Source organism: Nocardiopsis sp. iso_186, from assembly GCF_056173365.1.
Map to the genome: position 1 here is coordinate 4,648,505 of NZ_CM149670.1, position 57,671 is coordinate 4,706,175.

Genomic DNA, 57,671 nt, shown 5'->3' on the forward strand with positions numbered 1-57,671 from the left:
CCATCGGACGGGCGTTCAAGGGATCTCTCAAAGACCTACGGCCCGACGACATCGCCGTGCAGATCATCTCGGCGGCCCTCGCCAAGGTGCCGCAGCTGGACCCGTTGACCATCGACGACCTGCTGGTCGGTTGCGGGCTGCCGGGTGGCGAGCAGGGATACAACCTGGCTCGGGTGATCGCGGTCCAACTGGGCCTGGACACCGTTCCGGGTGCGACCGTCACGCGCTACTGCTCCTCGTCGCTGCAGACCACCCGCATGGCCTATCACGCGATCAAGGCCGGCGAGGGCGACGTGTTCGTCTCGGCCGGCGTGGAGATGGTGAGCCGGTTCGTGAAGGGCAGCAGCGACTCCCTGCCCGACACCAAGAACCCGCTGTTCGCCGGTGCCGAGGCCCGCACCGAGAAGCGCGCCGAGGGCGGAAGTCCTGCGTGGGGCGACCCGCGCGACGACGGCGACGTGCCCGACGTCTACATCGCGATGGGCCAGACCGCGGAGAACGTCGTCCAGCTTCGCGGCCTGTCGCGCCGGCGTCAGGACGAGTTCGGTGTGCGCTCGCAGAACCTGGCCGAGAAGTCCCTGGACAACGGTTTCTGGGAGCGCGACATCACCCCGGTGACCCTCCCCGACGGCACCGTGGTCTCTGCCGACGACGGTCCTCGACGCGGCACCACCTACGAGAAGGTCTCGCAGCTCAAGCCGGTTTTTCGCCCGGACGGAACGGTAACGGCCGGAAACTGCTGCCCGCTCAACGACGGCGCGGCAGCGTTGGTCGTCATGAGCGACGTCAAAGCCGCCCAACTGGGCATCACACCGCTTGCACGAATCGTCTCGACCGGCGTGACCGGCCTGTCCCCCGAGATCATGGGCCTGGGGCCTGTCGAGGCGTCCCGCCAGGCGCTGGCGCGGGCGAACATGGCGATCTCCGACGTGGACCTGGTGGAGATCAACGAGGCGTTCGCCGCACAGGTCCTGCCCTCGGCAGATGACCTGGGGATCGACATCGAGGCGAAGCTGAACGTCAACGGCGGCGGCATCGCGGTGGGCCACCCGTTCGGGATGACCGGTGCCCGCATCACCACGACACTGATCAACAGCCTGAGCTTCCACGACAAGACCTTCGGTCTGGAGACCATGTGCGTGGGCGGCGGGCAGGGCATGGCCGCGGTGTTCGAACGACTGAGCTGATACCGGCACACCACCCGGGAGCGGGGCATCGCATGTGAATTTTCCGCTTTGCCGGTGATAACGGTTTATTGCCGCTGTATCAATCGGACACACGCGCGAAGTCGTCCGGAAAGTAAAAATGGATCTACGGAATCGCGCGTAAAAGGTCGCGACAAAGCCTTGTCCAAACCGTGATCGTGTTGCAGGGTCGAAGGCAAGTGCCGATCACTCTCGGAGGTGCCTATGTCACTGACCCACTCGCCGGAGAAACACGCACTGCTCATCGATCGAATCCCGACCGTCACCGGTCGCAAACTCCACGAGTGGTTTGACGTTCTGGAACGAGGCCCTGGACTCGCCAGTTGCTCGGAGCGGTCCCACTGGCTGACCGACGAGTACGGACTCAGCAACGGCTACGCCCGCGCGATCGTGCAGGAGTTCGACCGCCGCCGCCGCAACCGCTCGACCGTCCCTTCCCAGCGCTCCTAGCGACCGCAATCGCCGAGGACCCCACTGGATCAACCGAAAGCGCCGCACCCGAAGCTGATCGGGTGCGGCGCTGATCGTCCACCGATGTTGCCCTGGGGCATACCGGCGGCTATTCGCTGAAAATTGCCTGGATCATCCAGAGCAGACGCAGGATCTCGATGTAGAGCCAGACCAGGGTGACGGTCAGGCCGAAGGCGAGCTGCCAGGAGAAGTTCTCCGGGAGCCCCATCTCGATGGCGTCGTTGACGCCCTTGAACTCGATGGCCAGCACCAGCGCGGCGATCACGATGACCACGAGGCTGACGATGATGCCGAGCGGGCTTGCGGTACGCAGGCCCAGGCCGCCGTCGATGAAGAAGCTGAGCACGAAGTTGGCCAGCAGCAGCACGAAGATGCCGATGGCAGCGGCCGAGACCACCTTGATGAAGGTGTTGGTGACCCGGATGACCTTGAACTTGTACAGCGCGAGCATGCCGCCGGCCACGAACAGGGTGCCGAAGATGGCGGGAACGACCAGACCGCCGCCGGTCATGTTGGCCAGCGAGCTTTCCAGCACGAAGCTGAAACCACCGACGAACAGACCCTCGAGCACCGCGTAGGTGAGGATGAGGGCGGGGTTGTTGGACTGCTTGAAGCTGATGACCAGGCCGAGGATCAGCGCGCCGATGGCACCGACGATGGTCAGCAGCAGAGCCAGGCCGGGGTTGGCCATGGCGAGGAAGTAGGTGGCGACGGCGGCGAGCACGACGGTTCCCAGCGTGAAGCCGGTCCGCATGACCACGTCGTCGATGGTGATCGGGCGGTAGTCGGCACCGCGCGCGAAACCTTGCTGGGGGTAGCCGGGCTGCTGGCCATAGCCCTGCTGGGGGTAGCCGGGCTGCTGCCCGTACCCCTGCTGGGGGTAGCCGGGCTGCTGCCCGTACCCCTGCTGGGGGTAGCCGGGCTGCTGCCCGTACCCCTGCTGGGGGTAGGAGCCATATGCGCCTGCGCCTCCCCGGCCAGACGACATGACCCGCTTGAGAGCGGGGTTGGAACTGCGCATCCGCATTTTCGTAGTACACCTTTCAGGGCGTAATTGTCCTGCGAACAACGTAACGCACGCCCTGTCACAGGGGTTCCCGCGAATTCGTCACAGTCCCGAATCAGTCATCGCGCCATGACAGGCGCGGCCTCCTTCCCGCCCGGGAAGGAGGCCGCGGTACTGAGCGGGCGGGGTCAGCGCCGGCCCACCAGCGAGCGGGCGAAGAAGGCAAGGTTGGCCGGACGCTCGGCGAGGCGGCGCATGTAGTAGCCGTACCATTCCTCGCCGTAGGGAACGTAGACCCGCATACGCTTGCCCTCGGCGGCGAGCGCGGCCTGCTCCTCGGTGCGGATCCCGTAGAGCATCTGGTACTCGTAGGAGTCCGGGGTGCGGCCGGCCACCGACGCGAGATGTCCGGTGATCTTGACGATCCGGGGGTCGTGCGAGGCGACCATCGGATAGCCGGAACCGTTCATGAGGACCTTCAGGCACCGCACGTAGGAGCGGTTGACCTCTGCCTTGTCCCGGTAGGCGACCGACTCCGGCTCGTCGTAGGCGCCCTTGCACAACCGCACCCGGGACCCTTCGTGGGCCAGGTCGCGGCAGTCGGCCTCCGTCCGGCGCAGGTACGCCTGCAGGACCGCGCCCACCCACGGGAAGTTGACCCTCAGTTCACGCAGGATGGCGAGGGTGGAATCGGTGGTGGTGTGGTCCTCCATGTCCAGGGTCACGGTGGTCCCGACCGCGGCGGCCGACGCACAGATCTGTCGGGCGTTGTCCAGCGCGATCTTCTGGCCGTCGGCCGGCAGGAACTGTCCGACCGCTGACAGCTTCACCGAGACCTCCGCCCGCGGGGCGAGTCCCTGCTCGCCGAGCGCGGTCAGGAGCCTGGTGTAGGCGGTGACGGTGCTTTGGGCCTGGGCCGCGTCGGCGACATCCTCGCCCAGGTAGTCGAGGGTGACCAGGCGGTCGGTGGTGAGGTCGCCGACGACCGGGAGGGTCTCCTCCTGGGTGGTCCCGGCGACGAACCTGGTGACCATGGCGCGGGTGAGGGGTGTGCGCTCGACGAAGGTGCGACAGGCCGCCGATCGCGCGGCGATCAGCAGAGGCGTGCGGAGCATGGTGAACCTCGGCTCGTGGTTTCGGCTGCGGAAGAGACCGCCCCGGGCCGGTCGGCCCCGGGGCGGCGGGGTGCCCGAAGACCCGCCCGCCTCGTGGGCGTGCAGGTGCGTCGGCCGCACCTCATCAGGGCGCGCATCGGGCGGAGGCCCGACGCGCGCACCCCTTTAACCCTGGTGGGGGTAGCGGTAGGACGTCGGCGGAACGAACGTCTCCTTGATGGAACGGGGGCTGCTCCACCGTGCGAGGTTGGCCGCGGAGCCGGCCTTGTCGTTGGTGCCGCTGGCGCGGGCGCCGCCGAAGGGCTGCTGTCCCACGACCGCACCGGTGGGCTTGTCGTTGACGTAGAAGTTGCCCGCCGCGAAACGCAGCGCCTGTGAGGCCCGGGTGACCGCGGCACGGTCGGTGGCGATGACCGCACCGGTCAGCCCGTAGGGGGCTCCGGTGTCCACGGTTTGCAGAACCTTGTCGAAGTCGCCGTCCTCGTAGACGTTGACCGCCAGCACCGGACCGAAGTACTCGGTGGAGAAGACCTCGTGGCCGGGGTCGGAGCCCAGCAGGACGGTCGGGCGCACGAAGTAGCCCTGTGAGTCGTCGGCGGTCCCGCCTGCGAGCACTTCGAGGGTGGGGTCGGACTGGGCCGCGTTGAGCACTCCGGAGAGCCGGTCGTAGGCACGGCGGTCGATGACCGCACCCATGAAGTTGGTGAAGTCGGTGACGTCGCCGACGCTGATGGACTCGACCTCCGCGATGAGGTCGTCCTTCATCCGGTTCCACACCGAACGTGCGACGAAGGCGCGCGAGGCGGCCGAGCACTTCTGGCCCTGGTACTCGAAGGCGCCGCGCACCATAGCGTTGCGCAGGATCGCGGGATCGGCCGAGGCGTGCGCGACGATGAAGTCCTTGCCGCCGGTCTCGCCCACGATGCGCGGATAGGAGCGGTAGCCGGCGATGTTCTCCCCGACCGTGCGCCACAGGTGCTGGAAGGTGCGGGTGGATCCGGTGAAGTGGATCCCCGCGAGGTCGGGGTCGGTCAGCGCGATGTCGGAGACGGCCAGACCGTCACCGGTGACGAGGTTGATGACGCCCGGGGGCAGTCCGGCCTCTTCGAGCAGCCGCATGGTCAGCTGTGCCGCGAAGGTCTGGGTGGGTGAGGGCTTCCACACCACGACGTTGCCCATGAGCGCCGGAGCGGTGGGCAGGTTGCCGGCGATGGCGGTGAAGTTGAACGGGGTGATCGCATAGACGAAGCCCTCCAGGGGGCGGTGGTCGGTGCGGTTCCACACTCCCGGGGCATTGGCCGGAGGCTGCTCGGCGATGACCTGGCGAGCGAAGTGGACGTTGAAGCGCCAGAAGTCGATGAGCTCGCACGCGGAGTCGATCTCGGCCTGCATGGCGGTCTTGGACTGGCCCAGCATGGTGGCGGCGTTGATGCGCTGGCGCCACGGCCCCGACAGGAGGTCGGCGGCGCGCAGAATGATGGCGGCGCGCTCGTCGAAGGGCGTCTCGCGCCAGGCGGGGGCCGCCTGCTTAGCCGCGGCGATCGCTGCACGCGCGTCGTCGTGGGTGGCGTTGCCGAGCGTGCCGAGACGGGAGGCGTGGGCGTGCGGCTGGACCACGTCGATGCGCTCGCCACCGCCCATCCGACGCTCCCCGCCGATGGTCATCGTGAGCTCGGCCGGGTCGGCGGCCAAGGTCGTGAGCGCAGAAGCCAACTCGGCCCGCTCCGGGCTGCCCGGCGCGTAGGTAAGGACCGGCTCGTTAACCGGCGTGGGCACGTTCGTCACGGCGTCCATGGACCGCTTCCCCCTCATGCGTATCGTCGTCGTTGAACTGGACAAACGGTATGCCGAGAACCCCAGGTGAGTCTTGTGGGCGCGGCCACTTTTTGCGAGTCTTATTTGTTCGATAGAACAAAACAGGGGGGTCATGAAGAACGAATCGGTTTCCGGCGAAACGGCGCCCGCAGCCCGGGGACCCGAGTCGTACGGGGTTCCGCTGCGGCAGTTGCTGCTCGCGGTGGGCGAGCCGGTGGTGGATGTGCTGTCGGCACCGCGGGGGCTGGACGTGACCGTCGGCGACGTGGTCATCCTCGACCCCGAGGAGGAGGCGGTGGCGGGCCCCGGCGACCTGGTGCTGCTGATCGGGGTACGCGGTCGGGCAGCGGCCCGGTTGGTGCGGGTGGCCGCCCGGCTCGGGGCCACTGCGGTTGCGGTGAAGGTCAACGGCCCTGCTGAGACCGCGCTGCTGCGCTCACTGGCCGCAGACGCCGGAGCAGCTCTGCTGGCCGTGCGCCCCGAACTGCGCTGGGAACAGCTACAGGCACTGTGTCGCAGCGTGGTGGACGACGCCAGGCTGGGGCGCGACACCGACCTCGGGGAGGCGGCCGGCGACCTGTTCTCGCTCGCGCAGACGATCGCCACCCTGACCGGCGGACTGGTCAGTATCGAGGACGCGGCGAGCCGGGTTCTGGCCTACTCGGGTGGCGAGGACGCCGACGAACTGCGCCGCCGCTCGGTACTGGGTCGCCAGGGGCCGGAGCCCTATCTGGCATTGCTGCGCGACTGGGGGGTGTTCGCCAAACTGCGCGGCGGCGAGGAGGTGGTCCGCATCGACGAGCACCCCGAACTGGGGATTCGCCGTCGCCTGGCCGTAGGCATCCACGCCGGCTCCCAACCGCTGGGCACTATCTGGGTGCAGGAGGGCGCACTCGCCCTGACCGCACAGGCGGAGGAGGCCCTGCTCGGTGCCGCCCGGATGACAGCACTGCACCTGGTCCGCCAGCGCACCGAACTCACCGCGGGGTTGCGGCTGCGGGAGGATCTGCTCGCTGGGCTGTTGGAGGGCCGGGTGGAACCCATGGCGCTGGCCGACAGCGTCACCGTGAACGCCGAGCACGCCGTGGTGATGCTGGTCTTCACCCTTCGGACGGGTGAAGACGGGCAGCTCGCGGACCGGTCGGCAGCCGAACTCAACCGCCGGCAGATGACCAGCCTGATCAGTGTGCATGCCGCCGCCTACCGGCGCGAGGCGCTGGTCACGACGCTGGGTACCCGGGTATACGTGCTGCTCCCGGCGCTGGCACGGCGCACCGCCGAGGCATCGGTCGTGGCGCTGGCCCGCAAGATCGTGGGGGCGGCCGGACGACTGCTGGGGGTCAGGGTGCAGGGAGCGGTCGGGTCGATGGTGGACAGCTTGGCCGACGTCCGGGGCTCGCGCACCGAGGCCGACCGGGTTCTGGACGCCATGGGACGGGACCTGGAAATGGACGTGGCGACCATCTCCGACGTACGGGCGCGCGTGCTGGTCGGGGAAACCCTGGCGCTCCTGCGTGCCGATCCCCGGCTGCGCGACCCGCGGGTGACACGGTTGGTGGCGCACGACACGACGCACGGGTCGGAGTTGGTGGCGTCACTCATCGCCTACTTGGACTTCTTCGGCGATGTGCGGGGTGCAGCCTCCCGGCTGCATGTGCACCCCAACACGCTGCGCTATCGGGTACGCCGTGCCGAGACGGTGAGCGGCGTGGACCTGTCCGATCCCAACGAGCGGCTGTTCACCCAGCTCCAGCTGCTCCTGGAGCGCGAGGCCTGACCGACGTTCTCTTTCACCGGGCGGGCCACGCCGCGAACCACGCGCAGGGGGCGGGCCGCCCGGCGGACGAACGGATGAGGGTCAGCCGGAGGCGGGGCCGTCGGGGACGGCTGTCCCGGCGGGCGGACGGTTCAGGTTGGACGCGCGGTAGGAGTACAGACCGTAGATGACCAGGCCGATCAGCAGCCATCCTCCGAAACGGATGAAGGTGTGGACGTCGAGGAAACTGATCAGCCAGAGCGAGAAGACGATTCCGATGGCGGGCACGACGGGCATCCCCGGGCAGCGGAAGGAGCGCGGCAGGTCGGGGCGGCGGTAGCGCAGCACGATGACCGAGGCGCAGACCACGACGAACGCCGACAGGATGCCGATGTTGGTGAGAGTGGCAGCCTCACCGATGGGAAGCAGGCCGGCCAGCACCGCGGAGAGCACCCCGGCGATCCAGGTGACCCGGACCGGCACGTTGTGCTTCGGGTCGGTCTTGGCGAACCACTTGGGCAGCAGGCCGTCCCGGCTCATCGCGAACCAGACACGGGTGACGCCGAGCATGAAGGTGAACATGACGGTGAGGATGCTGATGACCGCCCCGACGGCGATAAGGTTGGCCAGCCAGCCCAGGCCCACCGACGCGAACGCCGCGGAGAAACCCGCCTCGGGGTCGATGTCGGTGTACTTCTGCATGCCGGTGAGGACCAGGCAGGCAAGTACGTAGAGCACCATCGAGACGGCCAGGGAGAGGATGATCGCCCGTGGCATGTGCCTGCGGGCATCGGTGGCCTCCTCCGCGGCGGTGCTCATGGCGTCGTAGCCGAACACCGCGAAGAAGACGACCGCAGCTCCGGCGAAGGTCCCGGTGACGCCGAAGGGCAGGAACGGCGAATAGTTGGCGGGGTCGATGTAGAAGACACCGACCATGACGATGACCAGGACGATCACCACCTTGATGGCCACGACCACGGTCTCGAAGCGGGCGGCGTTGCGGACTCCGCGGGTCAGCAGGAAAGCGATGAACAGGCACAACAGGACCGCGACCAGGTTCACCCGGTAGGTGCCCTCGGGCACCCCGTCGGGTTCGGTCCCCGGCGCGCCCATCATCCACGCGGGCATCGTCAATCCGATGCCTTGGAGAAAGAAGTTGAAGTAGCCGGAGATGCCGATGGCGACCACCGCCACGATGGCGATGTACTCAAGCAGCAGGTCCCAGCCGATGAACCAGCCCACGATCTCACCGAGCACGATGTAGCCGTAGGTGTAGGCCGAGCCTGCGCGTGGGATGAGACCCGCGAACTCCGCGTAGGAGAAGGCTGCGGCCGCGCTGGCGATACCGGCGATGAGAAAGGAGAAGAGCACACCGGGGCCCGCCGTGTCACGGGCGACCGCGCCGGCGAGGGAGAACACACCGGCGCCGATGATGGCGCCCACACCGATGGCGGTGAGGTGCCACAGTCCGAGGGATCGGGTCAGACCGCTGCCTTCCACGACGTCGTCGGCACCGTCGTCGATGGGTTTGCGGCGAAGAACACCGGACCCCTGCCCGAAACTTTTTGTGGATTCCATCGAATCGTCCCGTTTTCCCGCTCGGCATCACGCCATGTCCCACGACACGTCGCGTGAGGAACGGTACGCGGTCACATCGACACGGTGTGTGTTCGCCGCGAGGAAAGTGGTGTACGGGATCGATCCGACCGCAAAGGGAGTACCGGACGGGGGCGGAACCCCCGCGGCAAGGACCAGGGCAACGAGTGCGACGGTCCGTCCGACGGCCGAACGGCCGGCCATGGAGTGACGGCGACCACTGCCACCTGCACGGGAACCATTTGGCCGTACGTTCCGTTAGAAGTCTGGACATCCCTGCCCGAAGTACCCCCGGTCGGACTCGAACCGACACTTGTGACCCTTTTAGGGGGCCTGCCTCTACCATTGGGCTACGAGGGCGGGTCCAGCATACTCCCACGCACCATTTTTCGGGTTCGGATCCCTTTGCTCCCGGCGCGTGCGGACGGCCGTACCCGGGTCGGGCACGGCCGTCTCGACGGTGATACGGGCTAGCCGACGCGGCGCAGCAGCTGGCCGTTTTCGATCTGGGGCTTGCTGGCCTCGGTAAACGCCTGGCGAGGGTCGCCCATCTCCGGCAGGGACGCGAAATCGCGCCGCAGGAAGAAACCGAGCGTCCAGTCCGAAAGTACGCGGAATTTGCGGTTGAACGTGGGGACCGCGAGCAGGTGATAGGACCGGTGTGCGAGCCAGGCCAGCCGACCCGTCAGCTTGATCCGCCCGAACAGCTGCGCGGCGCCCTTGTTCAGTCCGAGGCCGGCGACGGCACCGAGGTTCTTGTGACGGTAGGGCGAGAGCTCCTTGCCGCGCAGCGTCGCGATGACGTTGCCCGCGAGCACCGGTGCCTGACGGACCGCGTTCTGGGCGTTGGGCGGGTAGTAGCCGCCGTTGCCGTCGGGAACCTGGGCATTGTCCCCGCCCGCGAAAGCACGGTTGACACCGTTGACGGTCAGGTTCTCGCTGGTGTCCACGTGCCCCTTGGGGCCGAGCGGCAGGTCGGACGCCTGGACGACCGGGCTCGGCTTGACCCCGGCGGTCCACACGAGGGTTCCGGCGGCGAACTCACTGCCGTCGCTGAGCTTGATCTGCTGGTTGACGGCCGACTCAAGGAAGGTCGAGAGGCGCACGTCGATGCCGCGCAGGCGCAGTTGGCTGAGCGCCTTGGAGCCGACCTCGGGACCGACCTCGGGCAGGATCTTGTCCGCGGCCTCGATGAGGTAGAAGTGCAGGTCGTCGATGCTGATCGACGAATAGATCCGGGTGGCGTCGCGGGCGAGGTCCTCCAGCTCGGCGATGGCCTCGGCGCCCGCGAACCCGCCGCCGACGAACACGAAGTTCAGTGCCTTGCGACGGACAGCGGGATCGTCGGTGGAGTCGGCGATGTTGAGCTGCTCAAGAACGTGGTTGCGCAGGTAGGCGGCTTCGCCCACGGTCTTGATGCCGATGCCGTGCTCGGCGAGCCCCGGGATGGGGAGGGTGCGCGAGACCGCGCCGGCGGCCATGACGACGTAGTCGTAGGCGATGTCGCGCAGCCCGCCTTGGGCCGGCTCGAACTCGACCTTGCGGTTGGCGTGGTCGATGCGGACGACGCGCCCGGTCAGGACCTTGGTGCGGCGAAGGACCTTGCGCAGCGGAACCACGACGTTGCGGGGGGAGATGCTGCCCGCGGCGGTCTCGGGGAGGAAGGGCTGGTAGGTCATGTAGGAGTTGGGGTCGACGACGGTGATACGGGCCTCGCCGGCGCCCAGCTTCTTCTCCAGCCGCATCGCGGTGTACATCCCCAGGTACCCACCACCGATGATGAGCACGTGCGGGATCTCCGATTCGTCACCACCGCCGTGAACCAGTCGGTAGTTCCTGCTCTCGGTCATCGCATATCCGCCCTTGGTTCCCACATCCTGCCACCGACACGGGTGGCGAAGATTGGTAAGTCTTCTTTGACTGACATCTCTGCACTCAGTTTTCCGGAGAAGAGATGGACTTCTTCACGCTCCCGCGAGATCTCACCCATCCCGCGCTCGCTTGTGCATCCTTTCACAAGCATCCCCCGTCAAGAAAGGTACAAGTCAGAAAGGTTTAGACCACAAAAAAGCCGACCGATCCTCTATCGTTGCAGGTCAAGAGCCTTGTGAACGGCTTCACGCGGCCGGGGCAACGTGATGGGCCTCACCCGCGAATTCCGACAGCAGAGGACGAAAGCCCCTGTCCCGGGCACCGGTCGCCCGCCCCTGAACCGACGGGCGACCGGCCCGTCTAGGGCTGCTCGGACCCCAGCGCCAGGCTCCAGGCGATACCGTCCAGAATGTCGTGCTCACTGGTGACGAACTCGACCGCACCGGTACGGGCCAGGACCCGGTCCAGGATGAGTGCACCGGCGCCGATCACGTCCACCCTGCCCGGGTGCATGACATCGATCTCGGCGCGCTTCTCCCGCGGCATCGCCAGCAGTTCCCCCGCGATCTCGCGCACCCGGTCCGCACTGATGCGGGAGTGGTGGATACGGTCGGGGTCGTAGGCGTCGAGGCCCAGCGCGATACCGGCCACGGTCGTGGCGGTGCCTGCCACGCAGACCACCGTTGCGGCTTCGGCGAGCGGTACGACGGCGGCCGCCTCGTCCAGGGCCGCCTCGATGTCGGCGGTGGCCGCAGCGATCTGCTCGGGAGTCGGCGGGTCGGCGCTGAAGTGGCGTTCGGTCATCCGGACGCACCCGATGTCCACCGATCGAGCGCTGCGGACGACATCGTCCGTGTCGCCGTCCGTGTGCCCCAGCACGAACTCGGTGGAGCCGCCTCCGATGTCCACGACCAGGTAGGGGCGCGCGAAGCCGTCCGCCTCGTCGATCGCCTCAAGCTCGGCGGTGGCTCCCACGAAAGAGAGCTCGGCCTCCTCGTCACCGGTGATGACCTCGGGTTCGACCCCGATGATCGCGTGTACCCCGTCCAGGAAATCAGCCCGGTTGGCGGCATCGCGGGTGGCACTGGTGGCCACCATCCGCACGGTGTCGGGCCCGGGCTCGACACCGTGGGCGCGCATCAGCTCCGCGTAGTCGCGCAGCGCGGCGAACGTGCGCTCCAGTGCCTCCGGTGAGAACGCGCCCGTGCGGTTGACTCCCTCTCCGAGCCGGACCACCTCCATCCGCCGTTGGAGGTCGAGCAGCTCGACCTCCTCGTCGCCGCCGGTGATGAGTCCGCACAGCAACAGGCGGATGGAATTGGTACCGCAGTCGATCGCCGCGACCGTGTTCACTCGTCGTCCTTGGTGTCGTCGGTGTCGTCAGTGTCGTCGGTGCGCTCGCCCACACATACGCAGGGGCCCTTGGCCCACCACTCGGGGAGAACCTCCAACGCTTCCTGGCCGAACGGGTTCGTCCCCGGAACCGCCAGTTCGTGACCCACCAGCGCGTGCAGGCACTTGACCCGGGCGGGCATGCCCCCCGCGCTCTGCATCCCCGCGGGCAGCGGCTCGACGCCGGCCTCAGCGGCGAGCGCGTCGCGTTCGGCAAGGTAGGACTCATGCGCCCGGGTGTAGGCCTCGCGCAACTCGGGGTCGGCGGCCAGACGCTCGGTCATCTCGCGCATCAGCCCCCCGCCTTCCAGCGTGCCGATGGCCGAGGCCGCACGCGGGCAGGTCAGGTAGTACATGGTCGGGAACGGGGTGCCGTCCTCCAGACGGGGCGCGGTGCGCACGACGTCGGGAAGGCCGCACGGGCACCGATGGGCCACCCCGCGCACCCCCCGCGGCAGCCGGCCCAGCTGGAGTTCGACTGCGGCGATGTCATCACTGGTGAACCGCCCCTCGGGGGCGGACTGATCTGGGGAAGTCATGTCGGTTTCAGCCTAGCGGGCTGCCGCCTCCCGACGATCACGTCCGTACGCCCTCGCGGGCGCAAGGATCAGGGGGCGCGGGGCGGGGCCTGGGCTTCGGGAATTTCCTCGCTGTCGCTTGGCAGCACGTCAGCGGCGACGACCGACTTCCACAGCTGGGTGAACCAGGGGTCACTCGGCGCGCTGTCCTCCGGGACGTCCGTAGCGGGGTCGTTGCCGTCGAGGACCACGTACGCCTGTTCGCCCGGATATTGATAGTGCAGTCTGGAGCGCGCCTCACGCTCGATGTAAGCGGGGTCCTGGAGCTCGGCCTGGCGCTCGGTCAGTTCTTGGACCGCCTGCTCGGTACGGGCCTTCTGGTCCTTGAGCTGAGCGATCTCGGAACGCTGGGCGATGTACTCGCGCAGGGGGTAGGCCAGGCTCAGGGCGATGACGCAGACGAGCAGGCCGAGGATCGCCGCGCGACTGGTCAGCGCCGGCCGGGTCCGCGTCGGCCGCTCGGCCGGGTCCTCAGCCCGCGCGGCGGGGGCCGGCTTCCCGGCCGGTGCCGCTTTGGCCTTGGCGGTCGTGGCGGCCGGCTTCGCCGAAGCAGCCGGCTTGGACGTGGCCGCCCCATGGGCCGTCGGGGCGGTACGGCCGGAGGCACCGGAGGCCGAGGGCCCCGTCTTGCGCGGACGGGAGCCCTTCGGCGGCTCCGGCACCTTCGGCATGGGGCTACGCCTCCCGGGCGAAACGCGGGAAGGCGCCGGCGCCCGCATAGACGGCCGCGTCGTCGAGCTCCTCCTCGATGCGCAACAGCTGGTTGTACTTGGCGACCCGCTCGCTGCGCGCGGGGGCACCGGTCTTGATCTGGCCGGCGTTGGTGGCCACCGCGATGTCGGCGATGGTGGTGTCCTCGGTCTCGCCGGACCGGTGGCTGATCATGGCGGTGTAGCCGCTGCGCTGGGCCAGTGAGACGGCGTCCAGGGTCTCGGTGAGCGTACCGATCTGGTTGACCTTGACCAGCAGCGAGTTGGCCGTGCCCTCGGTGATGCCGCGCTGGAGGCGCTCGGGGTTGGTGACGAACAGGTCGTCACCGACGAGCTGGACGCGGTCGCCCAGGGCCTGGGTGAGGTGCTTCCACCCCTCCCAGTCCTCTTCGTCGAGGGGGTCCTCGATGGAGACGAGGGGGTAGGCGTTGACGAGCTCGCCGTAGTAGGCGGCCAGCTCCGCGGAGCTGATGGCCTTGCCCTCGAACTGGTAGGAGCCGTCCTTGTGGAACTCGGTGGCTGCGACGTCCAGGGCGAGAGCGATGTCGCGGCCCGGGGTGTAGCCGGCCTTCTCGATGGCCTCGATGATGAGGTCGAGCGCTGCGCGGTTGCTCTCCAGGTCGGGAGCGAACCCGCCCTCGTCGCCGACGCCGGTGGCCAGGCCGTGCGCCTTGAGGACTCCCTTGAGGGCGTGGTAGACCTCGGTGCCCCAGCGCAGTGCCTCGCGGAAGCTGGCCGCTCCGATGGGAGCGATCATGAACTCCTGGATGTCCACATTGGTGTCGGCGTGCGCGCCACCGTTGAGGATGTTCATCATCGGCACGGGGAGCACGTGGGCGTTGGGGCCGCCGATGTAGCGGAACAACGGCAGGTTGGCGCTCTCGGCTGCCGCCTTGGCCACGGCCAGGGAGGCGCCGAGGATGGCGTTGGCCCCGATACGGGACTTGTCCGGGGTGCCGTCGAGGTCGATGAGCGCGCGGTCGATCAGGCGCTGCTCCTCGGGGCCATAGCCCAGCAGCTCGTCGGCCACCTCGTCGTTGACAGCGGTAACGGCCCGCTCGACGCCCTTCCCGCCGTAGCGGTCGCCGCCGTCGCGCAGCTCGACCGCCTCGAACTGACCGGTGGACGCACCGCTGGGAACGGCTGCGCGGACGGTCGTCCCGTCGTCGAGCAGGACCTCGACCTCGACCGTCGGGTTACCGCGGGAGTCAAGGATCTCCCGTGCCTGCACTGCCTCGATCGACGACAACGTAGTACTCCATTTCCTCGCGTCTGGCCGTGGTTCTTCGCCCGCTGCGCGTCGCGTGCGGCCGGGAACCACGTTCGGCGTGTCATCTGACACGGCGGCCGCACGGGCAATAGCGGGCGTACTTGCCGCCCTGGGGCCGCGCGAACCACCCTGAGCCTACCGAGCCTGGCGCGACGGAGTCTCCCCCACTCCCCGGATTGGTTTAGTCCATTTTTCCCACCATCCTGATCAGGGACAACGCACCCATGGTGGAACGGCGATCCACTCGAAGGCGATCACCGACGGGTCCGGCGTGTCGGAATCCGCGCGCATGGGGACCGAAAGCAACGGCACGACGACGGTAGGCGAGCAGGTTGACACCGAACAGTAACGATAAAACCCATCGGATAAATCGGGATTGACTGTCGGACGATTCTGTTCTCTACTGTTCAGGTAGGAATTACGTACCCGCACCCCATTGGTTCCCCTGAAGGGCTCCCGACCCATGACCGCGAGACGACCCCGCCCCCTGGCCACCGCCGCGGCCGCCTGCACCCTGGCCCTGGTCGCCACCGCCTGCGGCACCGGCTCAGCGACCGGCGAGACCGACACCCTGACCCTCGGCTACTTTCCCAACATCACCCACGCCCCCGCGCTCGTGGGCGTGGAGAACGGGATCCTGGCCGACGCACTCGGCGCAGACGTCGAACTCGACACCCAGACCTTCAACGCCGGCCCCGATGCGATCAACGCGTTGTTCGCCGGCGAGATCGACGCGACCTTCATCGGCCCCAACCCCGCCATCAACGGCTGGTCGGAGTCCAGCGGCACCGCACTGCACATCATCGCGGGGTTGACCTCGCGGGGGGCCGGCCTGGTGGCCCGGCCCGGCATCGAGTCGGTGGACGACCTCGAAGGCACGACCATCTCCACACCGCAACTGGGCAATACCCAGGACGTGGCGCTGCGCTGGTGGGCCCAACAGCGCGGCTGGGAGTTCGATACGGAGGGCGGCGGCGACATCTCGATCGTCCCCCAGGGCAACTCCGAGATCGTGCAGGCGTTCCTGACCGAAGAGATCGACGCCGCGTGGGTGCCCGAGCCGCACCTCAGCCGTCTGCTGATCGAAGGCGAGGGCAACCTCCTGGTGGACGAGGCCGACGAGTGGGCCGACACCGACGGCGAGTACGTGACCACGCACCTCATCGTCAACCAGGACTTCCTGGAGGCCGCACCCGACCTGGTGGCCAAGCTGCTGAGCGGCCATGTGGAGACCGTGGCCTGGATCAACGACAACTCCGAGGACGCGCAGACCGTCGCCAACGACCACCTGGAGAAGATCAGCGGCGACCGGCTGGACGACGCGATCGTGGCCTCGGCCTTCGAGAACCTGTCCTTCACCACCGACCCGGTGGCCGAGTCCCTTCGTGGCAGTGCCGAGCATGCCGAGGCCGTGGGCCTGCTCGAACCGGTTGACCTGGAAGGCATCTACGCCCTCGACCTGCTCAACGAGGAGCTGGAGAAGGCCGGCCAGGAGCCCGTGTCGGGCTTCTAGGGGCGGCTTATCGGTGGGGCCGACTCCGCGCACGGCGTTCTGCGCCGGGAGCGGCCCCGCCCACGACGAACGAATCGACACCGCCGGCCGACGCCGGCGAGTGGCCTCGGAGGAAGCGATGACCCCAGTCCCCAAGGACGCCGCCGCACCGGCGTCCCCCACCGGCACCGCCGACCCGCCCGCCGTGCGCATCCATGACCTGGTCAAGGTCTTCGGCCGCGGCAAGCACACCCTGACCGCGTTGGACGGCCTCTCCCTGGAGGTGGGCAAGGGCGAGTTCGTCTCCGTCCTTGGCGCCTCAGGGTGCGGCAAGAGCACTCTGCTGTCCCTGGTGGCCGGCCTGGACGCACCCACAGCGGGCACCGTCACCGTCGGTGGGCACCGGGTCTCCATGATGTTCCAGGAGGCCGCACTGTTTCCGTGGCTGACGGTGGGGTCCAACATCGAACTCCCCATGAAGGTGCGAAAAGTCGCGCGGGCCGAACGGCGGCGCCGGGTCGAGGAGCTGCTCGCCCTGGTCCGGCTCAGCGGATTCTCCGGCCGGTTGCCGCACCAGTTGTCGGGTGGGATGCGCCAGCGCGTGGCCCTTGCCCGCGCCCTGGCCCAGGACGCCGATGTGTTGCTCATGGACGAACCGTTCGGCGCGCTGGACGCCATGACCCGCGACATCCTGCACGACGAACTGGAGCGGATCTGGCGCGAACGCGATCTCACCGTCCTGTTCGTCACGCACAACGTGCGTGAAGCGGTCCGGTTGGGCGACCGCGTGGTGCTGCTGTCCAGCCGTCCGGGCCGAATCATCGAGGAGTTCCCCGTGGTGGAGGAGCGCCCGAGGCGGATCGACTCCGTCGAGGTCGCCGCACGAGCCACCTCGATCACCGACCGGCTGCGAGCGGAGGTGGCCCGTCATGCCGCTTGACTCGGCGACGACGGCCCAGCAGAGGGCCGATGCGCGAACCGGGCAGGACGAACGCGAGGTCGCGGGGCTGGACGCCCTCGAACTGGGCCCGCAGCGCCTCGTCGAACCCAATGGGTTCGCGGTGTGGGGGAAGCGGCTGTGGGACGCCTCATGGCCCAAGGCCCTCGCCCTGGTCCTGGTGCTGGGTGCCTGGCAGGCGGTGGTGTGGAGCGAGTGGAAGCCGGAGTTCGTCTTCCCCGGTCCCGACAAGGTCCTTCCCGTGCTGCTGGGCGAGGTGACCACCCCCCGTTTCTGGGAGGCGATGCAGGTCACCATGCAGCGGGCCCTCAGCGGTTTCGCGCTGGCGGTGGTCGTGGGCGTGCTGGTGGGCGTGGCGGTCTCGCGGATCAAACCGCTGCGCGCGGCGATCGGCTCGCTGATCACCGGCCTGCAGACGATGCCTTCGATCGTGTGGTTCCCGTTCGCGATGCTGCTGTACGGGATCACCGAGTCCGCGATCATGTTCGTGATCATCCTGGGCGCGGCCCCCTCCATCGCCAATGGACTGGTCTCCGGCATCGACTACGTGTCGCCGAACCTGTTGCGGGTCGGCCAGGTGGTCGGGCTTCGCGGTATCGCCCGGTACCGATACCTGATCGTCCCTGCGGCCTTGCCGACGTTCGTGGCAGGGCTGAAACAGGGCTGGGCATTCGCCTGGCGGTCGCTGATGGCCGGCGAACTCCTGGTGATCATCGACCAACAGAACTCGATCGGCTGGGCGCTGAGTCAGGCCCGGACGATGAACAACTCCGAACGGCTGCTGTCCTACATCCTGATCGTGCTGATCATCGGAATCGTGATCGACATCTTCTTCAGCTACGCGGACAAGTCGATCCGCAAGCGCTGGGGCATCAGCACCTGACGTGTTCTCCGGTTGCCCGGCATCGGCCGGACAACCGGCAGGATGCCCCGCCTCCCGGCCGAAGTCGTCGCCCCGGGACTGGTGAGCGGTCGGGGCCGCGGCCTTTTGACCTGCCGAACCACCTGTCGTCTACAATTCCGACCTAAGCAGTCGATTAGACGGGAAGGCGTCCTCGATGCAGACCCTCGTCCTGCTCGCCGCGGTCGGTCTGGTGGCCCAACTCGTGGACGGCAGCCTTGGAATGGGTTACGGCGTCACCTCGACCACGCTCCTCCTCGCCCTGGGCGCGACTCCCGCGACCGCCTCTGCGACCGTTCACCTGGCCCAGATCGGGACGACCCTGTCGTCCGGGGTGTCGCACTGGCGCATGGGCAACGTGGATTGGGGCGTCGTGCGGAGGATCGCGGTGCCGGGCGCGATCGGTGCCTTCGTCGGGGCGACCGTCCTCAGCAGCGTCTCCACCGAACTGGCAGCGCCGTTGATGTCGGGCATCCTGCTGTCGCTGGGCGTTTATGTCCTGGTGCGTTTCACCGCCTGGGGAACCCCGCGCGGCCACCTCGGCAAGCCGCTGCGCACCCGGTTCCTCGCCCCGCTCGGCCTGGTCGGCGGATTCGTCGACGCCACCGGAGGCGGCGGCTGGGGGCCCGTGAGCACCCCTGCCCTGCTCGCCAGCGGACGGCTGGAGCCGCGCACGGCGATCGGTTCGGTCAGTACCAGCGAGTTCATCGTGGCACTGTCGGCGAGCCTCGGGTTCCTGACCGGCCTCGGCCACTCGGGCATCAACCTGGCCTGGGCCGGCGCTCTTCTCATCGGCGGTGTGATCGCCGCTCCGTTCGCCGCATGGATCGTGCGCTACTTCCCCGCACGGGTCCTGGGCTCGGTGGTGGGCGGCATGATCATCATGACCAACATCCGGACCGTCGTGAACAGCGACTGGCTCCCTCTGGACGGCACCCCACGAATAGCTGTCTACCTGCTGGTTCTTACCGTCTGGGTGGGAGCGGTGGTGTGGTCGGTACGGGCCCACCGCATGGAACGGTCCGCCGGAACGGATGCCGCCCGACTCCCGACCCCCGTCCGCGGCTGAAGGGGCCCGCCACCGCGCGACAGGGCCTTCCCCGTCCCGGGTCCCGGTACCGCGCGCTCTTCCCACCAGGCGACCCGCTGCCCCCTCTTCACCCCTGGCCGACCATCACACGCTTATAGTTCGCACTGTCCGATACCCGAGAGAGGATGAGCAAGGCGGAGGGGATGACCGAGAAGACGACGCCCCGCCCCGGGCGGCGCCGCACCGTCGAACTGCTGATGCTGCTGGCAGCGATCACGGTCTTCGTCATCGGCTTCAGCCTCGCCGGGCTCGGAGTCAACGGCAGCGTCCCACCCGTTCTGGCCCTGTTCACCGGGGTCCTCGGCGGGGGTGCGATCGCGGTGCACATCGCACTGCGCTACCTGGCCCCTTGGGCCGATCCGCTCATGCTGCCACTGGGGGTTCTCCTCAACGGCATCGGACTCGTGGTGATCTGGGGCCTGCACGCCGAGGCCGGACGTGACGGGTCCGGAGCCCTCAAACAGCTCATGTGGACCGGTCTGGGCCTGGCACTGTGCCTGGCCGTGCTGGTGGTGGTGCGCCGTCCCCAACTGTTGCAGCGCTACCCCTATCTGATGGCGCTGGCAGGCGTGCTCCTGATCGCGTCCCCCATGCTGCCGGTGGTGGGCCTGGACCAGTACGGCGCGCGGCGCTGGCTGTCCTTCGGCACCATCACCGTGCAGCCCTCGGAGTTCGCCAAACTCCCTCTGGTGGTCTTCCTCGCCGCCTACCTCGGTGTGAAACGGGACGTGCTGGCGCTGGCTGCCAAACAGGTGATGGTGCGCGAGGTCAAGGTGTTCAGCCTGCCCCGGATGCGCGACATGGGGCCGATGACAGCGGCGTGGGGCATGGCCATCCTCGTCCTGGTCGGCACCAAGGACCTGGGGACCTCGCTGCTGTTGTTCGGTTTGTTCCTCGCGATGTTCTACATCGCCACGCAGCGCAAGTCCTGGGTGGGGATCGGCCTGGCGATGTTCCTCGCCGGCGCCTACGCCGCCTACCTGATCTTCTGGCACGTCCAACAGCGCGTCGCGATCTGGCTGGCGCCGTTCGACCCTGAGGTCTACCGCCAGCAGGGCGGCAGCTACCAGGTCGTCGAGGGTCTCTTCGCGCTCGCTGACGGCGGGCTGCTGGGGATCGGCTTCGGTGCGGGCCGCGCCGCGACCCTGTTCGCGTCCGACTCCGACCTCATCCTGGTCTCGATCGGGGAGAAGTTCGGCCTGGCCGGGCTCAGCGCCGTGATCCTGGCGATCCTGCTGCTGGTGGAGCGGGGGTTCAGGGTGGCACTGGCCTCACGCGAGCTCTTCGTCAAACTGATGACGGCCGGACTCGCGTTCCTTTGGGCGTTCCAGGTGTTCGTGGTGCTCGGCGGGGTCACCCTGCTGATCCCGCTGACCGGCATGACGACTCCGTTGCTGGCCATCGGAGGATCGTCGCTGACCACCAGTTGGATCATCATCGGGCTGTGGCTTCGGGTGGGCGACACCGCACGCCGTCCTGCGCAGGCGGTCACCGGGGAGCCGGGCGAGACCGTGGAGATCTCCCTCAACGACGGGAGGCTCACTGCTGTGCGGCCCAGTACCTCCGCCATTGATCAGGTGTGAGGGCCCTCGGGTCCAGGCCGTCGTCGCGAGCGGCGCCCTCTGCGGCACGCAATCGGGTGTCGAAACGGCGGGCCGCCGCGCGCAGGTCCAGTTCCGGATCGGCCTCGGCCCGACGCCCTGCCGCCACTTCGGCGAACAATCCGCCTCCGGGACCCCGGTCGTCACCGATGAGCTCCTCGGGAACCCCATTGCGTACGGCACGCTTTTGCAGCTCGTAGGCCAACAGAGCCCCCGGTTGGGCGAAAGGGACCCCGGCCAGCACGGAGGTGTCGGCGGCCTCGCCCTGCTCAGCGCGCTCGGCCGCCTTGATGGCCTCCCAGTTGGCCTTGACCTCGTCGGCACCCGACACCTGCACGCCTGCGAAAACGTGCGGGTGCCGCCGCGTGAGTTTGTCGATGACGGCGTCGGCCACGTCGTCGATGGTGAAGCCTTCCGGGCCGCGCTCCTCGGCGACTCGGGCGTGGAAGACCACCTGGAGGAGCACGTCGCCGAGCTCCCCGGCGAGGGCGTGCAGATCGCCGCTCTCGATCGTCTCCAACGCCTCGTATGCCTCCTCGATGAGGTACTTCGCCAACGTCTCGTGCGTCTGTCCCGCATCCCAGGGACATTCGCGGCGCAGCGTGTCCATGACCTCCACCAGCGCGAGGAGCCGGTGGCCGGAGGACTGGTCGGCGTGCTCTTCCACTGTCGGGATCACCCGCCCATGGGCTGCTGGCCCTGGGGCAGGGCAAGCGCGGGTTCGGCCGGTGCCGACAGGAGGCTTCCACGGGGGTCGATGGTGAGGCCCGCAGGGTCGAACACCCCATAGCGGGGGTTGACCTCGATGTCGGCCGCGGCCAGGTGGCTGCGGAAGCGCTCTTGGGGGTAGAGGTTGGCCGCTTCGGCGGGGACGGACGACTCCAGTTGCGCCATCGCCGTCTCCACTTGCTCCTCCAGCTCGGCGCCGCTCAGCCCGTTGTACTCGGCCTGCTCGGTGAGGTAGGCGCGGGTGTCGGTGCGCAGCTTGTCCTCGATTTCGGCGAGGTCCGCAGGATCGGCCTCACTCGCCAGTCGGTCCCCGATCAGCGCGACGCGCACCTGGTCATCGACCTCGGCATCGGTGAGCCCCTGGAACTGGGGCGACTCGCGCCCGCCGAGTCGGTCGAGGACCTCATCGGTGTCGGCCCGGGTGATCGCGATGCCCTCCTCCTTGGCGATCTGGTCCAGGGTGGTGACGGTGATGTAGCTGCTGAGCACCCTGGTCGCCGCGTCCGAGCGCTGCTGGGGGGAGAGCTGCCGGCCCGAAGCCGACTCGATCCGCTCGACCTCGCTGCGTACCTGCTCGTGGCCCAGGCTCTCACCACCGACGACAACGGCGGAGCCGGCCTGGGAGACCCCGCAGCCGGTGAGCATCAGCACGGCCGCTGCCGCGCCCGCAAAAACTGTTCGACGGCGCGGGAGAGTCGAGCGCACAGGGCTGAACCTTTCGATCGGGCTACACGGCTCGGCGGGCCGGACGGCAGCCGGGGCAGTTGGTGCGCCGCCCACTGTGCCGCACCGGTGCCCCGCGCGCCACCCCGTCCGCACCGGACCAGCGTGTCGGAGGGTCTTGCTCAGGGCATCGCGTCGGGCAGCCAACCGCCCTCGCGCAAGGCCGTCACGACCTGGTTGACCGAATCCGCCTCGGCCGCCCCCGCGGTGTCGATGACGAGGTCGGCGTCATGGGGTTCCTCATAGGGATCGGAGATCCCGGTGAACTCGGGGATCTCGCCGGCGCGCGCCTTGGCGTAGAGGCCCTTGCGGTCGCGGGTCTCGCACACGTCGAGCGGCGTGGCCACGTGCACGAGGAAGAAGTCCCCGGTCTCCTGGGCCATACGGCGCACCTCGGCGCGGGTGGCGGTGTAGGGGGCGATGGGCGCGCACACCGCGACACCGCCGTGTCGGGCGATCTCGGCTGCGACGTAGCCGATACGGCGGATGTTGAGGTCGCGGTCGGCGCGCGAGAAGGTCAGCCCCGCTGACAGCATCCGGCGCACTACGTCCCCGTCCAGGAGCGTGACGGTACGGCCGGTAGCCCGCACGGCCTCGCTCACCCCGCGTGCGATCGTGGACTTTCCCGAGCCGGACAGTCCCGTGAAGAACAGGGTGAGTCCGCGGCGGGTCCGCGGAGGACGCATCCGGGCCATCGCCGCGGCGACCGGCTCCGGAGTGAACCACGGAGGCAGTTCCCGCCCGTGCACCAACTCCGTCTCCACCTGCTCGGCGGTGAGTTCGGCCCGGACGCGGTCGGGTGCGATCCGGTCGGCCGGACGCCAGGATTCGGTGTCGGTGTCGTAGCCCCATTCCTGCTCGGGCAGGACGACCACGGGGGTGGGCGACGCGTCGGTCGCGCTGCTCTCCCGGGTTTCGAGCAGCACATGGGTGGCACCGTAGGCGGCTGCCACGTGCACGGCGAGCAGCGCGCGGCGCTGCGCGGGCAGCGGGGGCCCTCCGTCGGTCCAGGCCGCCGGCAGGGTGACGACGGTGTACCGGGTTTCCTCGGGCAGGAGGGGACGGGCGGCCAGGACCGCGGGTGCCGCGGCCTCGTCGTCGAAAGGTGCGTCGATGAGGACGAGCAGATCGGGGGCGGTACCGCCGATCCCGTCGAGAGCGGCGTGGATACGGGTCAGTGCCCGATGGTGCAGCGCCTGGTCGGTGACCACTGCGAGCATCGGACGCGTGCGATCGGCGCGCTCCCGGCGCACCTGCTCCGGGGTGTGGCGCAGGGCGCGCAGCACTCCGTGGGCGGGCGGTGCGGCCCGGTGCAGCCGGCCTGCCAGCCTGGCTCCCCCCGCACGGCGCCCCTCGGTGACGTCGAGTTCGGCCAGGGGGGCGCCCTCGGGGTCGGTGAGGGTGATGCTGTTGGTGTCGGCGAGCTCGTCGGACACGGTGAGGACGACCGGGACCGGCCAGACGGCGCCCGGGGGCGGTGGTCCGTCGGTGGCGAGTTCGGCGGCCTCGGCGACCGTCATGAAACCTGGGAGCGGGCACACGCCGGAGAGGATCAGCTCCAGATGGGCCAACCCCTCCGGTCCCGGGGTGAAGGCGGGCGGGTCACCGGCGGGCCGGGTCATGCGTGCTCCCTACGTCGTCGCTGGCGGCGCGCGGCGCGCCGTCCCCATTCTGGCCGAGGCCGCCCGGGGCGGCGCGGTCCGGGGTTGTCCACAGGCGGTGGACGCACCCGGCCCGCTTGTCGGGCGGTCGGCCAGAATGATGGGGGACGACGTGGAAGTTCAGGACTTGCGCAGGACGAAAGCGAGGTTGTTGTGCCTGGCGGTGAGACGGCCGAGCGACGCGGCGGCGACCGTGCGCAGTCCGGCGTTGACGATCGGGGCCATCCGGCCGAAGTAGCGCAGGTGGTGGTTGCACGAGAGCGTCTGCAGCACCTCTACTTCATTGCGCGCGCAGTAGTCGAGCACCCCCCGGTAGGAAACCACCCGGTCGTAGACGGTGGGAAACGGGCCGAACCCTGGCCGCCCCGCGTTCACCCGGCCACGGACATGACGCTTGTAGGCCACGTGCAGGCCGAACGGAGCGATCCGGGTCAGGAATCCGTACACCGAGTCGCGGTCGGGGATGCGCAGGAGCAGGGTCCCGCCCGGCCGCAGTGCGGCGAACAACCGGTCCAGGACCTGTTCGGCGCCGGACACGTGCTCCAGCACCCAGGAGCAGAACACCACGTCGTAGGCTGCTTCGGGCAGTTCCACGGTGCGCAGGTCACCCACGATCGCCTCGTGCAGGTCGGCGCGCTCGTCGATGCGCATGCGCAGGCTGCGCCCGTCGGCGTCGATTCCGGTGATGTGCGGGGTCACCCCCTCGACCTCCACCGTGCCCAGCGTCCACTGCCGGCCGCAACCGGCTTCCAGGATCCGCAACTCGGTGGCGCCGCGCTCGTCGCGGACGCGCACCCCCGCCTCATGGATGCGCTGTCGAAAAACCTCGGTGTCGTACTCGGGAGTGGGCTGAGCCCTGAGGGGCGGAACAGCCCGGGTCGATTGAGCGTTACTCATGGTGAGCAATCATGCCGGTCACACGCTGTGAGCGGTGGCGAATCCGGGTACAGCCGGTGTGGCGCCACGCGTAGGCTGTCTACGGGGAGCACACCGAATCCGTGGCCGGCGCGTTTCTACCGCCGTGCGGCAGGCACCTTCCATCAAACGCCCCACTTGGTGATATGAGCCTTTCTGGACTTCTCTCCGTCGTCGCCGGTGACCCGGCCCTGAGCAAAGCGATCGCGACCGCGCGAGGCGGCCATGATCCCCGTCTCGACATCGTCGCGCCAACCGCCCTTCGCCCCTTTCTGGTCGCAGGGCTGGCCGTTGACGCCCCGGTGGGCGCCGGGCGTCCGGTTTTGGCCATAACCGCTACTGAGCGTGAGGCATCCGATCTCACCGAGGCGCTGGGATCCCTGCTGCCGGAGAGCTCCGTCGCGCTGTTTCCCGCGTGGGAGACCCTGCCGCACGAGCGCCTGTCGCCGAGGTCGGACACCGTCGGTCAGCGCCTGGCAGTACTGCGGCGCCTGGTCCACCCCGATCCCGCCGACCCGCTGACCGCACCGCTGCGCGTGGTCGTCGCCCCGATCCGCGCAGCCCTGCAACCGCTGGTGGCGGGGTTGGGCGACCTCAAACCGGTACGGTTGCGCGCCGGCGACGAGGCCGAGCTGGACACCGTGGTGCAATCCCTGGTCTCAGCGGGGTACGCACGGGTCGATCTCGTGGAGAAGCGCGGCGACATCGCCGTGCGCGGCGGAATCCTGGATGTCTTCCCCCCGACCGAGGAGCACCCCCTACGGCTGGAGTTCTGGGGCGACTCCGTGGAGGAGATCCGCTACTTCCAGGTCGCCGACCAGCGTTCCATGTCCGCCACGGAACGCTCCGGCGACGACGCCGCGGCCGGACTGTTCGCCCCGCCGTGCCGGGAACTTCTGCTCACCGACGAGGTCCGGGCCAGGGCCCGCGCATTGAGCGAGGAGCACCCCTCCCTCGCCGACATCCTCGGCAAGCTCGCCGAGGGCATCTCGGTCGAGGGCATGGAGGCGTTCGCCCCGGTCCTGGCCGAGCGCATGGAACTGCTGCTGGACCTCCTGCCCGAGGGCGCCCACGTTCTGGGCTGCGACCCCGAGCGCATCCGCACGCGCGCCACGGAGCTGGTGGCCACGAGCCAGGAGTTCCTGGACGCGTCCTGGATCAACGCCGCCTCCGGTGGCGAGGCCCCGATCGACCTGGGCGCCTCGGCCTACCAGTCCATCGCCGACCTCCGGCTGCGCGCGAGCGAACTGGACCTTCCGTGGTGGACGGTCACTCCCTTCGACCCGGGCGCCGGTTCCGCCGATGACGACGACTCGGTCCTGGTGGGGGCCACCTCAGCGGACGCCTACCGTGGCGACACCGAGCGCGCCCTCGCCGACGTCAAGTCCTGGCTGCACGACGAGTGGCGGGTCGTGCTGCTCACCCAGGGACAGGGCCCTGCCGAGCGGCTGGTCTCCATGTTGCGCGACGCGGGTCTGGGCGCACAGCTGCGCCCGGATCTCCCCGGACCACCGGATGCCTCGGTGGCCACGGTCACCACGGGGCTGATCGAGCACGGTTTCGTATGGCGCTCGGTGCGCATGGTGGTCCTCACCGAGACCGACCTCGCCGGACAGCGCTCATCCACCCGTGACATGCGCAAGATGCCCAGCAGGCGGCGCGGCGGCATCGACCCGTTGCAGCTCAAGCCGGGCGACTACATCGTGCACGAGCAGCACGGCGTGGGCCGCTACATCGAGATGGTGAGCCGAAGCGTCCAAGGCGCCACACGCGAATACCTGCTGATCGAGTACGCACCGTCCAAGCGCGGCCAGCCCGGCGACCGGTTGTTCGTCCCCACCGACCAGCTCGACGAGGTCACCCGTTATGTCGGCGGGGACGCGCCGTCGCTGTCCAAGATGGGCGGCGCCGAGTGGACCAAGACCAAGAACCGGGCACGCAAGATCGTCCGGGAGATCGCCGGTGACCTGATCCGGCTGTACTCGGCGCGCCAGGCGTCTCCCGGGCATGCTTTCGCCCCCGACACCCCGTGGCAGCGCGAGCTGGAGGACGCCTTCCCCTACGTGGAGACGCCGGACCAGCTCGCGGCTATCGACGAGGTCAAGGGCGACATGGAGAAGGCCCTGCCCATGGACCGCTTGATCTGCGGCGACGTGGGTTACGGAAAGACCGAGGTCGCGGTCCGGGCGGCGTTCAAGGCCGTGCAGGACGGCAAGCAGGTGGCCCTGCTGGTGCCCACCACCCTGCTGGTCCAGCAACACCTGTCCACGTTCAGCGAGCGTTATGCCTCCTTCCCCGTCACGGTCAAGCCGATGTCGCGGTTCCAGAGCGACTCCGAGATCGCCGCGACCCGCGAGGGCATGCTCTCGGGCGAGGTGGACGTGGTCATCGGGACCCATCGCCTGCTCTCCGCCGAGACGAAGTTCAAGAACCTGGGCCTGGTCATCATCGACGAGGAGCAGCGCTTCGGCGTCGAGCACAAGGAGTCGCTGAAGCGGCTGCGGACCCAGGTGGACGTACTCGCGATGTCGGCGACCCCCATCCCCCGCACCCTGGAGATGGGGCTCACCGGCATCCGGGAGATGACCACGATCCTGACCCCGCCCGAGGAGCGGCACCCGGTGCTGACCTTCGTGGGGCCCTACGACGAGAAGCAGATCACCGCGGCCATCCGGCGTGAACTGATGCGCGAGGGCCAGGTGTTCTTCGTGCACAACCGGGTGGCATCCATCGACAAGGTCGCGGCCACCCTGCAGCGCCTGGTTCCCGAGGCCCGGGTGGCCTACGCCCACGGGCAGATGAACGAGCAGCAGCTGGAGAAGGTGATGGTCGATTTCTGGGAGAAGAACTTCGACGTCCTCGTCTCCACCACGATCGTGGAGTCGGGGCTCGACGTCCCCAACGCCAACACCCTCATCGTTGACCGTGCGGACAACTACGGCCTGTCCCAGCTCCACCAGCTGCGCGGCCGGGTCGGGCGCGGTCGGGACCGGGCCTACGCCTACTTCCTGTACCCGGCCGACAAGCCCCTGACCGAGACGGCGCACGAGCGATTGGCGACGGTCGCCCAGCACACCGAGACCGGCGCGGGCATGTACGTGGCGATGAAGGACCTGGAGATCCGCGGAGCGGGCAACATCCTCGGGGCCGAGCAGTCGGGCAGTATCGCCGGAGTGGGATTCGACCTGTACGTGCGCATGGTCGGTGAGGCGGTGCGCGAGCTCAAGGGTGACCCGAACTCGGTCCAGGAGGTCGAGACCAGGGTCGAACTCCCCATCGACGCCCACATTCCACACGACTACGTTCCGGGCGAGCGGTTGCGTCTGGAGGCCTACCGGCGTATCGCGGGGGTCGGCGGGGAGGCCGACATCGCGGCGGTACGCGAGGAGTTGGCCGACCGGTACGGTGAGCCACCGCGCCCGGTGGACAACCTGCTTGCCGTGGCCCGTTTCCGTGTGCTGGCCAAGAGCGCGGGACTGACCGACGTCATCATGCAGGGCAGCCAGGTCCGGTTCGCCCCCGTGGAATTGCGCGAGTCCCAACAACTGCGGGTCCGCAGGCTCTACCCCAAATCCCTGCACAAGGAAACCACCAAGACGCTGCTGGTCCCGGCCCCCAAGAGCGGCGGACTGGGCGGTAAGCCGCTGCGCGACCTGGAACTGCTCACCTGGGCCGCGGACCTGGTGGCGGCCGTGTTCGAACCGCAGAAGAAGCGCCCCGAGGGCTGATGCGCCCCATGTCGGCGCCATAGGGCGAGGACACCCGCCCGGGTAGGCCCGGCCCCTCGAAAAACGAGGGGCCGGGCCTACCCGGTCATCAGACGGTCGAAGCCCGCTCGTCTGCCCACGTGTTCCTCCTGCCGTTTCACCGAGCAGACGCTCGCTGTGCTCGGGCCCCTCTCAAACACCGCGACCCGCACGAGGGGGCGGGGACGGGCCTGTTCTGTGCCGATCTGCGGGCCCACGTCCGAGGAACAGCCGGGGCGCACCCTTTGGGGACGGACAGCACCGGGCAGGGCTGGCATTCGTCCCCGCTCTGTGTTTCGGTCGCGGCCGGCCCGGCGTCAAATTCCTTGCCGGTTCCGCCGCTTCACCGAACTCTCGATGATGGCAAACCCTGCACACGATCAACTCGACTACTCTTAGTGTTTAAGAAATTACCAAACGTGTCAGTCGAGATGTGTTGACCGAAGAAGTAGGGACGCTCCCCGATGGATACCCCCGCCCCCGGACCGGAACTCACCGACTACGCGGCCACACTGCGACGCCGCTGGTGGATCATCGCTGCCGCGATGGCGCTCGGTCTGACCATCGCGGCGCTGGCCCTGGTGGTCGTGCCCCGTACCTACACCGCCACCACCTCGGTACAGGTACGACCGACCGGGCTGGCCGACCTCACCGGCGAACGTTCCGGCCGCACAAACGGCGAGGTCAACCTCGATACCGAAGCCCAACTCGTGGCATCCGCCGAGGTCGCCTCCGCCGCGCTGAAGAAACTGGGCCGCGTCGAGGACATCACCGAGTTCCGCAACCGGGTGAACGTCAGTGTCCCGCCCAACAGCAGCGTGCTGGACATCGCCTACTCCGACTCCGGCCCCGAGCTGGCTCAGCGGGGCTCCACGGCGTTCGCCAGCGCCTACCTGGAGTACCGGGCGGAACAGGTGGACCAGCAGATCGACGCCCGGGTCACCGCACTGACCAGCGAACTCAGGCAACGGGAGGCTGCACTGGGTCGCGCGTCCGACCGCGCCGACTCCGCGACCGGGGCGGCTCAAGTACGTGCCGAGACCGAACTCGGATCCGTACAGAACGAGATCACCGAACTCGGCAAGCAGATCAACCCGCTCAAGGCACTGCGCGAGTCCCTGCTGCCCGGACAGGTCATCACCGCCGCCGTCGCCCCCGACTCCGCGAGTTCCCCGATACCGGCCATGTGGCTGGGCAGCGGACTTCTGCTCGGTCTGGTGGCCGGAGTCGCGGCCGCCTACCTGCTGGACCGCCGCGACTCCCGTCTGCGGTCGGTGGGCGACGCCCGGCGCCACGGCGCGGGCCCTGTCCTGTTGGACCTGCGCGCGACCGACGCCGCAGCGGGCATCCTGGACGCCACCAGCCGGGCCGGCCAAGGCTTCCAGGAACTGGCGCACACGCTCGGCGCCCGTCTGGGTGCGGGCGACCACGTACTCCAGGTGTCAGCGCTGTCCTCCGGCTCCTCCGGGGCCGTGGTGGCGGTGAACCTGGCCGCCGCGCTGGCCCGCGTCAACGCCGGGGTCCTGCTGGTGTGCGCCGACCCAGGCGATGCGACCGCCTCCCGGTTGCTGGAGGCCCAGGGGCCCGGACTGACCGAGGTACTGATCGAGGGAGCCGATACGAACGCCCTGGAACAGCATCCGGTCCGCACCCCGGGGCTGCGGTTGCTCTCCTCTGGCCAGGACCCCGACCGCGCGGCAGGCCTGCTCCAGCGCGAGGTCATGATCACCACCCTGAACAAGCTGCGGGGCAGGGCCCGCTACGTGCTTGTGCTGACCGCGCCGATCAGCGAGCGCGCCGACGCCCACGCCATGGCCCCGGCCTGCGACGCGGTACTGACCGTGGTGGAACTGGGCCGAACGCGCCGTGAGGACCTGACCGGGGGCCTGGACCGGCTCAAGCACATCGGGGCACGGATGCTGGGCACGGTCACCGTGGCGACGCTCCACGCCTCCACTCCAGCGCCTAGGGAACAGGCTCCCCCGGTACGCGCTCCCAAGGCAGCCACGGGCGCGCACGACACAGCGGAGTCCTCCGCCGACCTCGCACCGCAGCGGTGACGCACCTCCTGCGCCCGGGGTGGCCAGTGGTGTGGTTGACGGCCGGATACCCGCTCTGGTGGGCGCTGGGACTGGGGCAGTTCGCGTTCTGGCTGTTCGCGGTGCCGATGGTGATCGAACTGGTCCGGCGCCACCACGCGGGACGTCCGCTGTTCCTACCCTCCGGGTTCACCCTGTGGGTGCTGTTCCTGGTCTGGTCGGTGGCCGGACTGGTCCTGGTGGGGCTGACACCGGCGGGCGCTCTGGCGGGCACCGGCGGGATGCTGGGCGCGATCATGCGCATCATCACCTACCTGGCGCTGACCGTGCTGATGCTCTACGTCGGCAACCTGTCGCGGACGGAACTGTCTGACCTGCGCATCGCCCGCGCGCTTGGCTGGCTGTGCCTGGCGACCGTGGCCGGTGGCCTGCTGGGGACCTTCTGGCCCTACTTCGAGTTCACGTCCTTGGTGGAGATGCTGCTCCCCGGGTCGCTGGCCGGGGAGTCCTACGTCCAAGCGCTCGTCCATCCCTCCGCCGCCCAGATCATGGACGTGCTGGGGTACGAGTCGCCGCGCCCCAAAGCTCCCTGGGAGTACACCAACACCTGGGGCAACATGCTGTCACTGCTCCTCATCTGGCTGGTGGTCGGCTGGGTTGCGCGGGGCAGCACCCGGAGGCAGCTGATCGGCGTGGCGGCCATCGCGGTCTCGGTCGTCCCCGTCGTCTACTCGCTCAACCGCGGCCTGTGGGTGGGGTTGGCACTATCGGTGGCCTTTGCACTGGTGCAGTTGCTGCGTCGCGGCAGGATCGCGGCCGTGTCGCTGTGCGCGGGGGCGGTGGCACTGGCGCTGGCCGCGGTCCTCGTCTCACCACTGCTGGACATCTTGCAGGAGCGCGCGGACAACCCGCACAGCGACGACGGCCGCGCGGTGGCCAGCGCGGCCGCGCTGCGTGCGGCGGGCGACTCGCCGGTCGTGGGCTGGGGAACGACCCGCGCCGCGTTGGGCAGCGGTTCCTCCATCGCGATCGGCAAGTCCCCCGAGTGCCCGCAGTGCGGCAACAACACGATCGGCAACAACGGGCAGTTGTGGTTGCTGCTGATCGCGAACGGCTGGGGCGGAACCCTGCTCTTCCTGGCCTTCTTCGCGCAGGCCGCGTGGCGTCACCGTGGCGACCTCTCCCTGGTCGGCTCGGCTTCGCTGCTGAGCATCCTGCTGCTGTTCTGGTACATGTTCTTCTACGTCGCGTTGACGGCGCCGCTGGCCGTCTCGATGATCGCCGTTGCCCTGCTGTGGCGGAGGTCGAGAGAGAAGACGCCAACGGTGGTCTCGACGCTGGAAAGTGGCGTGCGATGACCGGCGAGACAACCTACCTGACCGACCTCGCCGAGGTGCTCTGGCCGTGCGGCGGTCTCCTCGACCGTGGTTCCGGCGAAGAACCCGGGACGCCCGGCTCGCGTGGCGCGCCTGTGCGCGTTTACCTGCCGGTTCCCTCCGCCCACGATCCGCGGGTGATCATCCCCGCCGCCAACCGTTACGCCGCTGTGCGCGGTATCTCGGCGTTCGCGCAGGGCCACTCCCTCCGGGAAAAACTGCGCACGGGCCTGCTGACCACGGCGTTCGCCAGTGGGGTGGCTCCGCTGCTGCTGCGCGACCGGCTGCGGGTCGGCTCGGGCCAGGGGATCGAACACGCGCTTTCGGGTGCGCTGGACCGGGAGCTGGTGATCGTCATCCATGTCGGTCCGCCCCGCGCGAACCGCAAACCCGTCCTCCTGCTCCTCACCCCCAAGGGCCGCATCGTGGGGTACGCGAAGGTCGGGGTGAACGCGTTGACCTCGCGCCTGGTCGCTGCCGAGACCGTGGCGTTGAGACGCCTGCTGGACTCGGTCCTGCCCGATGTCACCGTGCCTCGCCTGCTTCACGCGGGCGAGTGGAACGATCGTCCCCTGCTGGTCCAGGAGGCGCTGCCTGTAGGCGATCAGACCGACCGGCCCACCCGTCGCCAATTGCTGCGCTGCGTCGTCCAGGTGGCGGCACTGGAACCGATCGCCGAACGGCTGGTCTCCGCCTCGCCCTACCGGCGCACCCTTGTCGAGCGAATTACCGCCCTGGGCCAGCGGCCCGAGGCCGATGCGCTGCGCGCGACCCTGGAGCGGCTGCCCGACGTCCGGGTGCCTTTCGGGGCCTGGCACGGCGACCTCACCCGGTGGAACGTGGCCAGCACCTCGCGACGGGCGTTCGTATGGGACTGGGAACGGCTGACGTTCGACGTCCCGGTGGGCTTCGACGCGCTGCACTACGAACTCAACGAGTCGGTCCAGGCCGGCGTGCATCAGGGGGTGCACCGCTGGCTGGACAGTGGCGCGCGCCTGCTGCGGGACCCGATGCTGGCCGCGACCGGGCTGAAGTCGCGTGCGGTGCCCACCGTGATGGCGCTCTACCTGATCGACCTGGCGACACGCTATCTGCACGACCGTCAGGCTGAGGCGGGCGCGAAGCTCGCAGCCGTGGACGACTGGCTGCTGCCGGCTCTCGCCGGGCTGGAGGAGCGTGCCGCCCACGAGGCGGCCACCGCCCGCCCCTGACCGATGGCCGTCCCGGTTCGCCCGGCGAGCGGCTTTCCCCTGTCAAGCGCGCCCGGACCGGCGCGCCGGCCCTCCGAGCAAGGAGCCTGTGACGTATGACCGCAACCAACCGCCCCGGACCCGCCGTGTCTGCCGCCAAGAACGCTATGCGTGCCGCAGCAGGAGTGTTCGGCCAGTTGACCCGGTGGAACCGGGTCCTTCCCGATTTCCTGATCGTGGGCACCCAGCGCGGTGGGACGACCTCGCTGTTCAAGGCCCTGGTGCAGCACCCGCTGGTCGAGGGGCCGACCTTCCGCAAGGGCGTGCACTACTTCGACGTGAACCACCATCGGGGGCCGGCGTTCTACCGGGGGCACTTCCCCACGCGCAAGTCGGCCCTGCCCCCCGTCCAGGTCTGCGAGTCCAGCCCGTACTACATGTTCCACCCGCTGGCCCCCGAGCGGATCGCTCGGGAGCTGCCCGACACGAAGATTCTGGTGGCGCTGCGCGACCCGGTGGAACGCGCCTACTCCGCCTACGTGCACGAGCGGGCCAGGGGCTTTGAGACCGAGACGTTCGAACGCGCTCTGGAACTGGAGCCCGAGCGGCTGGCCGGGGTCGAGGAGTGGTTGGCTGCCGACCCCTGCGCCTACTCGCACAGCCATCAACATCACGCCTATCTGTCACGAGGCCAGTACGTGGACCAGTTGGAACGTTTGGAGAAGCACGTGGGGCGCGATCGCATCCACGTCGTGGAAAGCGAGTCGTTCTTCCGGCAGCCGGAGGAGAACTTCGAGGTGATCGCCGGTTTCCTCGACCTCCCCCAGCATTCGGGCATCCGGTTCGAGCGTCACAACGCACGGCCGCGCAGCAGCATGGACCCGGCCCTGCGGGATCGGCTGCGCGCCCATTTCACGCCTTATGACGAGCGGCTGGCCCAGTGGTGGGGGCGCATGCCCGGTTGGCGACGATGAACGACCCGGGACCGAAGACGCAGCAACGGCCGACGGGGGCCGCACCGACCGCGACGAGCGGAGACTCCGCCGGATTGGGCCGGGTGGCGCGGGGCGGGGCCGTCAACATGGCCGGGGCGGTGTGCGGGGCCGCGCTGAACGTCGGACTCGTGGTGGTCGTGGCGCATATGTTTCCCCAGGAGACCGCCGGCGTGTTCTTCTCCGCGACCTCGGTGTTCCTCATCGTGCTCGCGGTGGCCAACCTTGGCACCTCCAACGGCCTGGTGTACTTCATCGCGCGACTGCGCGCCCTGGGAGCAGGCGGTCAGAGCCTGGGAGTGCTACGGCTGGCGTTGAGACCGGTGGTGGCGGTGGCCCTGCTGGTCGGTGCGGCTCTGGCATTACTGGCCGAACCGCTCGCGGGGCTCCTGGGCAGCCAGGATGCCGCCGCCTATCTACAGGTGCTGGCGATCTTCCTGCCGTTTGCCGTCTATGCCGATGCCGCACTGGCAGCGACCCGCGGCTTCAACGACATGCGGGCGACGGTGGTCCTGGACAAGGTGGCCCGTCCCGCCGCGCAGTTGGCCCTGCTGGGCGCACTGGCCGTGTGGGGCGGCGCAGGACTGTTGACAGTGGCCTGGGTCGGCCCGTACCTTCCGGTCGCGATCCTGGCCTGGTGGTGGCTGCGCCGGGTCCTGCGTGTTGCGGAGCGGGAGGAAACCGCACCACTGCCCGTGGGGCCGAAGGTCGTGGACGCACGGACTTTCTGGGCTTTCGCTCTGCCCCGATCGGTGGCCAGCATCGCCCAGATCGGGATCCAGCGCAGCGGAATCGTCCTCGTCGCGGTCCTCCAGGGGGCGGCCGAGGCGGCGGTGTTCACGGCGGCGACACGGTTCATGGTGGTCGGTCAGTTCGCGACACAGGCCATCCAGTTCGCGGTGCAGCCGCGCCTGGCCGAACTGTTGGCGATACGCGACCACAAGGGCGCAGCCACCCTGTACCAGGCCGGCACCGCGTGGCTGGTCTGCCTGACCTGGCCGCTCTACCTGCCCGTCATCGTGTATGCGCCGCTGCTCCTGCACTTGTTCGGCGCGGACTACGCGGCAGGCGCCGGTGTGCTGGTAGTGGTCTCGGCTGCGATGTTGGCGTCCTCTGCCTGTGGCATGGGGGACCTGGCCCTGACGATGGCGGGGCGCACCGGCTGGAACCTGTTCAACAACATCCTGGCGCTTGTGGTGAGCGTGGTGGTGTGCGTGGTCCTGATCCCGTGGATCGGGGCGGTGGGTGCGGCTCTGGCGTGGGCTGCGGCCGTGTTGGTGCGCAATCTGCTGCCGTTGGCGCAATTGCACCGTTCGCTGGGGCTCCAGCCGCTGAGCCGGGCCTGGCTGGTGGCCGTGGGTGCGTGCCTCGTCTGGTTCGGCCTGGTCCCGCTGGGCGCCAACGCGGTCCTGGGCGCCGGGGCGGGCTCGCTCGCAGTGGCAATGCTGGTGGGAGGCGCCGGGTACGCGGCCACACTGTGGCGATTGCGGTCGGTGCTGGCGCTGGAGGGATTGCTGCGCCGGCGCCCCACCGCACGGTGAGTGCCCGAGGCGGTCGGTGCTGGTGCCTGCGCAGTGGCAGAGGCATTCGTCCTTATTGCAGGGGATTCTCTACCCGCAAACGATGTTCATTACTTCAAGTAATGATTAAATCACTCTCAGTTATGAGACTATTGGGCTATGTCTTCAGCCCCTGTCCTGCTCGTCGCCTCCAGTGGAGGCCACCTGGCCCAGCTGTGGCCGCTGCGGCCATGGTGGACCACCCACGAGCGCGTCTGGATCACTTTCAAAACCCCCGATGCCGTTTCCGCACTGGCGGGCGAGACCGTCCACTGGGCCTACCACCCCACCACGCGCAACGTCGTCAACCTGGTCCGCAACACCTTCCTGGCGCTACGCGTATTCGCCCGGCACCGTCCCCGCGTCGTGGTCTCCACCGGTGCGGGCGTGGCCGTGCCGTTCTTCGTCCTGGCCCGGCTGCTGCGCGTGCCGACCGTCTACATCGAGGTCTACGACCGGATGGACACCCCCACCCTGACTGCGCGGCTGTGCCGCCCCTTCACCCGCCTCTTCCTCGCCCAGTGGGACGAGCAGCGTGAATTCATGCCGACCGCGATCACCGTAGGGCCACTGCTATGAGCGAACTGCCCGCCGTCGAGGCCGACGCGCGTCCCCTCGTCCTCGTCACCATCGGCACCGACCACCACCCCTTCACCCGCCTCCTGGACTGGGTCAACGACTACGCCGAACGACGTCCCGGCATCCAGGTGCTGGTGCAGCACGGGGCTTCCCGGGCGCCGGTGCACGCCGAGGGCGTGGACTTCGTGGACCGGCAACGCCTCGACGAACTGATGGCCCGGGCAACCGTCGTGGTCACCCATGGCGGACCGGCCACCATCACCGAGGCCCGCCGTCAGGGTCGGTTGCCACTGGCCGTGGCCCGCGACCCCGAACTCGGCGAGCACGTCAACGACCACCAGCTGCGCTTCGTGTCCCGCTTGGACGACGCCGGCCTGGTGCGCTCCTGCGGCAGCTCACAGCAACTGTGCACCACCCTGGACAAGGCATTGGCCCAGCCCGGCGATTTCCGCCTGGAAGACGATGCGGAGGACCGCTCCGGCGCAGCCGCCCGGCGGGCAGGAGAACTGATCGACCTGCTCAGCGCCGTACGCTGGCCCTCGGAACCACGCCCGCTTCCCCGTTCCGGCCAGGCATGGGCGAAATGGCCGGACGTGACCGTGGTGGTGCCCACCAAGGACCGTCCCGAGTTGCTGCGCGCAACCCTGCGGGCGATCGCCGCACAGGACTACCAGGGAACCATCATCACCCTGGTCGTCTACGACCACGTGGCCCCCGACCACTCGCTGGCCGGCGGCTCCGGCGATCGCCCGATCCTGGTGCTGTCCAACACGATGCGCCAAGGGCTGGCCGGAGCGCGCAACACCGGTGTCCTGGCCGCCGAGACCGACCTCGTGGCGTTCTGCGACGACGACGACACCTGGCTCCCGCACAAACTGCGCACCCAGGTCGAGGTTCTGCGCGCCGAACCGGACACCGAGATCGTCTGCTCGGGAATCAGGGTCGCCTACGGCGACCACGAGTCCGAACGCATCCTCAGGCGCACCAGCATCACCTTCGCCGACCTGTTGCGCTCCCGGCTGACCGAACTGCACCCCTCGACGTTTTTGATCCGACGCGACGCCATGGTGCACGGATGCGGCCTGGTCAGCGAAGACATCCCCGGCAGTTACGGCGAGGACTACGAACTTCTGCTGCGCCTGGCCCGGCGCGCCCCTGTGCGCAACATCCCCGAAGCGGGAGTACGGGTGCTCTGGCACCCCAGATCGCACTTCACCGGACGCTGGGAGATGATCTCCACCGCGCTGCGCTGGCTGCTCGCCGAATACCCCGAGTTCCGGTTGGACCCGCGCGGATACGCGCGCGTCTGCGGCCAGATCGCCTTCGCAGAGGCCGCGGCCGGACAGCGCGACGCGGCGCTGTCGTGGTCACTCGACACGCTTCGCGCTCGCCCCGCGGAGGCACGTGGATACCTGGCCCTGGCCGTGGCCTGCGGTGTTCCGGCCACGACGGTGCTGCGGATGCTGCACAAGCGCGGCAAGGGCGTCTGAGCCCAGAGCGCCCGGTGGTCGGCCGATCAGCCACCGGGCCCCGCCCGATGCGGGCACACACCGCACTAGTAGCGCAGCTCGAACTGGTCCAGCATCGACAGCGCGGAATTGACGGCTTCCCTCGCCTGTTCGGGAAGGTTCACGTACTCGTCCTGGCCCGCCTGGACGAATCCGGCCCGTGCATAACGGTTGTTGAGCAACCGGAAGTCGCAGGTCGGCCCCAGGGTGTTGTCCCAGAACTTGACCGCCCGCACCCGCTCGTATTTGCGCAGCACATCAGGGATCTCGGCGTACCACTCCTGCGTTGCCCGAGGGTTGCCGGGGATCGGCACGGTTCCGGCCTCTCCGATCATCACCGGCTTGTCGGGGTCGATGCCGTGGCGGGGGCCCTGTTCCTGGATCCACTCGTACATCGGCGCCATCGCCTCTTCGAAGGACTGCACGTGCTTCCACCTCGGCTGGTGGGGACAGCCGGTCATGTTGTACGCCTCCCAACTGATCCAGTCCACGTAGTCGTTGCCGGGCCACAGGCCGGGCAGCCGGGCGAAGTTTCCGGGATAGCCGGTCACGTTCCACACGAAGATCGCGTTGTCGGCCCCGTAGTCGCGGTAGACGTCCACGACGTGCTGCCACGCCTGGACGAACTGGTCGGGCGTGCCACGGGTGTTGTAGCGCTTGTTGGCGTCGGCCTCGTGGTCGAAGGTGACGAACACCGGCAGCCCCAGATCGGCGATCTGGCGGGCCTGCGCCCGCAGCGGACCGTCGAACTGCCCGCGGGTGATCTGGCGGTAGCGCAGGGGCGGATGCCCGTTCTGGTCGAAGCGACGGGCCTCCACGTTGACGTGCAGGTAACGCCCCTCGTTTGCGAACGCGCGCTCCTTCGCCGTGGGAAAGTTGCGTTGGTCGATGCCGTGCCAGGTGTAGACGATGTCCATGGGACGCCCCGCAGCGCGCTCCAACCCGGCGACGTTGTTGCGATAGGGACTGACCCCCCACCACACCCCGCAGGACGGCTCCAGGATCTCCGTGACGTCGCAGACCGGGTCGGTCGAGGCGGTGACACCCGAGGGCGACGGACCGGGCTCCAGCAGCGGACTCATCGACGCACTGGGGGCCGGTGGCTCGGGCGAGAGCGCATCTGCGGACGCCCCGGCGCTGACGGTTGTTCCTGGCTCGGCTGTCGGCGACTCCGGAGGAACCTCGTACACGCTCGCGGGTTGGATATCCGCAGTGGCGCACCCGGTGAGCAGCAGGGTCGCCACCACCATGGCAGCGCCCAACCGCTCGCTCCGGCACCTTTCGACGGGCGGTCCGCAAAGGCCCGCAGACCCGTACAAGTTCTCCGTAATCGCGGAGTTCGATATTCCGCGCATAGACTCATAGTTACCATATGCGCTCGAAAATTAACGCTAAGTAACCGAGAGTGCGCCCTGCGCGGCGAGTCGCGTGGACTCCGGGTTCAACGCCGTGAAGTCGCCCAACCGGTACCCGAAACGCTCCACCCGCTCTGCGAACCGCTGCTCCATCCGGTTGCAGCTGGCCCTGCGTCCCGGGTGAACCAGGCTGCGGTAGGAACGCCACTGCCGCTGGTAGCGGTCGCAGTGGTGAGCGTCCATCCCACCCGCCGGAACCGGCCCGGTCAGCTCGAGGAAGTCACCCACCCCGGCGAGAACCCGCTCCGGTTCGGTCACCAGCTCCTCGTAGCGCACGATGTGCAGACGCTCGACGAGGAGCGCGTCCATGGCGGCCAGCTCGTGCGCGTGCAGCCAGTGGGCGACCAGGGACTGGATCGGCAGGTCACGATGGCGCGCCTGGGTGGCCAGCGCGACCGCAACGGGGTGGCGGACCACCATCACGAACCGGGCCTGCGGGTACAGGTGCAGCAGGTAGCGCATCATGATCAGGTTGGGCGCGGACTTCTCCACCAGCACGTCGCGGGTGAGGTCCCACTCCGGGGCCCACTGCTCGAAGAGCCGCTGAGCGGTGGAGACCCGGCACAACGGACGCTCCTCGGTGAGATGCGCACGCGGATCGAAGGCGAACAGCCCAGGCCCCCCGTAGGCGGCATCACGAGGATAGACCGACTGCATGTGCTGCCCCTCGCACCCGGGGGCGTCGGCACCGGCCAGCAGGCTGACCTCCGGATGCCGCGCAAGGTGCTCGGCCAGCAGCGTCACGCCGCTTCCGTGCAACCCACCGGTGAACACCATGCGGTGATCGCTCGGCATGCTCATCGCGCTCACTCCAACGAAAAAAGCGCCCGCGGCGATCGTCCGGGCACGCCGGCGGACCGCGGGAATCGCATCAGGATGATTGTGGGGCGCAGACCGGTCGCATGTGCGACTAGTACCCGTACCGCCATCGCGCGGGCGCGGTCAGCGCGGACACCGTGAAACGGTGCCGAAAAGCGAGACTACTCCTCCATGAGGAGTCCGCGCGCACAGAGACCGAACCTGTGGTGAAACGCATTGGATTCCCAGAAACGGTATGCCCCGCAGAGAGCGTCGCATTCCCCTGCGCGTCCACGGGCAGAACACCGCGATACCCGATGAACGAGGCGATCGAGGCGAACTCCGCCTCGGGCGCGGCGGCGAAGTCCTCGTAACGGACCCGTTGGGTGGGCACTCCGCGTCGGGCCAGTGCCGCCAACACCCCGTTCTGCGTCATCCATTGCACCGCGGTACGCACCGGAGGGTAGCGGGCCATCTCCTGTTCGGGACTGGTCGCCGTGGCCTCCGGCCGGGGCACCCGCCTGGACCAGGAGTGAGCAACCGCACGCGGATCGCGCACCACGTGCAGCATCCGCATCCGCCGGTGGTAGCGCAATCGCAGGCAGGCGGCCAGCGAGGCGTGCTTGCTGGAGTTGACGACCACCCTGCAACCACTGACCTGTGCAATCGCAGCGTAGAGGCGGTCGTAGAGCGCGGTATAGCGGTGGACGAGGTCGGGGTGCCCGCCCGGCTCGGCCCTGAGCAGCCCGGGAACGAACCTGGTGCGGTCAACCGCGTCCTTCAGCGCCAGGACCTCGTGCGCGTCAACCCGGCCCCAACCGCCGAACGCCTCCGCTCCCACGGCACGCCAGAACGAGCAACCGCTGAACGGCTCCCCGCAGCCGCACCATTCGTCGTCAACGAGACTGCGCCGCCACATGTGCACGACCTCACCGACCGAGCAGACCCCGGGCAGTTCGCCGAGGAGCCGTTCGATCAGCGTCAACCCCGACCGCCCGATGCCCCCGACGAATACCAGCTCATAATCACTCACAGGCAGTGACACTACTACCGTGAGTGACAATTACACGCCTACTCGGCGCGGACGATCATCCCGGCCCCGACCGTCGCATTGGTCCCCTCGTCGATGAGGATGAATCCGCCGGTCAGCCGGTTGCGCTTGTACTCGTCGGCGAACAGCGGCTGGGTGACCCGCAGATTGACCCGACCGATCTCGTTGAGACCGAGGCCCTCCGCCCCCTCGTCTCGGTGGAGCGTGTTGACGTCGAGCCGGTAGAGCAGGTCGCGCACCACGACCTTGGCGGTTCTCGTGGTGTGCTTGATGATGAGCTTCGTACGCGGGGTGAGCGTACGGTTCTCCGACATCCAGCAGACCATCGCGTCCACGTCCTGGGTGACGTTGGGCCTGTTGTTGGGGCGGCAGATCATGTCACCGCGGGAAATGTCGATGTCGTCGTCGAGCAGCAGGGTCACCGACATCGGCGCGAACGCCTCGGCGATCTCCCCGTCGGCGGTGCGGATGCTCTTGATCCGGGTGTTGAGCCCCGAAGGGAGGTGGGTGACCTCGTCACCGGGCTTGAGCACACCCCCCGCTACCTGGCCCGCGTAACCGCGATAGTCGTGCAAGCCGGGGTCGTCCGCCCGGTTGGGCCGAATCACGTACTGCACCGGGAAGCGCACGTCGATCAGGTTGCGGTCCGAGGCGATGTGCACGTTCTCCAGATGGTGCAGCAGCGACGGACCGTCGTACCACGTCATGTTGAGCGAGCGTTCCACCACGTTGTCGCCGTGCAGGGCCGACAGCGGGATGAAGGTGAGGTCGGTGATGTCGAGCTTGGTGGCGAACGCCGAGAACTCCCGCTTGATCTCCTCGAAGCGCTCCTGGGAGTAGTCCACCAGGTCCATCTTGTTGACCGCGAGCACCAGGTGCGGCACCTGGAGCAGGGTCGCCAGGAAGGCGTGGCGCCGACTCTGCTCCTGCAGCCCCTTGCGTGCGTCCACCAGGATGATCGCCAGATCGGAGGTGGAGGCACCCGTCACCATGTTGCGGGTGTACTGGATGTGGCCGGGCGTGTCGGCGATGATGAAAGTGCGCCGCGGAGTCGCGAAGTAACGGTAGGCGACATCGATGGTGATGCCCTGCTCGCGCTCGGCGCGCAGGCCGTCGGTGAGCAGCGCGAGGTTGGCGGTCTCCTCGCCGCGGGTGCGGCTGGTGCGCTCCACGGCGTCGTACTGGTCCTCGAAGATCGACTTGGAGTCGAAGAGGAGCCGGCCGATCAGGGTGCTCTTGCCGTCGTTGACCGAGCCGGCCGTGGCGAACCGCAGGATGTCAGTACTCATGTGCAGCCAGTCCAAGTGCGTGTGCGCGGGTGGTTGGGGGTGATGGACGCTCGGCCCGGGCTAGAAGTAGCCCTCGCGCTTGCGGTCCTCCATCGCGGCCTCGCTGGCGCGGTCGTCAGCTCGGGTCTGGCCTCGCTCGGTGATCCGCGTGGCGGCGATCTCGGCGATGACCTCGTCGAGCCCGGTCGCCGTGGAACGCACCGCACCGGTACAGGTCATGTCGCCGACCGTGCGGTAGCGCACGGAGGTCTCGAAGACCTCCTCGTCGTCGTCACGCGTGATGACCGGGGTGTCGGCCAGCAGGATGCCGTCGCGCTCGAACACCCGGCGCCGGTGCGCGAAATAGATGGAGGGCAGTTCGAGGCCCTCGCGGGCGATGTAGCCCCACACGTCCAGCTCGGTCCAGTTGGACAGCGGGAACACCCGGATGTTCTCGCCCCGGTTGACGCGGGTGTTGAAGGTGCTCCACAGCTCGGGGCGCTGGTTCTTGGGATCCCACTGGCCGAACTCGTCCCGGAAGGAGAAGACCCGCTCCTTGGCGCGTGCTTTCTCCTCGTCACGGCGCGCACCGCCGAACGCGGCGTCGAAGCCGTTGTCCTCGATCGCCTCCAGCAGCGCGGCGGTCTGCAGCCGGTTGCGGCTGGCCCAGCGCCCAGTGGGCTCGGTGACCTTGCCCGCGTCGATCTGCTCCTGGACCGAGGCGACCACCAGCCGCACACCGGTCTCGGCGACACGGCGGTCGCGGTATTCGATGACCTCGTCGAAGTTGTGACCGGTGTCAACGTGCATCACCGGGAACGGGATGGGAGCCGGCCAGAACGCCTTCTCCGCCAGGCGCATCATCACGATGGAGTCCTTGCCGCCCGAGAAGAGCAGCACCGGCCGCTCGAACTCGGCGGCGACCTCGCGCATGACGAAGATGGCCTCCGCCTCGAGGAAATCAAGCTGTGAGAGCTGGTACCGCCCGAGGGCCGGCTGACTGGCCTGACTCATGAATCCGCCTCATGCTCACTTCGCTCGCGAGGGCCGAGAAAGCCTCAACCACCCGCGTGTGGACCCGCGCTGTCCAGGTCCGCGGCATTGCGGACACTGGCCAACAACATACTCGACAATTCCGGTCGGCATACAAGGATATCGGGTAGGTAGGGATCCGCGTCGTTGTAGGTCAGGTTAGCGCCGTCGATCCGGGATGCGTGCAGGCCGGCGGCCTTGGCAACCGCCACCGGAGCGGCGCTGTCCCACTCGTACTGCCCGCCCGCGTGGATGTAGATGTCGGCGATCCCGAGCAGCACCGCGCAGATCTTCGCCCCCGCCGACCCCATCGGAACCAGTTCCGCACCCATCCGGGTCGCCAGGCGCTGCACGAACTCCGGCGGCCGGGTACGACTCGTCGTGATGCGCAACCGTTGCTCGGACGGCCGCTCCTCCGGCAGCCACGGCGGATCCACCGTGGACAGGGTGCTCCCCTGCGCGGGCAGTGACACAGCCCCCGCGGCCAACTCCCCGTTCTCCCACAGCGCCACGTGCACGGCCCAGTCCACCCGGCCCGGCTCCGAGAACTCGCGGGTGCCGTCGAGCGGATCGATGATCCAGACCCGCCGCGCGGTCAACCGCGCCGGATCGTCCGCCCCCTCCTCGGAAAGCACGGCGTCACTGGGACGCAGCCGCCCCAACGCGGAGAAGAGGAACTCGTGCGAAAGGCGGTCCCCGAGCGTGCGCAGCACCTCGGGCTCGTCGAACCCACCACGCGCGCGCAAGCGCAGCAACTGTTGTCCCGCCTCGATGGCGAGATCGCGCGCGACCTCATGATCATTTCTGATGGTGCTCACCAGACTCAGTATGCTCCCGCCCCACGGATAACCGCTGAACACGTTTTCCACAGAATCTGGACGTCCAACGTCAACGACCAGTTTTCCACGTACCGCAGATCCAGACGCACCGATTCCTCCCACGAAAGATCGGAACGGCCGCTCACCTGCCACAATCCTGTCATCCCCGGCTTCACGACCAACCTGCGCCGGACGTCGTAACCGTACTTGGCCACCTCCTCCGGCAGCGGCGGCCGGGGCCCCACCAACGACATGTTGCCCCTGAGCACATTGACCAACTGAGGCAGCTCATCCAATGAATATCTGCGCAGCCATGCCCCGACCGGCGTGACACGCGGGTCCCTGCGCATCTTGAAGAGCACCCCGTCGTGCTCGTTTCGTTGACGCAGCAAGGCTTTGAGGGAATCCGCGTTGACGACCATGGTACGAAACTTGTAAAGGGTGAACTCGGCCCCGTCCTTGCCGACCCTGGTCTGTCGAAACAACGCGGGCCCGGCTCCCCCTCTGCGGATCAACAGCACCAGCACTCCGAACAACGGAGCCAGCAGCACCAGCGCCACGGCCGCGGCCACCCGGTCGTAGAGCCCCTTGACCAGACGGCGCCCGCCCGCCAACTCCGGGTGCTCCACATGCAGCAGCGGCAGCCCAGCGACCGGGCGGATCGTGGTGCGCGGCCCCGCGACGTCCATGAGAGCGGGCGCCACCGTGAGATCGGTGCCCGTCTTCTCCAACCTCCAGGCCATCCGGCGCAACTCCACCCCGTCGATCTCCGGGCAGGTCAGAACCGCCACCGTGTCGGCCCCGGTGACCGCCACGGCCGGCGGTACCGATCCGAAGTCACCGTAGACCGGACAGCCCGCGACCTCCGACACCCCGGGCTCGCACTGTCCAGTGGGCAGGCACACGCCCACCACACTCATCCCGTGATAGGGCTCCCGACGAAACTGCATCACCAGTTCGCGCGCCGCCTCCTGATGTCCGACCACCACCACCCGGCGCATGCACGCCCCGTTTCGGCGCTGCCGGTGCAGCCTCTTGCGCCAGGCATAACGCGAAGCCAGGCTCATCACCGTGACCAACGGCAGGACCACCAGGACATAACCGCGGGCCAGGTCGGTGTTCGTGGCATAGGAAACGATCGCCACAGCAGCCGTGAGCATCACCCCCGCACTCAGCACCCGGCGAAACTCCTCGGTGCCGATCCCGATGAAACGACGCTCGTACCCGCCGGCCAGCACGACTGCCGCCGCCCACACGAAAGGCAACAGCACCGACATCACCGCATAGGGCGCCACCTGTTGCGCCCACACACTTCCCCAGAACCGGGCCTCGACAGCCACCAACCCCGACGCGATCGCGCACGACGCGTCGATCGCGAACAATCCCCGCACATACGATTTCGGCCACCCCGCCCCCGACACCGCAACGGGTGCCTGCCACGTGGCAACAGGTTTCACGTCACTGACGACGGCCATGCATTCCTACCTTCGACACCGCCGGCCGCACTGATCCGTTTTCGGGCAGGCTCGCGCAAGGGGGCGACGAACCCAAGAGGAAAGGGGCCAGGGGGCGCGGAACTCGAACCGACCACTGAACAGTAGCTAAATGTAGTCAATAAGTCGCGCGACGTGACGGAAGGTGAGCAGAAAAGGTCCATCCGAGAAAAGGAACTCGGACACTCATTAACAAGAAGGTCCGCCTGCCGGAGGACCGACGGGTTGACTCACGGCACCCCGAAACGGCGACCGCACAGCCGCTGGCCGTTCCCCCGCCAGACCGGCGGGATCAGCCTGCCGTGTGGTAGATCAACTGGGCCTTCTCCAGACCCGACTCCAGAACCGTCTCCACCGCGTCAGCCGCCCGCTCCACATCGACCTCAAGGTCCGAACGCTCCGGACCGGAGAAGTCCCGCAACACGAACGACGCCGCGTCCATCCGCCCCGGAGGGCGACCGATGCCCACCCGCACCCGGATGTACCCCGGATCGGCCAACGAAGCCGAGACCGAGCGCAGACCGTTGTGCCCGCCCGCCCCTCCCCCGCGCTTGAGCTTCAACGCACTGAACGGAATGTCGAGTTCATCGTGGACCACGATCACCCGCTCGACCGGAACCTTGTAGAACGAGCACAGCCCCGCGACCGGCCCTCCCGAAAGGTTCATGAACGACCGCGGCTTCGCCAGCACCACCGGGACACCGGCGATCCGGGTCTCGACGGCCTCCGCGTGCGCCTTGTGCGCCTTCCACCGCTCACCGGCACGGGCGGCCAGCGCGTCAACCACCATGAAACCGATGTTGTGCCGGTTCCCGGCGTACTTGGGACCGGGGTTACCCAACCCCACCACCAGCCAGCGCTCCGAACTCACGGGACTCTCCACGACTCGTGCACGATCCGACGCGGAAAACAGCGACGCGCGGCCCCCCAGCATTCGCTTGAGGAGACCGCGCATCAGTGTGTATCCGAAGACTCGGTGAACCGGTACTAACCGGCGGCCTGCTCCTCGTCCTCAGCCTCAGCGGCGGGAGCGGCCTCAACGGCTGCTTCCTCGTCACCGGTGGTCTCGGGCTCTTCCTCGACCCGCTCGGCGGAGACGGTCGCGACGAGCGCCTCGGGGTCACCGGAGAGCTCGACGCCCTTGGGGAGCTTCAGGTCGGAAGCCGACACCTGGGCGCCGACCTCAAGGCCCGTGACGTCGAACTCGACGCCCTGGGGAATGTGGGTGGCCTCGGCCAGCACCTCGACCTGGACCAGCTCCTGGTTGAGCACGCCGTCGTGGGCGACGTCGCCGGTGAGGGTCACCGGGATCTCCACGGCGACCTTCTCGCCCTTCTTCACGACCAGCAGGTCAACGTGCTCAAGGAAGCCCTTGATGGCGTCGCGCTGCACGGCCTTGGGGAGGACGAGGTTGTCACTGCCCTCGACACCGTCCAGACGCAACAGCACGTTCGGGGTCTTCAGCGCGAGCATCAGGTCGTGGCCAGGCAGGGTGATGTGCCTGGGGTCGGTGCCGTGGCCGTAGAGGACGGCCGGCACCTGGCCCGCGCGACGGGCACGGCGCGCGGCGCCCTTACCGAACTCGGTGCGCGGCTCGGCAGCGATACGTACCTCGGACACGACGGAACTCCTTGGTGTGGATCTTCCCCCGCGGCGACGGGGAAACACGGCTTCTACGAAACAGCCCCGCCTCCATACCAGCGGGAAAGCCCCACCTACGCGGGGAAACACGATCTCGCCGCGCCACTGTCAAGCGGCCCGCGCGAGCGCAGGGATTACCCCACAGACGCGGGGAAGCTCATAGCAGTCTAACGGCTCTCACCGGCGGCTCGTGCACGCGCTGCGGCTGAACGGGGCGAACCCCGCCCAGCCGCCCCGCGGTCTACTCGAACAGACTCGTGACCGAGCCGTCGCTGAACACCTCGTTGATCGCCCGGGCCAGCAGCGGCGCGATCGACAACTGGGTGAGCTTCTCGAACTGACGGTCCTTGGCCAACGGCAACGAGTTGGTGATGACCACCTCGGAGATCCGCGAGTTCTGCAACCGCTCCACCGCCGGACCCGACAGCACTCCGTGGGTGGCCGCCACGATGACCTTGGCCGCCCCCTGCTCGAACAGGGCGTCCGCGGCCTTCACGATGGTCCCCGCGGTGTCGATCATGTCGTCCACCAGCACACAGGTGCGGCCCTTGACCTCACCCACCACCTCGTGGACCTTCACCTCGTTGGCCACATCGGGGTCACGGCGCTTGTGGATGATCGCCAGCGGCGAACCCAACCGGTCGGCCCAACGGTCCGCGGTACGCACCCGGCCCGCGTCGGGCGACACGACGGTCGCCTCCGAGGCGTCCACCTGCGACGCCACGTAGTCGGCGAGAATGGGAAGCGCGAAGAGGTGGTCAACCGGACCGTCGAAGAACCCCTGGATCTGATCCGTGTGCAGGTCCACCGCCATCAGGCGGTTGGCCCCGGCCGTACGGAACAGGTCGGTGACCAGCCGGGCCGAGATCGGCTCGCGGCCCCGGTGCTTCTTGTCCTGGCGGGCGTAGCCGAGGAAAGGCGTCACCACGGTGATGCGCTTGGCCGAAGCCCTCTTCAGCGCGTCCACCATGATCAACTGCTCCATGATCGACTTGTTGATCGGCTCCGAGTGGCACTGGATGATGAACGCGTCGCTGCCCCGGACCGACTCCAGATAGCGGACGAAGATCTCCCCGTTGGCGAAGTCCTGGAACCTGGTCGGGACCACCTCGATGCCCAGTTCCGCGGCCACCCGCTCCGCGAGCTCGGGGTGGGTGCGCCCCGAGAAGAGCATCATCTTCTTCTGGCCCGCGGCCTTCATGCCGGTCACGTGTATTTCCCCCACAGTCTGCTGCCTACTTTCTTCGCCGGCTCAAAGGAGCCGGTTCGGACCGCCCCCGACACGCGCTCAATCGTCACTCCCCGGAAGGCCCCGACCCGCCTGCTCCGCGGCCTGCGCGGACGGCGTCCCAGGACGCTTTCGCTGCACCCACCCCTCGATGATGCGCTGCTGACCGGCGGAGACGGCCAGCGCACCGGGCGGAACGTCCTCGCGGACCACGGTGCCGGCGCCCGTGTAGGCGCCCGCCCCCACGTCAACCGGCGCGACGAACATGTTGTCGCTCCCGGTGCGCGCGTGGTCCCCGATCGTCGTGCGGTTCTTGTTGACCCCGTCGTAGTTGACGAAGACGGAGGAGGCGCCGATATTGACGCCCCGGCCGATGTCGGCGTCGCCCACGTAGGTCAGGTGCGGGACCTTGGACGCCTCTCCGACAACGGAGTTCTTCACCTCGACATAGGTGCCGATCTTGACCCCGCGCCCGAGCCTGGCGCCGGGACGGAGGTAGGCGTACGGGCCGACGGACGCCTCGGGGCCGATCTCGGCCTCGTGGGCGACCGTGTGTCCGACCACGGCGTCGTCGCCGACCCGGGTGTCGCGCAGGAGCGTGGCCGGGCCGACCCGGGCGCCTTCGCCGATCACGGTGTGCCCCTGGAGCTGGGTCTGGGGCTCTACCACCGCGTCACGGCCGACCTTCACCTGGGCGTCCACCCAGGTGGAGGCCGGGTCCACGATGGTGACCCCGTCGCGCATCAGGCGCTCCAGGAGACGGTCGTTGAGCAGGCGCCGGGCCTCCGCCAACTGGACGCGGTCGTTGACGCCCTGGATCTCGACCCAGTCCTCGGCGACAGCCGCGTCCACCCGGTGGCCGTCGCCGCGCAGGATCGCCACGGCGTCGGTGATGTATTCCTCGCCCTTGGCGTTGTCCGTGGACAACCGGTTGACGACCTCGGTGAGCAGCGCGCCGTCGAAGGCGTACATCCCGGAGTTGATCTCGTCCACGCCCAACTGGACCTCGGTGGCGTCGGCGTGCTCGACGATCTCGGTGAAGGCACCGCCGGAGTCGCGCACGACCCTGCCGTACCCGGTGGGGTCGGGGACCCTGGCCGACAGCACGGTGACGGCGTTGCCCGCCGCCTCGTGGGCGGCGACGAGGTCGAGGAGCGTGCGCCCCCGCAGCAGCGGGGTGTCGCCGTAGGCGAGGACGACCGTGCCGGACAGCTCCACCCCTTGCTCGCGCAGTGCCTCGACGGCCATGCGGACCGCATGGCCGGTGCCGTTCTGCTGGTCCTGGACCGCGGTCGAGACGTCGGGCGCGACGTCCTTGAGGTGCTGGGCCACCTGCTCCCTGGCGTGGCCGACCACCACGGTGGTGCGCTGGGGTCGGAGTTCGGCGGCTGCGGCCAGGACGTGTCCCAGCATGCTGCGGCCACAGATCTCGTGGAGGACCTTGGGAAGTCTGGACTTCATGCGGGTGCCCTCGCCCGCCGCGAGGACGATGACGGCTGCCGGACGGCTCACGCTCACTGGCGGAGACTCCTCATGTCGCTGGCGAATGAACTTCTATGGCTCGGCCGGCGGCGGGGACGGCCCGCACGGCCGATGGGCCGCGTCGGCGAAACGGCCTGAGAACACCTGGCCAGGGCACGCTGAGCCCGTCCCCCCTGGGCCGACATGGGCAGCATACAGGTGGGCCGCGCGGCGGGACGGCGCGCCCGGGTGTGGCGTTCGTGATTGATGCGTTACCGACCTGAGACAGCGATAAGGGTCCGAGACCTATGGTCTCGGACCCCGCGCTGTCACAGTGTGAAGTTGTCTACAAAGAAGCGTCTCAGCTGTTCAGCTGCCATGCTCCCGGGCCAGGACTCGAACCTGAAATGTCTGAACCAAAATCAGAAGTGTTGCCGATTACACCACCCGGGAAAGCAGAAGATCTACTATCCGCGAAAACCACAAACTTCCACACCTGCCTCTATTCCCAGACTGCAGGGTGGCACCGCGTCTTGCATGGAACACCATAACGTCTTCGCCCGTTACGGTCACATGGACCGGGCCGAAGCAGGTCTCGACAGATGGCGAGGTCCCCCTCTCCAATCATCCCGACACCGAACCGTCCATCACTTGCTTGGCCAGAGCCTCAATCCGATGATAGAGCTCAGTACTGCGGTACACCTGCACAACCAGACAGCCCTGATAGCTCTCCCCCACGTTCTTGCGCACCGTGCTTGGGTTGTGCCGCTTGATCCAGGGCTTGTTGAAACGTTCCGCCCCTCCTCCGACGACACCTGCCCAGAACTCGGTCGCCGCACCGATGTCGGCTGACTCATGGATGCTCAGCGTGAACCCCAACCGGTCCTTCTCAACGCCCATAGCAGCGAGGAACCGCAAAAAGAGCTTGATCAAACCGGCGTCGCTGTTGACGAAGACCACCCGGTAGTTGCGGTTCCACGGTTTGGCTTTGGTTCCCTCGCACCAGTAGATCGCAGCACCGATGATCAACAGCTCACGTTTGCCGAGCTCGCCCACCACCTCGGCTGCTGCAGCCCTGTCATCGCTCCGTTTGCGAACCGATTCTTGCTGGACTTGTCGCCGGCGAGTACTCGCCGGATCTTCGCAATGCTCCTCCCACTCCTTTTGTGTCATGGCCCGCCCTTCCGGGACCGGCCCCGGATAGGGCTTTTCGGGTTTGGGCAAATCCCTCAGCCACAGGGACAGGCTGCTCTTGGACACCGTCAGCTCGCGGGCGATGGCGTCGTAGCTCCAGCCCTGCCGGCGCAGGTCGAGGGCGCGGGCTCGGAGTTCGGGCTTGGCCCGGTTGGCGAGGTTGCGGTGCTTGGGCTCGACGTGGCCCTGGAGGAGCTGGGTGAGCTTCCAACCGCTCAGGCCGAGCTCGGCGCGGATGCGCGGGTTGCTCCAGCCCCGCTCGCGCAGGTCGATGGCGCGGGCGCGGAGGGCTGCGTCCTGGTTCGAACTCGTGTTCTCTTTCATGGCTTCAGGCTGCACCAGGGATAGGGGGGCCGCCGGCTCGAAAACGGGGTTGTCCACAGCCCCGATCAACCGAAGTAAGTCTTTTCTCACCTTGAAGTGACATGCCGGAAAGTCCGTGACGGAAGGGGCGTGTGTTTCCTCACCCGAAGTGGTCGGGCGACGGACTTGCCAAACCTACGACGCCGTAGGTTACGGTTACGTAGGTAAGAGTCACACGGCGACCGCCGGGCAACCGGGTGGCGCAGGGCATCCCTGTACGCCTCCCACGCCCTTCGAGCTCGCCTGACGCACCCCGATCCTTGTCCGCCGGTCACCACGACCGGTCCGACCTGGGGACGCGGGCGTTCTCACATCGATTTCCACGGCCGTCCCGACCAAGGTGGACACATGACCGCAGCACCCGAGATCAGTCCCGACACAGCGAGGAAGGGCCCCGAGCCGGAGATCCTGGAGGAGAAGCGCGGAAAGGCGGAGCGCTACACCGTCTTCGCGTTCGTCTTCATCCCTCTCCTTGCTGTCGCAGCAGCCGTCCCCTTCGCCTGGGGATGGGGACTGACCTGGACCGACATCATCATCGGCGCGGTCTTCTACATCATCGGCGGCCTGGGCATCACGGTGGGCTTCCACCGGCTGTTCACGCACGGCTCGTTCAAGGCCAACCGGCCGCTGCGCATCGCGATGGCGATCGCCGGCTCGATGGCCATCGAGGGCAGCGTCATCAAGTGGGTGGCCGACCACCGCCGCCACCACAAGTACGCCGACCACGAGGGCGACCCGCACTCCCCCTGGCGTTTCGGCGACGACTGGCGCTCGGTGGCCAAGGGCCTGTTCTACGCGCACATGGCGTGGATGTACCTGGACGAGCAGAAGACCTCGCCCAAGCGTTTCGCCCCCGACCTGTTGAAGGACAAGGACCTCGTCCGCCTCGACAAGTGGTTCGGGCTGATCGTGCTGTTCTCGCTGGCCGCGCCGGCACTCATCGGCGGCCTGGTGACGATGTCGTGGTGGGGCGCGCTCACCGCGTTCTTCTGGGGAAGCCTGGTCCGTGTCGCCGTCCTGCACCACGTGACCTGGTCGATCAACTCCATCTGCCACACCATCGGCGAGGAGAACTTCGAGGTCCGCGACCGCTCCCGCAATGTGTGGTGGCTGGCCATCCCGTCCTTCGGGGAGTCCTGGCACAACCTGCACCACGCCGACCCCACCTGCGCACGCCACGGCGTCCTCAAGGGGCAGATCGACATCTCCGCCCGGGTCATCTGGGCGTTCGAGAAGTTGGGCTGGGCGACCAAGGTCCGTTGGCCCAACGCCGAGCGGCTTGCTGCAAAGCGTGTGAGCGCCTAGGCGGATCGGCCATCATGGAAGCCGTGAGTGAGCAGAAGCCCAGATCCCGCAGAAAGCGCATGACCGGCAAGGAGCGCCGGGAGCAACTTCTCGACGTCGGCAGGGAACTGTTCGCCGAGCGCGGCTTCGACGGCACCTCGGTCGAGGAGATCGCGGCCCGTGCCGGTGTGTCCAAGCCGGTGGTCTATGAGCACTTCGGGGGCAAGGAGGGCGTCTACGCGGTCGTCGTGGACCGCGAGATGCAGTGCTTGCTCGGCATGGTCGGCGACGCGCTGGTCGCCGACCATGCCAAGGACAAGCTGGAGGGCGCGGCGCTGGCGCTGTTGCGCTACGTCGAGGAGCACAGCCAGGGGTTCCGGATCCTGGCGCGGGATTCCCACGCCGCTTCGGGGACGGGGAGTTTCGCGAGTCTGATCAGCGACATCGCGAGTCAGGTCGAGCACGAGTTGGGCGCGGAGTTCAAGGCGCGTGGCTATGACCCCAAGTTGGCGCCGCTGTACGCGCAGTCGCTGGTGGGCATGGTGGCGTTGACCGGCCAGTGGTGGCTGGAGGTGCGCCGGCCCAAGCGTGAGGTGGTGGCGGCGCACCTGGTGAACCTGGCGTGGAACGGGCTGTCGAAGCTGGATGCCAAGCCGCGCCTGGAGGGCGGCGGGCGGCGCCGGGGCGAGTGACCGGTGCGCGGGTTCGGCGGTTCCCGCAAATTATCTCGATGTCAAGAGATATGCTGTGCTCATGCGCGATGAGGTTGACGGTCTGGTCGAGGCGTGGCGCACCGAGCGCCCGGACCTCGATGTGGAGCCGCTCCAGGTGTTGAGCCGGGTGTCGCGCCTTGCCCGGCACCTGGACCGCGCGCGCCGCACGGTGTTCACCCGGCACGACCTGGAGCCGTGGGAGTTCGACGTCCTGGCGGAGTTGCGGCGTTCGGGCGCCCCCTACGAGTTGAGTCCGGGGCGGCTGCTGCGCGCCACCCTGGTCACGTCGGGCACCATGACCAACCGGATCGATCGGCTGGCCGCGGCCAAGCTGGTGGGCCGGTTCCCCGACCCCGCCGACAAGCGGGGGGTGTTGGTGCGCCTGACCGTCGAGGGACGCGAACTGGTGGATGCGGCGCTGGCCGACCTGCTCAGTTACGAGGAGTCGATCCTGGGTGCGATGAGCGCCGTCCAGCGCGGCGAGTTGGCAGCGCTGCTGCGGTCGGTGCTGTCGCCGCTGGACGAGCCCGCCCGCCCCCAGCGAGGGTGAACGGGGCGGGCCGCGTCTCTTCCGGCAGCGGTCACTCCCCCAGTGTCTCGGCCTGGAGCAGCCACGCCTCTTCCAGTTCGTCCTTCTCCGCGCCGAGGGTCTTGAGTTCGGCGTCGAGTTCGGCGAGCCGGGTGTAGTTCTCGGCTGCGGCGGCCATCAGTTCGTGCAGTTCACTCTCGCGGGTGCCGATGCGGTCGATACGCCGCTCGATGCGCTGGAGTTCTTTCTGCGCGGTGCGGCGTTGGGCTGCCGAGAGTTGCGGTTGCCGGTCCGGCTCCGCCTCGACGGCGGACGCGGCGCCGCGGTCCGCGGGGACGGCTCCCGTTTCGGCCGCTTCGCGCCGGGCGAGGTACTCGTCCACTCCGTTGGGGAGGTGGCGCATGGTGCGGTCGCCCATGAGCGCGAAGACCTGGTCGCAGATGCGCTCCAGGAACCACCGGTCGTGACTGACCACCACCAGGGACCCCGGCCAGCCGTCGAGGAGGTCCTCCAGTTCGGTGAGGGTCTCGATGTCGAGGTCGTTGGTGGGCTCGTCCAGGAGCAGGACGTTGGGCTCGTCCATGAGCAGTCGCAACATCTGCAGTCGGCGCCGCTCGCCGCCGGAGAGGTCCCCGATGGGGGTCCACTGGCGATCACCGCGGAAGCCGAAACGCTCCAGCATCTGGCTGGCGGAGTAGTCCTTCTTGCCGATGGTGACGTGTTCGCGGATCTCGGTGACGGCTTCGAGCGGGCGGGCGGTGGGCGAGAGCTCCGCGAGGTTCTGGGAGAGGTGTCCCAGGCGGACGGTCTTGCCGCGCCGGACGGTCCCGGCATCGGGCTCGCGCTCGCCGGCCAGGGCGCGCAGGAGCGTGGTCTTCCCGGAGCCGTTGACCCCGACGAGGCCGATGCGCTCCCCGGGGCCCAGCTGCCATGTCAGGCGCTCCAGGAGGGTGTTGGCGCCGGCGTTGAGGGTGGCGTCCTTGACGTCGATGACGGTCTTACCGAGCCGGGAGCTGGCGAATCGCACGAGTTCGACGGTGTCGCGGACGGGGGGCACGTCGGCGATGAGCGCGTTGGCGGCGTCGATGCGGAACTTGGGCTTGGAGGTGCGGGCGGGCGGGCCGCGGCGCAGCCAGGCCAGTTCCTTGCGCATGAGGTTCTGGCGGCGTTCCTCGGTGGCCTGGGCGAGGCGCTGGCGTTCGGCCTTGGCGAGCACGTAGGCGGCGTAGCCGCCTTCGTAGCGTTCGACGCGTCCGTCCACGACTTCCCAGGTGCGGTTGGAGACGGCGTCGAGGAACCACCGGTCGTGGGTGACGACGACGAGGGCTTCGCGGCGGGCCTTGACGTGCTCGGCGAGCCAGGCGATGCCTTCGATGTCGAGGTGGTTGGTGGGCTCGTCGAGGATGATCAGGTCGTGGGTCTCGATGAGCATCCGGGCCAGGCCGGCGCGACGGCGTTCGCCCCCGGAGAGGCCGGACATGGCCGCACCGAGGTCCCAGCCGGGCAGGAGGCCGCGCAGCACGTCGCGTACGCGGGCGTCGCCTGCCCATTCGTGGTCGGCGCGGTCGCCGATGACGAATTCGGCGACGGTGGTCTCGGGGAAGCTGTCGCTCTGGTGGAGGAAGCCCACGCGCAGGCCGCGGGTGTGGATGACCCGGCCGGAGTCGGGTTGGGTGCGGGTGGACAGCACTGACACCAGCGTGGACTTGCCGCCGCCGTTGCGGCCGACCACGCCGATGCGGTCGCCTTCTTCGATTCCGAGGGAGACGGAGTCGAGGAGGACGAGGGGCCCGTAGGCCAGCGAGACGTCTTGAAGGTTGACGAGGTTCATCGCTGTCTATTGTCGCGGCTGCGGTGGAGTGCCGCGAACGGCGGGCGGCCGGGCCTGGTCAGTCGAGGAAGAAGTCGCGGGCGTGGCGGGCGAGGCCGGCGGTGTCGAGTCCGTGGGCGCGGTCGTGGTCGTCGGGGGCGCCGTAGCCGCGGATCTCGGTGTGGCGCAGGGTCCCGAGGCCGAGTTGGCGGTGGCGGCGGCCGTTGAGGGCCTCCGCGATCTCGTGGGCCGAGGTTCCGCGCAGGTAGGGCTCGACGATCATGACGTCGGCGTGGCCGGCCCGGGCGACGATGCGGCTGAGTCCGGTGCGGTCGAAGGGGCGGACGGTGGCGAGATAGGCCACGGTGACGTCGAGTTCGCGGGTGGCTGCGAGGACGCGGTCGAGCATGGGTCCGACGGCGATGACGGTTCCTGCGGCTCGTCGTGATCCGGAGCGCACCACGACGAGTCCTTGGCCGACCGGGCGTGCTGCGGCGTTTCCCCGGGTGGAGAGCCGGAGGTAGACGCGGTCGCCGCCGGTGAGGGCGGGGGCGAGGAGGCGGGGGACTTCGTCGGCGTGGCCGGGGACGTGCACGGTCCAGCCCGGGAGGGTGTCCAGGAGGGCGATGTCGCCGGGGGCCATGCGGGTGCGGCCCTGTTCGGGGGTGTCGTGGGAGGCGCCGGTGCTGACGAGGACCGCGCCGGCGTCTTGGTGGGTGAGGTCGGTCTTGAGCTGTCCGAAGGCGCGTTCGACGAGGGTGGGGGCGGGGGCGTGGACGACGGGTCGTAGCCCGGTCAGGGCCAGTCCTGCGGCGGTTGTGATCATGAGTTGTTCGCGGATGCCGACGTTGACGACCCGGTTGGGGTGGGTGAGGGCGGTGCGCGCGAAGGGGCCCAGGGCGGTGGCGGCGAGGACGAGGGCGAGTCGGGGGTCGTCGTTCATGGCCCGGTCGAGGGTGTGGACGAATGTCTCGCGCATCCGCTGGATGGTGCCGGCCTTGGTGGTGAGGGTGGTCATTGCGGCTCCTGGATGGGTCAGCGGGGGTGGCGGGCGGCTGTGCGGACGGTGACGGCGAGGGGGCGGCTCTCGTGGGGGGCGGTGAGTGCCTGGTGGAGGGCGTCGTGGTCGCGTCCCGGGGCGGAACGGGTGGCCCAGTCCTCGCGGGCGAAACGGTCGGGGATTTTGCCGGACCGGCCCAGGGGGGATGAACGGCTGTCGATGACGACGGCGGTCAGCGCGCTGAGTCCGAGGCGTGCGGCGGCGGTGATCGCCTCGTGGCTGCTGCCCTCGTCGAGTTCGGTGTCGCCGAGAAGGACGACGACTCGGGCGGCACCGTGGCCCTGGGCACGCAGGCCGAGTGCGGTGCCCACTCCGAGCCCGAGTCCGTGGCCGGGTGAACCGCCGCTGATCTCGACGCCGGGGACGAGGGTGCGGTCGGGACGACGGCCCAGTGGGGAGTCGAACTCCCCCCAGGAACGGAGGGCTGCGGTGTCGATGAAGCCTTTGGCTGCGAGGACTGCGTAGTAAGCGGCCGGGTCGTGGCCTCTGGAGAGCAGGAAACGGTCGCGTGCGGGGTCGGTGGCGGTGGCGGGTGAGATGTCGAGGACGCGGTCGTAGAGGACCCAGAGGACGTCGAGGGTGGTGGTGGCCGCGGCCTGGTGTTTCTTGTTACCGGTGAGGAGGCCGACGAGTGCGGGCAGGTCGGCGTATCTGGAGAGCGTGGTCGC

At 68.6% G+C, this 57,671-nt stretch carries 47 protein-coding genes and 2 tRNA genes (2 of these 49 running past the window's edge); 19 read left to right on the plus strand and 30 right to left on the minus strand.

The window, feature by feature from the left end; translation table 11 throughout:
- Both AC0VYP_RS20445 and AC0VYP_RS20450 read left to right on the plus strand, forming a co-directional pair.
- Positions 1 to 1,187: the 3' portion of an acetyl-CoA C-acetyltransferase gene (locus AC0VYP_RS20445; protein WP_475471293.1), read on the plus strand. Its footprint begins 37 nt before the window's first position; only the last 1,187 of its 1,224 coding nucleotides appear in the window; its start codon lies off the left edge, out of view; it ends in the stop codon at positions 1,185 to 1,187.
- A 222-nt stretch (positions 1,188 to 1,409) separates the two neighbouring features.
- A complete protein-coding gene (locus AC0VYP_RS20450) occupies positions 1,410 to 1,655 on the plus strand; it encodes a DUF4287 domain-containing protein (RefSeq protein ID WP_285757685.1) in 246 nt (81 codons plus the stop codon).
- 109 nt (positions 1,656 to 1,764) lie between these two features.
- Here AC0VYP_RS20450 and AC0VYP_RS20455 read toward each other — a convergent pair whose 3' ends face one another.
- The 3 genes from AC0VYP_RS20455 to pruA all read right to left on the minus strand — a co-directional run bounded on the left by AC0VYP_RS20455 (position 1,765) and on the right by pruA (position 5,591).
- A complete protein-coding gene (locus AC0VYP_RS20455; protein WP_475471295.1) occupies positions 1,765 to 2,703 on the minus strand; it encodes a Bax inhibitor-1/YccA family protein in 939 nt (312 codons plus the stop codon).
- A gap of 167 nt (positions 2,704 to 2,870) precedes the next feature.
- A complete protein-coding gene (locus AC0VYP_RS20460) occupies positions 2,871 to 3,797 on the minus strand; it encodes a proline dehydrogenase family protein (protein WP_475471296.1) in 927 nt (308 codons plus the stop codon).
- Positions 3,798 to 3,962: 165 nt separating this feature from the next.
- Positions 3,963 to 5,591 (minus strand): L-glutamate gamma-semialdehyde dehydrogenase, encoded by a 1,629-nt coding sequence (gene pruA / locus AC0VYP_RS20465; RefSeq protein ID WP_285757691.1) that lies wholly within the window; start codon positions 5,589 to 5,591, stop codon positions 3,963 to 3,965.
- A 133-nt stretch (positions 5,592 to 5,724) separates the two neighbouring features.
- Here pruA and AC0VYP_RS20470 point away from each other — a divergent pair, with 133 nt between their 5' ends.
- On the plus strand, positions 5,725 to 7,389 hold the full coding sequence (locus AC0VYP_RS20470) for a PucR family transcriptional regulator (protein WP_475471298.1): 1,665 nt from the start codon (positions 5,725 to 5,727) through the stop codon (positions 7,387 to 7,389).
- Positions 7,390 to 7,470: 81 nt separating this feature from the next.
- On the opposite strand, the gene AC0VYP_RS20475 is transcribed toward AC0VYP_RS20470, so the two are convergent.
- The 7 genes from AC0VYP_RS20475 to eno form a co-directional block, all read right to left on the minus strand.
- On the minus strand, positions 7,471 to 8,946 hold the full coding sequence (locus AC0VYP_RS20475) for an amino acid permease (RefSeq protein WP_285757693.1): 1,476 nt from the start codon (positions 8,944 to 8,946) through the stop codon (positions 7,471 to 7,473).
- A gap of 304 nt (positions 8,947 to 9,250) precedes the next feature.
- A tRNA-Leu gene (locus AC0VYP_RS20480) sits at positions 9,251 to 9,324 on the minus strand.
- 110 nt (positions 9,325 to 9,434) lie between these two features.
- The gene (locus AC0VYP_RS20485) at positions 9,435 to 10,814 is read right to left on the minus strand and encodes an NAD(P)/FAD-dependent oxidoreductase (protein WP_475471300.1); all 1,380 of its coding nucleotides are present in this window, start codon (positions 10,812 to 10,814) and stop codon (positions 9,435 to 9,437) included.
- 382 nt (positions 10,815 to 11,196) lie between these two features.
- Positions 11,197 to 12,189: a Ppx/GppA phosphatase family protein gene (locus tag AC0VYP_RS20490; RefSeq protein ID WP_475471302.1), complete on the minus strand. Its 993-nt coding sequence runs from the start codon at positions 12,187 to 12,189 to the stop codon at positions 11,197 to 11,199.
- The gene (locus AC0VYP_RS20495) at positions 12,186 to 12,767 is read right to left on the minus strand and encodes a DUF501 domain-containing protein (protein ID WP_285757698.1); all 582 of its coding nucleotides are present in this window, start codon (positions 12,765 to 12,767) and stop codon (positions 12,186 to 12,188) included. The genes AC0VYP_RS20490 and AC0VYP_RS20495 overlap by 4 nt, the downstream gene beginning before the upstream one ends.
- Positions 12,768 to 12,835: 68 nt before the next feature.
- Complete coding sequence (locus tag AC0VYP_RS20500) at positions 12,836 to 13,477, minus strand: FtsB family cell division protein (protein ID WP_475471303.1); 642 nt, start codon at positions 13,475 to 13,477, stop codon at positions 12,836 to 12,838.
- Between the two features lie 4 nt (positions 13,478 to 13,481).
- Positions 13,482 to 14,765, minus strand: coding sequence for a phosphopyruvate hydratase (gene eno / locus AC0VYP_RS20505; RefSeq protein WP_475471304.1), 1,284 nt, complete (start codon positions 14,763 to 14,765; stop codon positions 13,482 to 13,484).
- 484 nt (positions 14,766 to 15,249) lie between these two features.
- On the opposite strand from eno, the gene AC0VYP_RS20510 reads away from it, so the two are divergent.
- From AC0VYP_RS20510 to AC0VYP_RS20530, 5 genes are all read left to right on the plus strand, one after another.
- Positions 15,250 to 16,299, plus strand: a complete 1,050-nt coding sequence (locus tag AC0VYP_RS20510; RefSeq protein ID WP_475471306.1) for an ABC transporter substrate-binding protein — start codon at positions 15,250 to 15,252, stop codon at positions 16,297 to 16,299.
- A gap of 118 nt (positions 16,300 to 16,417) precedes the next feature.
- On the plus strand, positions 16,418 to 17,218 hold the full coding sequence (locus tag AC0VYP_RS20515; RefSeq protein ID WP_475471307.1) for an ABC transporter ATP-binding protein: 801 nt from the start codon (positions 16,418 to 16,420) through the stop codon (positions 17,216 to 17,218).
- On the plus strand, positions 17,208 to 18,119 hold the full coding sequence (locus tag AC0VYP_RS20520; protein WP_285757705.1) for an ABC transporter permease: 912 nt from the start codon (positions 17,208 to 17,210) through the stop codon (positions 18,117 to 18,119). Before AC0VYP_RS20515 ends, AC0VYP_RS20520 begins: the two co-directional genes overlap by 11 nt.
- 175 nt (positions 18,120 to 18,294) lie before the next feature.
- A complete protein-coding gene (locus tag AC0VYP_RS20525; protein WP_285757707.1) occupies positions 18,295 to 19,206 on the plus strand; it encodes a sulfite exporter TauE/SafE family protein in 912 nt (303 codons plus the stop codon).
- 164 nt (positions 19,207 to 19,370) lie between these two features.
- Positions 19,371 to 20,810 (plus strand): FtsW/RodA/SpoVE family cell cycle protein, encoded by a 1,440-nt coding sequence (locus AC0VYP_RS20530; RefSeq protein WP_475471310.1) that lies wholly within the window; start codon positions 19,371 to 19,373, stop codon positions 20,808 to 20,810.
- On the opposite strand, the gene mazG is transcribed toward AC0VYP_RS20530, so the two are convergent.
- The 4 genes from mazG to AC0VYP_RS20550 form a co-directional block, all read right to left on the minus strand.
- A complete protein-coding gene (gene mazG / locus AC0VYP_RS20535; protein WP_475474318.1) occupies positions 20,767 to 21,438 on the minus strand; it encodes a nucleoside triphosphate pyrophosphohydrolase in 672 nt (223 codons plus the stop codon). The two genes, AC0VYP_RS20530 and mazG, sit on opposite strands and share 44 nt — an antisense overlap.
- 65 nt (positions 21,439 to 21,503) lie before the next feature.
- Positions 21,504 to 22,262, minus strand: coding sequence for a SurA N-terminal domain-containing protein (locus tag AC0VYP_RS20540; protein ID WP_285757710.1), 759 nt, complete (start codon positions 22,260 to 22,262; stop codon positions 21,504 to 21,506).
- Positions 22,263 to 22,402: 140 nt separating this feature from the next.
- Positions 22,403 to 23,902, minus strand: a complete 1,500-nt coding sequence (cysC, locus tag AC0VYP_RS20545) for an adenylyl-sulfate kinase (RefSeq protein WP_475471311.1) — start codon at positions 23,900 to 23,902, stop codon at positions 22,403 to 22,405.
- Positions 23,903 to 24,061: 159 nt separating this feature from the next.
- Complete coding sequence (locus AC0VYP_RS20550; RefSeq protein ID WP_475471312.1) at positions 24,062 to 24,838, minus strand: class I SAM-dependent methyltransferase; 777 nt, start codon at positions 24,836 to 24,838, stop codon at positions 24,062 to 24,064.
- 164 nt (positions 24,839 to 25,002) lie between these two features.
- Between AC0VYP_RS20550 and mfd the strand changes: the two genes are divergently transcribed.
- The 8 genes from mfd to AC0VYP_RS20590 all read left to right on the plus strand — a co-directional run bounded on the left by mfd (position 25,003) and on the right by AC0VYP_RS20590 (position 37,827).
- Complete coding sequence (mfd, locus tag AC0VYP_RS20555; RefSeq protein WP_285757714.1) at positions 25,003 to 28,584, plus strand: transcription-repair coupling factor; 3,582 nt, start codon at positions 25,003 to 25,005, stop codon at positions 28,582 to 28,584.
- A gap of 482 nt (positions 28,585 to 29,066) precedes the next feature.
- Positions 29,067 to 30,662, plus strand: a complete 1,596-nt coding sequence (locus AC0VYP_RS20560) for a Wzz/FepE/Etk N-terminal domain-containing protein (protein ID WP_475471314.1) — start codon at positions 29,067 to 29,069, stop codon at positions 30,660 to 30,662.
- A gap of 26 nt (positions 30,663 to 30,688) precedes the next feature.
- Positions 30,689 to 31,999 (plus strand): ligase, encoded by a 1,311-nt coding sequence (locus tag AC0VYP_RS20565; RefSeq protein ID WP_475471315.1) that lies wholly within the window; start codon positions 30,689 to 30,691, stop codon positions 31,997 to 31,999.
- Positions 31,996 to 33,228 carry an aminoglycoside phosphotransferase gene (locus tag AC0VYP_RS20570; protein WP_285757718.1) on the plus strand — a complete coding sequence of 411 codons (1,233 nt, stop codon included), beginning with the start codon at positions 31,996 to 31,998 and terminating at the stop codon, positions 33,226 to 33,228. Before AC0VYP_RS20565 ends, AC0VYP_RS20570 begins: the two co-directional genes overlap by 4 nt.
- Before the next feature lie 95 nt (positions 33,229 to 33,323).
- The gene (locus AC0VYP_RS20575; protein ID WP_475471316.1) at positions 33,324 to 34,181 is read left to right on the plus strand and encodes a sulfotransferase family protein; all 858 of its coding nucleotides are present in this window, start codon (positions 33,324 to 33,326) and stop codon (positions 34,179 to 34,181) included.
- Complete coding sequence (locus AC0VYP_RS20580) at positions 34,178 to 35,740, plus strand: lipopolysaccharide biosynthesis protein (protein ID WP_475471318.1); 1,563 nt, start codon at positions 34,178 to 34,180, stop codon at positions 35,738 to 35,740. Before AC0VYP_RS20575 ends, AC0VYP_RS20580 begins: the two co-directional genes overlap by 4 nt.
- A gap of 138 nt (positions 35,741 to 35,878) precedes the next feature.
- Positions 35,879 to 36,337: a PssD/Cps14F family polysaccharide biosynthesis glycosyltransferase gene (gene pssD / locus AC0VYP_RS20585; RefSeq protein ID WP_285757720.1), complete on the plus strand. Its 459-nt coding sequence runs from the start codon at positions 35,879 to 35,881 to the stop codon at positions 36,335 to 36,337.
- Complete coding sequence (locus tag AC0VYP_RS20590; protein ID WP_475471320.1) at positions 36,334 to 37,827, plus strand: glycosyltransferase; 1,494 nt, start codon at positions 36,334 to 36,336, stop codon at positions 37,825 to 37,827. The genes pssD and AC0VYP_RS20590 overlap by 4 nt, the downstream gene beginning before the upstream one ends.
- 65 nt (positions 37,828 to 37,892) lie before the next feature.
- Here AC0VYP_RS20590 and AC0VYP_RS20595 read toward each other — a convergent pair whose 3' ends face one another.
- From AC0VYP_RS20595 to AC0VYP_RS20655, 13 genes are all read right to left on the minus strand, one after another.
- The gene (locus tag AC0VYP_RS20595) at positions 37,893 to 39,107 is read right to left on the minus strand and encodes a glycoside hydrolase family 26 protein (RefSeq protein WP_285757722.1); all 1,215 of its coding nucleotides are present in this window, start codon (positions 39,105 to 39,107) and stop codon (positions 37,893 to 37,895) included.
- A 129-nt stretch (positions 39,108 to 39,236) separates the two neighbouring features.
- On the minus strand, positions 39,237 to 40,061 hold the full coding sequence (locus AC0VYP_RS20600) for a sulfotransferase family protein (protein WP_285757723.1): 825 nt from the start codon (positions 40,059 to 40,061) through the stop codon (positions 39,237 to 39,239).
- A 109-nt stretch (positions 40,062 to 40,170) separates the two neighbouring features.
- Complete coding sequence (locus AC0VYP_RS20605; RefSeq protein ID WP_475471322.1) at positions 40,171 to 41,091, minus strand: sulfotransferase; 921 nt, start codon at positions 41,089 to 41,091, stop codon at positions 40,171 to 40,173.
- Positions 41,092 to 41,129: 38 nt separating this feature from the next.
- A complete protein-coding gene (locus tag AC0VYP_RS20610) occupies positions 41,130 to 42,398 on the minus strand; it encodes a sulfate adenylyltransferase subunit 1 (RefSeq protein WP_475471323.1) in 1,269 nt (422 codons plus the stop codon).
- A 60-nt stretch (positions 42,399 to 42,458) separates the two neighbouring features.
- On the minus strand, positions 42,459 to 43,391 hold the full coding sequence (gene cysD, locus AC0VYP_RS20615; RefSeq protein WP_285757726.1) for a sulfate adenylyltransferase subunit CysD: 933 nt from the start codon (positions 43,389 to 43,391) through the stop codon (positions 42,459 to 42,461).
- A 44-nt stretch (positions 43,392 to 43,435) separates the two neighbouring features.
- The gene (locus AC0VYP_RS20620; protein WP_285757727.1) at positions 43,436 to 44,227 is read right to left on the minus strand and encodes a 3'(2'),5'-bisphosphate nucleotidase CysQ; all 792 of its coding nucleotides are present in this window, start codon (positions 44,225 to 44,227) and stop codon (positions 43,436 to 43,438) included.
- Between the two features lie 5 nt (positions 44,228 to 44,232).
- Entirely contained in the window at positions 44,233 to 45,702 is a 1,470-nt protein-coding gene (locus AC0VYP_RS20625; RefSeq protein WP_475471325.1) for a sugar transferase, read from the minus strand.
- A gap of 310 nt (positions 45,703 to 46,012) precedes the next feature.
- On the minus strand, positions 46,013 to 46,675 hold the full coding sequence (gene pth / locus AC0VYP_RS20630) for an aminoacyl-tRNA hydrolase (protein WP_432707423.1): 663 nt from the start codon (positions 46,673 to 46,675) through the stop codon (positions 46,013 to 46,015).
- A gap of 32 nt (positions 46,676 to 46,707) precedes the next feature.
- Entirely contained in the window at positions 46,708 to 47,340 is a 633-nt protein-coding gene (locus tag AC0VYP_RS20635; RefSeq protein WP_285757731.1) for a 50S ribosomal protein L25/general stress protein Ctc, read from the minus strand.
- Positions 47,341 to 47,602: 262 nt separating this feature from the next.
- On the minus strand, positions 47,603 to 48,571 hold the full coding sequence (locus AC0VYP_RS20640; protein ID WP_285757732.1) for a ribose-phosphate diphosphokinase: 969 nt from the start codon (positions 48,569 to 48,571) through the stop codon (positions 47,603 to 47,605).
- A gap of 78 nt (positions 48,572 to 48,649) precedes the next feature.
- The gene (gene glmU / locus AC0VYP_RS20645; protein ID WP_475471327.1) at positions 48,650 to 50,107 is read right to left on the minus strand and encodes a bifunctional UDP-N-acetylglucosamine diphosphorylase/glucosamine-1-phosphate N-acetyltransferase GlmU; all 1,458 of its coding nucleotides are present in this window, start codon (positions 50,105 to 50,107) and stop codon (positions 48,650 to 48,652) included.
- Between the two features lie 324 nt (positions 50,108 to 50,431).
- Positions 50,432 to 50,503: transfer RNA gene (locus tag AC0VYP_RS20650), tRNA-Gln, on the minus strand.
- Between the two features lie 171 nt (positions 50,504 to 50,674).
- Positions 50,675 to 51,625 (minus strand): helix-turn-helix domain-containing protein, encoded by a 951-nt coding sequence (locus AC0VYP_RS20655; protein WP_475471328.1) that lies wholly within the window; start codon positions 51,623 to 51,625, stop codon positions 50,675 to 50,677.
- Between the two features lie 330 nt (positions 51,626 to 51,955).
- On the opposite strand from AC0VYP_RS20655, the gene AC0VYP_RS20660 reads away from it, so the two are divergent.
- The 3 genes from AC0VYP_RS20660 to AC0VYP_RS20670 all read left to right on the plus strand — a co-directional run bounded on the left by AC0VYP_RS20660 (position 51,956) and on the right by AC0VYP_RS20670 (position 54,154).
- Complete coding sequence (locus AC0VYP_RS20660; RefSeq protein ID WP_285757737.1) at positions 51,956 to 52,912, plus strand: acyl-CoA desaturase; 957 nt, start codon at positions 51,956 to 51,958, stop codon at positions 52,910 to 52,912.
- A gap of 14 nt (positions 52,913 to 52,926) precedes the next feature.
- A complete protein-coding gene (locus tag AC0VYP_RS20665; protein WP_285757739.1) occupies positions 52,927 to 53,583 on the plus strand; it encodes a TetR/AcrR family transcriptional regulator in 657 nt (218 codons plus the stop codon).
- A gap of 61 nt (positions 53,584 to 53,644) precedes the next feature.
- Positions 53,645 to 54,154, plus strand: coding sequence for a MarR family winged helix-turn-helix transcriptional regulator (locus tag AC0VYP_RS20670; protein WP_285757740.1), 510 nt, complete (start codon positions 53,645 to 53,647; stop codon positions 54,152 to 54,154).
- Positions 54,155 to 54,185: 31 nt separating this feature from the next.
- Here AC0VYP_RS20670 and AC0VYP_RS20675 read toward each other — a convergent pair whose 3' ends face one another.
- The 3 genes in view from AC0VYP_RS20675 to AC0VYP_RS20685 are tightly spaced (at most 58 nt apart) and all read right to left on the minus strand, a layout consistent with a single transcriptional unit that may run on beyond the window.
- Positions 54,186 to 55,964: an ABC-F family ATP-binding cassette domain-containing protein gene (locus AC0VYP_RS20675; RefSeq protein WP_285757741.1), complete on the minus strand. Its 1,779-nt coding sequence runs from the start codon at positions 55,962 to 55,964 to the stop codon at positions 54,186 to 54,188.
- Positions 55,965 to 56,022: 58 nt separating this feature from the next.
- Complete coding sequence (locus tag AC0VYP_RS20680; RefSeq protein ID WP_475474319.1) at positions 56,023 to 56,922, minus strand: transketolase family protein; 900 nt, start codon at positions 56,920 to 56,922, stop codon at positions 56,023 to 56,025.
- A 56-nt stretch (positions 56,923 to 56,978) separates the two neighbouring features.
- Positions 56,979 to 57,671, minus strand: the 3' portion of a protein-coding gene (locus tag AC0VYP_RS20685; RefSeq protein WP_285757742.1) for a transketolase. Its footprint extends 6 nt past the window's final position; 693 of the gene's 699 nt are visible here — the last part of the coding sequence; its start codon lies beyond the right edge, outside the window; it ends in the stop codon at positions 56,979 to 56,981.

What these genes read in the sequence shown, in the direction of transcription:
- AC0VYP_RS20500 (WP_475471303.1), bottom strand. Translation starts at nt 13,477, where the DNA reads ATGCCGAAGGTGCCGGAGCCGCCGAAGGGCTCCCGTCCGCGCAAGACG.
- AC0VYP_RS20470 (WP_475471298.1), top strand. Translation starts at nt 5,725, where the DNA reads ATGAAGAACGAATCGGTTTCCGGCGAAACGGCGCCCGCAGCCCGGGGA.
- AC0VYP_RS20670 (WP_285757740.1), top strand. Translation starts at nt 53,645, where the DNA reads ATGCGCGATGAGGTTGACGGTCTGGTCGAGGCGTGGCGCACCGAGCGC.
- pruA (WP_285757691.1), bottom strand. Translation starts at nt 5,591, where the DNA reads ATGGACGCCGTGACGAACGTGCCCACGCCGGTTAACGAGCCGGTCCTT.
- AC0VYP_RS20625 (WP_475471325.1), bottom strand. Translation starts at nt 45,702, where the DNA reads ATGGCCGTCGTCAGTGACGTGAAACCTGTTGCCACGTGGCAGGCACCC.
- AC0VYP_RS20455 (WP_475471295.1), bottom strand. Translation starts at nt 2,703, where the DNA reads ATGCGGATGCGCAGTTCCAACCCCGCTCTCAAGCGGGTCATGTCGTCT.
- cysD (WP_285757726.1), bottom strand. Translation starts at nt 43,391, where the DNA reads ATGAGTCAGGCCAGTCAGCCGGCCCTCGGGCGGTACCAGCTCTCACAG.
- AC0VYP_RS20575 (WP_475471316.1), top strand. Translation starts at nt 33,324, where the DNA reads ATGACCGCAACCAACCGCCCCGGACCCGCCGTGTCTGCCGCCAAGAAC.
- pth (WP_432707423.1), bottom strand. Translation starts at nt 46,675, where the DNA reads ATGCGCGGTCTCCTCAAGCGAATGCTGGGGGGCCGCGCGTCGCTGTTT.
- AC0VYP_RS20560 (WP_475471314.1), top strand. Translation starts at nt 29,067, where the DNA reads ATGGATACCCCCGCCCCCGGACCGGAACTCACCGACTACGCGGCCACA.
- AC0VYP_RS20475 (WP_285757693.1), bottom strand. Translation starts at nt 8,946, where the DNA reads ATGGAATCCACAAAAAGTTTCGGGCAGGGGTCCGGTGTTCTTCGCCGC.
- AC0VYP_RS20520 (WP_285757705.1), top strand. Translation starts at nt 17,208, where the DNA reads ATGCCGCTTGACTCGGCGACGACGGCCCAGCAGAGGGCCGATGCGCGA.
- AC0VYP_RS20515 (WP_475471307.1), top strand. Translation starts at nt 16,418, where the DNA reads ATGACCCCAGTCCCCAAGGACGCCGCCGCACCGGCGTCCCCCACCGGC.
- pssD (WP_285757720.1), top strand. Translation starts at nt 35,879, where the DNA reads ATGTCTTCAGCCCCTGTCCTGCTCGTCGCCTCCAGTGGAGGCCACCTG.
- AC0VYP_RS20660 (WP_285757737.1), top strand. Translation starts at nt 51,956, where the DNA reads ATGACCGCAGCACCCGAGATCAGTCCCGACACAGCGAGGAAGGGCCCC.
- cysC (WP_475471311.1), bottom strand. Translation starts at nt 23,902, where the DNA reads ATGACCCGGCCCGCCGGTGACCCGCCCGCCTTCACCCCGGGACCGGAG.
- AC0VYP_RS20610 (WP_475471323.1), bottom strand. Translation starts at nt 42,398, where the DNA reads ATGAGTACTGACATCCTGCGGTTCGCCACGGCCGGCTCGGTCAACGAC.
- AC0VYP_RS20580 (WP_475471318.1), top strand. Translation starts at nt 34,178, where the DNA reads ATGAACGACCCGGGACCGAAGACGCAGCAACGGCCGACGGGGGCCGCA.
- AC0VYP_RS20600 (WP_285757723.1), bottom strand. Translation starts at nt 40,061, where the DNA reads ATGAGCATGCCGAGCGATCACCGCATGGTGTTCACCGGTGGGTTGCAC.
- AC0VYP_RS20680 (WP_475474319.1), bottom strand. Translation starts at nt 56,922, where the DNA reads ATGCGCGAGACATTCGTCCACACCCTCGACCGGGCCATGAACGACGAC.
- mfd (WP_285757714.1), top strand. Translation starts at nt 25,003, where the DNA reads ATGAGCCTTTCTGGACTTCTCTCCGTCGTCGCCGGTGACCCGGCCCTG.
- AC0VYP_RS20460 (WP_475471296.1), bottom strand. Translation starts at nt 3,797, where the DNA reads ATGCTCCGCACGCCTCTGCTGATCGCCGCGCGATCGGCGGCCTGTCGC.
- AC0VYP_RS20665 (WP_285757739.1), top strand. Translation starts at nt 52,927, where the DNA reads ATGGAAGCCGTGAGTGAGCAGAAGCCCAGATCCCGCAGAAAGCGCATG.
- AC0VYP_RS20450 (WP_285757685.1), top strand. Translation starts at nt 1,410, where the DNA reads ATGTCACTGACCCACTCGCCGGAGAAACACGCACTGCTCATCGATCGA.
- AC0VYP_RS20550 (WP_475471312.1), bottom strand. Translation starts at nt 24,838, where the DNA reads ATGAGTAACGCTCAATCGACCCGGGCTGTTCCGCCCCTCAGGGCTCAG.
- AC0VYP_RS20510 (WP_475471306.1), top strand. Translation starts at nt 15,250, where the DNA reads ATGACCGCGAGACGACCCCGCCCCCTGGCCACCGCCGCGGCCGCCTGC.
- AC0VYP_RS20495 (WP_285757698.1), bottom strand. Translation starts at nt 12,767, where the DNA reads ATGACTTCCCCAGATCAGTCCGCCCCCGAGGGGCGGTTCACCAGTGAT.
- mazG (WP_475474318.1), bottom strand. Translation starts at nt 21,438, where the DNA reads ATGGACACGCTGCGCCGCGAATGTCCCTGGGATGCGGGACAGACGCAC.
- AC0VYP_RS20590 (WP_475471320.1), top strand. Translation starts at nt 36,334, where the DNA reads ATGAGCGAACTGCCCGCCGTCGAGGCCGACGCGCGTCCCCTCGTCCTC.
- AC0VYP_RS20530 (WP_475471310.1), top strand. Translation starts at nt 19,371, where the DNA reads ATGACCGAGAAGACGACGCCCCGCCCCGGGCGGCGCCGCACCGTCGAA.
- AC0VYP_RS20485 (WP_475471300.1), bottom strand. Translation starts at nt 10,814, where the DNA reads ATGACCGAGAGCAGGAACTACCGACTGGTTCACGGCGGTGGTGACGAA.
- AC0VYP_RS20570 (WP_285757718.1), top strand. Translation starts at nt 31,996, where the DNA reads ATGACCGGCGAGACAACCTACCTGACCGACCTCGCCGAGGTGCTCTGG.
- AC0VYP_RS20525 (WP_285757707.1), top strand. Translation starts at nt 18,295, where the DNA reads ATGCAGACCCTCGTCCTGCTCGCCGCGGTCGGTCTGGTGGCCCAACTC.
- AC0VYP_RS20675 (WP_285757741.1), bottom strand. Translation starts at nt 55,964, where the DNA reads ATGAACCTCGTCAACCTTCAAGACGTCTCGCTGGCCTACGGGCCCCTC.